The sequence below is a fragment of the Streptomyces sp. genome, assembly GCF_035644915.1.
GTDB lineage: Bacteria > Actinomycetota > Actinomycetes > Streptomycetales > Streptomycetaceae > Streptomyces.
This window is the reverse complement of the sequence record NZ_DASQNP010000246.1, coordinates 1-41942: the sequence shown is the minus strand read 5'-3', so window position 1 is coordinate 41942 and position 41942 is coordinate 1. Positions and strand designations below refer to the sequence as shown.

The 41942-nt window shown below is 74.9% G+C and carries 43 protein-coding genes; 15 read left to right on the top strand and 28 right to left on the bottom strand.

Features of this window, described 5'->3' with window-relative positions; genetic code table 11:
• Positions 1-40 precede the first annotated feature (40 nt).
• The 3 genes from VE546_RS26500 to gmd are packed head-to-tail and all read right to left on the bottom strand — an operon-like array spanning position 41 to position 2714.
• On the bottom strand, positions 41-1171 hold the full coding sequence (locus VE546_RS26500; protein ID WP_324926678.1) for a glycosyltransferase: 1131 nt from the start codon (positions 1169-1171) through the stop codon (positions 41-43).
• Positions 1168-1704, bottom strand: a complete 537-nt coding sequence (locus VE546_RS26495) for a putative colanic acid biosynthesis acetyltransferase (protein ID WP_324926676.1) — start codon at positions 1702-1704, stop codon at positions 1168-1170. The genes VE546_RS26500 and VE546_RS26495 overlap by 4 nt, the downstream gene beginning before the upstream one ends.
• Entirely contained in the window at positions 1701-2714 is a 1014-nt protein-coding gene (gmd, locus tag VE546_RS26490) for a GDP-mannose 4,6-dehydratase (protein WP_324926674.1), read from the bottom strand. Before gmd ends, VE546_RS26495 begins: the two co-directional genes overlap by 4 nt.
• Before the next feature lie 173 nt (positions 2715-2887).
• Between gmd and VE546_RS26485 the strand changes: the two genes are divergently transcribed.
• Entirely contained in the window at positions 2888-3835 is a 948-nt protein-coding gene (locus VE546_RS26485; protein ID WP_324926672.1) for a GDP-L-fucose synthase, read from the top strand.
• A gap of 7 nt (positions 3836-3842) precedes the next feature.
• On the opposite strand, the gene VE546_RS26480 is transcribed toward VE546_RS26485, so the two are convergent.
• Together VE546_RS26480 and VE546_RS26475 are read right to left on the bottom strand one after the other, a co-directional pair.
• Positions 3843-5333 carry a sugar transferase gene (locus VE546_RS26480; RefSeq protein ID WP_414720593.1) on the bottom strand — a complete coding sequence of 497 codons (1491 nt, stop codon included), beginning with the start codon at positions 5331-5333 and terminating at the stop codon, positions 3843-3845.
• A gap of 461 nt (positions 5334-5794) precedes the next feature.
• Complete coding sequence (locus VE546_RS26475) at positions 5795-6421, bottom strand: YigZ family protein (RefSeq protein WP_324926667.1); 627 nt, start codon at positions 6419-6421, stop codon at positions 5795-5797.
• Between the two features lie 60 nt (positions 6422-6481).
• Between VE546_RS26475 and VE546_RS26470 the strand changes: the two genes are divergently transcribed.
• On the top strand, positions 6482-6889 hold the full coding sequence (locus VE546_RS26470; protein WP_324926665.1) for a CoA-binding protein: 408 nt from the start codon (positions 6482-6484) through the stop codon (positions 6887-6889).
• Positions 6890-6952: 63 nt separating this feature from the next.
• On the opposite strand, the gene VE546_RS26465 is transcribed toward VE546_RS26470, so the two are convergent.
• The 6 genes from VE546_RS26465 to VE546_RS26440 all read right to left on the bottom strand — a co-directional run bounded on the left by VE546_RS26465 (position 6953) and on the right by VE546_RS26440 (position 11021).
• Positions 6953-7732, bottom strand: a complete 780-nt coding sequence (locus VE546_RS26465) for an SDR family NAD(P)-dependent oxidoreductase (RefSeq protein ID WP_324926663.1) — start codon at positions 7730-7732, stop codon at positions 6953-6955.
• Positions 7729-8736: an NADP-dependent oxidoreductase gene (locus tag VE546_RS26460; protein WP_324926661.1), complete on the bottom strand. Its 1008-nt coding sequence runs from the start codon at positions 8734-8736 to the stop codon at positions 7729-7731. Before VE546_RS26460 ends, VE546_RS26465 begins: the two co-directional genes overlap by 4 nt.
• A 144-nt stretch (positions 8737-8880) precedes the next feature.
• Positions 8881-9129: a WhiB family transcriptional regulator gene (locus tag VE546_RS26455; protein WP_324926659.1), complete on the bottom strand. Its 249-nt coding sequence runs from the start codon at positions 9127-9129 to the stop codon at positions 8881-8883.
• 301 nt (positions 9130-9430) lie between these two features.
• Positions 9431-9808, bottom strand: a complete 378-nt coding sequence (locus tag VE546_RS26450; protein ID WP_324926657.1) for a hypothetical protein — start codon at positions 9806-9808, stop codon at positions 9431-9433.
• A gap of 39 nt (positions 9809-9847) precedes the next feature.
• A complete protein-coding gene (locus VE546_RS26445) occupies positions 9848-10399 on the bottom strand; it encodes a YbaK/EbsC family protein (protein WP_324926655.1) in 552 nt (183 codons plus the stop codon).
• Between the two features lie 31 nt (positions 10400-10430).
• Positions 10431-11021 carry an XRE family transcriptional regulator gene (locus VE546_RS26440; RefSeq protein WP_324926654.1) on the bottom strand — a complete coding sequence of 197 codons (591 nt, stop codon included), beginning with the start codon at positions 11019-11021 and terminating at the stop codon, positions 10431-10433.
• A gap of 156 nt (positions 11022-11177) precedes the next feature.
• Between VE546_RS26440 and VE546_RS26435 the strand changes: the two genes are divergently transcribed.
• Positions 11178-12038: an EamA family transporter gene (locus VE546_RS26435; RefSeq protein WP_324926652.1), complete on the top strand. Its 861-nt coding sequence runs from the start codon at positions 11178-11180 to the stop codon at positions 12036-12038.
• Positions 12039-12243: 205 nt separating this feature from the next.
• Here VE546_RS26435 and VE546_RS26430 read toward each other — a convergent pair whose 3' ends face one another.
• On the bottom strand, positions 12244-13035 hold the full coding sequence (locus VE546_RS26430) for an acyltransferase (protein WP_324926650.1): 792 nt from the start codon (positions 13033-13035) through the stop codon (positions 12244-12246).
• A 174-nt stretch (positions 13036-13209) separates the two neighbouring features.
• Between VE546_RS26430 and VE546_RS26425 the strand changes: the two genes are divergently transcribed.
• Positions 13210-13749, top strand: a complete 540-nt coding sequence (locus VE546_RS26425; RefSeq protein ID WP_324926648.1) for a gamma carbonic anhydrase family protein — start codon at positions 13210-13212, stop codon at positions 13747-13749.
• Positions 13750-13789: 40 nt separating this feature from the next.
• Here the strand turns inward: VE546_RS26425 and VE546_RS26420 are convergent, their stop codons facing one another.
• Positions 13790-14242, bottom strand: coding sequence for a DUF4442 domain-containing protein (locus VE546_RS26420; protein ID WP_324926646.1), 453 nt, complete (start codon positions 14240-14242; stop codon positions 13790-13792).
• Positions 14243-14359: 117 nt separating this feature from the next.
• Here VE546_RS26420 and VE546_RS26415 point away from each other — a divergent pair, with 117 nt between their 5' ends.
• Positions 14360-15397: a hypothetical protein gene (locus VE546_RS26415; RefSeq protein WP_324926644.1), complete on the top strand. Its 1038-nt coding sequence runs from the start codon at positions 14360-14362 to the stop codon at positions 15395-15397.
• A 43-nt stretch (positions 15398-15440) separates the two neighbouring features.
• Positions 15441-16757: an MFS transporter gene (locus VE546_RS26410; protein WP_324926642.1), complete on the top strand. Its 1317-nt coding sequence runs from the start codon at positions 15441-15443 to the stop codon at positions 16755-16757.
• Here the strand turns inward: VE546_RS26410 and VE546_RS26405 are convergent.
• A complete protein-coding gene (locus tag VE546_RS26405) occupies positions 16697-17542 on the bottom strand; it encodes a fused MFS/spermidine synthase (RefSeq protein WP_324926682.1) in 846 nt (281 codons plus the stop codon). The genes VE546_RS26410 and VE546_RS26405 overlap by 61 nt on opposite strands.
• A gap of 107 nt (positions 17543-17649) precedes the next feature.
• Between VE546_RS26405 and VE546_RS26400 the strand changes: the two genes are divergently transcribed.
• Together VE546_RS26400 and VE546_RS26395 are read left to right on the top strand one after the other, a co-directional pair.
• The gene (locus tag VE546_RS26400) at positions 17650-18366 is read left to right on the top strand and encodes a TVP38/TMEM64 family protein (RefSeq protein WP_324926640.1); all 717 of its coding nucleotides are present in this window, start codon (positions 17650-17652) and stop codon (positions 18364-18366) included.
• A 165-nt stretch (positions 18367-18531) separates the two neighbouring features.
• Positions 18532-19404, top strand: a complete 873-nt coding sequence (locus VE546_RS26395; protein ID WP_324926639.1) for an undecaprenyl-diphosphate phosphatase — start codon at positions 18532-18534, stop codon at positions 19402-19404.
• Between the two features lie 52 nt (positions 19405-19456).
• Here VE546_RS26395 and VE546_RS26390 read toward each other — a convergent pair whose 3' ends face one another.
• Positions 19457-20554, bottom strand: coding sequence for a CapA family protein (locus tag VE546_RS26390; RefSeq protein WP_324926636.1), 1098 nt, complete (start codon positions 20552-20554; stop codon positions 19457-19459).
• A 345-nt stretch (positions 20555-20899) separates the two neighbouring features.
• Between VE546_RS26390 and VE546_RS26385 the strand changes: the two genes are divergently transcribed.
• The 3 genes from VE546_RS26385 to VE546_RS26375 all read left to right on the top strand — a co-directional run bounded on the left by VE546_RS26385 (position 20900) and on the right by VE546_RS26375 (position 23473).
• Complete coding sequence (locus tag VE546_RS26385) at positions 20900-21862, top strand: FAD-dependent oxidoreductase (RefSeq protein WP_324926634.1); 963 nt, start codon at positions 20900-20902, stop codon at positions 21860-21862.
• 88 nt (positions 21863-21950) lie between these two features.
• The gene (locus tag VE546_RS26380) at positions 21951-23039 is read left to right on the top strand and encodes a PP2C family protein-serine/threonine phosphatase (protein ID WP_324926632.1); all 1089 of its coding nucleotides are present in this window, start codon (positions 21951-21953) and stop codon (positions 23037-23039) included.
• A gap of 131 nt (positions 23040-23170) precedes the next feature.
• A complete protein-coding gene (locus VE546_RS26375; protein ID WP_324926630.1) occupies positions 23171-23473 on the top strand; it encodes a DUF3040 domain-containing protein in 303 nt (100 codons plus the stop codon).
• 36 nt (positions 23474-23509) lie between these two features.
• On the opposite strand, the gene VE546_RS26370 is transcribed toward VE546_RS26375, so the two are convergent.
• Genes VE546_RS26370 through VE546_RS26360 form a run of 3 tightly spaced genes read right to left on the bottom strand, consistent with a single transcriptional unit; the run spans position 23510 to position 27771 of the window.
• The gene (locus VE546_RS26370; protein ID WP_324926628.1) at positions 23510-25930 is read right to left on the bottom strand and encodes a glycoside hydrolase family 65 protein; all 2421 of its coding nucleotides are present in this window, start codon (positions 25928-25930) and stop codon (positions 23510-23512) included.
• Between the two features lie 4 nt (positions 25931-25934).
• Complete coding sequence (locus VE546_RS26365; protein ID WP_324926626.1) at positions 25935-26879, bottom strand: HAD-IA family hydrolase; 945 nt, start codon at positions 26877-26879, stop codon at positions 25935-25937.
• A 28-nt stretch (positions 26880-26907) separates the two neighbouring features.
• A complete protein-coding gene (locus VE546_RS26360; protein WP_324926624.1) occupies positions 26908-27771 on the bottom strand; it encodes a universal stress protein in 864 nt (287 codons plus the stop codon).
• A gap of 262 nt (positions 27772-28033) precedes the next feature.
• Here VE546_RS26360 and lnt point away from each other — a divergent pair, with 262 nt between their 5' ends.
• Positions 28034-29587, top strand: a complete 1554-nt coding sequence (gene lnt / locus VE546_RS26355) for an apolipoprotein N-acyltransferase (protein ID WP_324926622.1) — start codon at positions 28034-28036, stop codon at positions 29585-29587.
• Here lnt and VE546_RS26350 read toward each other — a convergent pair.
• Entirely contained in the window at positions 29559-30464 is a 906-nt protein-coding gene (locus tag VE546_RS26350) for a Gfo/Idh/MocA family oxidoreductase (protein WP_324926620.1), read from the bottom strand. The genes lnt and VE546_RS26350 overlap by 29 nt on opposite strands.
• Positions 30465-30487: 23 nt before the next feature.
• On the bottom strand, positions 30488-31747 hold the full coding sequence (locus tag VE546_RS26345; protein ID WP_324926618.1) for an FAD-dependent monooxygenase: 1260 nt from the start codon (positions 31745-31747) through the stop codon (positions 30488-30490).
• A 93-nt stretch (positions 31748-31840) separates the two neighbouring features.
• Between VE546_RS26345 and VE546_RS26340 the strand changes: the two genes are divergently transcribed.
• On the top strand, positions 31841-32449 hold the full coding sequence (locus VE546_RS26340) for a TetR/AcrR family transcriptional regulator (protein ID WP_324926616.1): 609 nt from the start codon (positions 31841-31843) through the stop codon (positions 32447-32449).
• 65 nt (positions 32450-32514) lie between these two features.
• Here the strand turns inward: VE546_RS26340 and VE546_RS26335 are convergent, their stop codons facing one another.
• Positions 32515-33612: a helix-turn-helix transcriptional regulator gene (locus VE546_RS26335; protein ID WP_324926614.1), complete on the bottom strand. Its 1098-nt coding sequence runs from the start codon at positions 33610-33612 to the stop codon at positions 32515-32517.
• A 114-nt stretch (positions 33613-33726) separates the two neighbouring features.
• Between VE546_RS26335 and VE546_RS26330 the strand changes: the two genes are divergently transcribed.
• Entirely contained in the window at positions 33727-34143 is a 417-nt protein-coding gene (locus tag VE546_RS26330) for a DUF3224 domain-containing protein (protein WP_324926612.1), read from the top strand.
• Positions 34144-34189: 46 nt separating this feature from the next.
• On the opposite strand, the gene VE546_RS26325 is transcribed toward VE546_RS26330, so the two are convergent.
• From VE546_RS26325 to VE546_RS26300, 6 genes are all read right to left on the bottom strand, one after another.
• On the bottom strand, positions 34190-34861 hold the full coding sequence (locus VE546_RS26325; RefSeq protein WP_324926680.1) for a uracil-DNA glycosylase: 672 nt from the start codon (positions 34859-34861) through the stop codon (positions 34190-34192).
• Between the two features lie 109 nt (positions 34862-34970).
• A complete protein-coding gene (locus VE546_RS26320; RefSeq protein ID WP_324926610.1) occupies positions 34971-36551 on the bottom strand; it encodes an ABC transporter substrate-binding protein in 1581 nt (526 codons plus the stop codon).
• Positions 36552-36903: 352 nt separating this feature from the next.
• Positions 36904-37695, bottom strand: coding sequence for an SDR family oxidoreductase (locus VE546_RS26315; protein WP_324926608.1), 792 nt, complete (start codon positions 37693-37695; stop codon positions 36904-36906).
• 32 nt (positions 37696-37727) lie between these two features.
• Positions 37728-38489 (bottom strand): 3-oxoacyl-ACP reductase FabG, encoded by a 762-nt coding sequence (gene fabG / locus VE546_RS26310; RefSeq protein ID WP_324926606.1) that lies wholly within the window; start codon positions 38487-38489, stop codon positions 37728-37730.
• A gap of 224 nt (positions 38490-38713) precedes the next feature.
• Complete coding sequence (locus VE546_RS26305; RefSeq protein ID WP_324926604.1) at positions 38714-39109, bottom strand: DUF3037 domain-containing protein; 396 nt, start codon at positions 39107-39109, stop codon at positions 38714-38716.
• Positions 39106-39954, bottom strand: a complete 849-nt coding sequence (locus VE546_RS26300; protein ID WP_324926602.1) for a HipA family kinase — start codon at positions 39952-39954, stop codon at positions 39106-39108. Before VE546_RS26300 ends, VE546_RS26305 begins: the two co-directional genes overlap by 4 nt.
• A gap of 730 nt (positions 39955-40684) precedes the next feature.
• Between VE546_RS26300 and VE546_RS26295 the strand changes: the two genes are divergently transcribed.
• A complete protein-coding gene (locus VE546_RS26295) occupies positions 40685-41158 on the top strand; it encodes a carboxymuconolactone decarboxylase family protein (protein ID WP_324926600.1) in 474 nt (157 codons plus the stop codon).
• Between the two features lie 337 nt (positions 41159-41495).
• On the opposite strand, the gene VE546_RS26290 is transcribed toward VE546_RS26295, so the two are convergent.
• Positions 41496-41942: NADP oxidoreductase (locus VE546_RS26290; RefSeq protein ID WP_324926598.1), on the bottom strand; the 447-nt coding region annotated here is incomplete at its 5' end.

The window sequence follows — 41942 nt, the reverse complement described above, 5'->3', positions numbered from 1 at the left end:
GACGGGGAGCGGCGCGGCGGCCCCGGCCGCCGGTGGCCCCTCACCGCGCTCCGGTCCGGGCGGTGGGCCGGTACAGCCCCTCCAGCCGGTCGGTCACGGACGCGATCGAGTACTCCTCCTCGACGGCGGCGCGGCCCGCGGCGGCGGCGCGCTCCCGCAGCGGGCGGTCCTCCAGCAGGCGCAGCACCGCCTCGGCGAGCTGCTCCGGGGAGCCGTCGGTGACCTGCGCGGCCCCGCGCCGCTCCAGCCCGGCGGCGATGCCGCAGGCGCGGGTGCAGACCACGGGCGTGCCCGCGGCCAGTGCCTCCAGCAGGCTCATCGGGAAGACCTCCGCCTCGCTGGGCAGCACGTACACGGTGGCGCGGGCCAGGCGCCGCAGGGCGGCGGCGTGGTCCAGCGGCCCGCCGTACGCCACCGCGCCTCCCAGGTCCTCCTCCGCGATCAGCCGGCGCACCTCCGCGAGCCGCCCCTCGTCCGCCCCGTGCAGGGTGAAGGACGCCCCGGGGTGCTTGCGGTGCACCAGCGCGGCCATGCGCACGAACGCCTCGGGGCGCTTGACCGCGTGCAGCCGGGCGAGGAAGAGCACGTCCGCCTCGCCCCGTCCGCCGGCGCCGCCGTCCGTGCCGGGGCGGACGCCGTTGGGCAGCCGGTGCAGCGGTGGGCCGTCCGGTCCCAGCACCTCCCGCAGCCCCGCGCCCTCCTCGCCGGTCAGCACCAGCGCGCCGCGCGCCCGGCGCAGCAGCGGCACGTAGCAGCGGTCGAAGAGGCGGGCCACGGCCGAGCGGCGGGGCTGGACCATGCCGTGCGTCTGGACCACGAAGGGGCGGCGGCGCAGCACGGCCACCGCGAGCGCCGCGAGCGAGACCAGGTCGCGTCCGGCGTGGACGTGCAGCACGTCGGCCCGGCCCGCCCGGCGCCACAGGGTGACCGCGAGGCGGGGGTGGAACAGGCCCAGGAACCCCTGGCCGGGTACGAGGACGCGGGCGCGGTGGGCGCGCAGGGGCACGCCGTCCACGGTGGGCGGCGGCGCGGTGGCGCCGCGCCACAGCGACACCAGTTCGGCCTCGTGCCCGCGTGCGGCGAGTTCGGCGAGCTGGCCGGCGGCCACGCTCACGGGGCCGCCGTACGCGCCGTCGTCACCGACCAGGGTGACGACGTGGACGATCCTCACCGGGCGCCTCCCGCGGTGTGCACGGCGCCGGGGGGCAGGTCGCGGTGGGCGACCGCCCCGGCGCCGACCACGGCGCCCGCGCCGACGGTGACGCCGCGCAGGACGAGGGCGCGGGCGGCCACCCACGCGCCGCGCTCCAGGCGGATCGGCGCGTTGTCGAACTCGAAGGTGGGAGAGTGCCGCTGGTGGCTGCCGGTGCACAGCACCGCCTCCTGGGAGACGCACACGTCGCTGTCGATCGTGATCGGCTCCAGGTTGATCAGCCAGGCGCCCTCGCCGATCCAGACGTCGTCGCCGACGGTCAGCTTCCACGGCCACTGCACGCGCACCCGGTGCCGGATGAGGACCCGCTCCCCCACCCGCGCGCCGAAGGCCCGCAGCAGCGCCGGGCGCCAGCGCGGGGGGAACCACCACTTGACGAACAGCAGGTTGAGCGCGGCGAACCAGGCGGCCTGCGCCAGCAGGCCGCGCTGTTTGTCGTAGCCGGCGCCGGTGAAGCCGCGCAGCCGCCTCCCGGCGGCGGGGGCGCTCACCGGTCCACCCGCACGTGGCGGCCGGAGAGTTCGGCCTCCAGTTGCCGCACGTCGGCCTCGACCATGATCCGGGCCAGCTCGTCGTAGTGCACCTTCGGGGTCCAGTCCAGCAGCTTCCTGGCCTTGGAGGCGTCGCCGATCAGGGCGTCCACCTCGGTGGGGCGCTCGTACTTGGGGTCGTGGCGGACGTGGTGCTCCCAGTCCAGGCCGACGGTGCCGAAGGCGGCGGCGAGGAAGTCCCGCACGGTCGCGGCCACTCCGGTGGCCACCACGTAGTCGTCCGGCTCGTCGCGCTGGAGCATCCGCCACATGGCCTCGACGTACTCGGGCGCGTAGCCCCAGTCGCGGACGGCGTCGAGGTTGCCCAGGAACAGGTGCTCCTGCAGGCCGGCCCGGATGCGGGCGACGGCGCGGGTGATCTTGCGGGTGACGAAGGTCTCGCCGCGGCGGGGGCTCTCGTGGTTGAAGAGGATGCCGTTGACGGCGTGCAGGCCGTACGCCTCACGGTAGTTGACGGTGGCCCAGTAGGCCATGACCTTGGCGCAGCCGTACGGGCTGCGCGGGTGGAAGGCCGTGGTCTCGTTCTGCGGCGGCGGGGTGGCGCCGAACATCTCGGAGGACGACGCCTGGTACAGCCGGGTCCGCACGCCGCTGGCGCGGATGGCCTCCAGCAGCCGCAGGGCACCCAGACCGGTCACGTCGCCGGTGTACAGCGGGGCGTCGAAGGAGACGCGGACGTGGGACTGGGCCCCGAGGTTGTAGACCTCGTCCGGTCGCACGTCGCGCAGCAGGTTCACCAGCGCCACCCCGTCGGACAGGTCGGCGTGGTGCAGGACCAGCCGCCGGTCCGGGGTGTGCGGGTCCTCGTAGATGTGGTCGATGCGCTCGGTGTTGAAGCTGGAGGAGCGTCTCATCAGACCGTGCACGGTGTAGCCCTTGCCCAACAGCAGTTCCGCCAGGTACGAGCCGTCCTGTCCGGTGATGCCCGTGATCACAGCGGTGCGCGACATGGTGGTCCCCCTCGGGAGGTCGGTGTGGAAGGCCGCCGGCCGACCGGGCGGCGAAGGCAGCGGCGTCGGCTTCGGTGACGGCGACGGCTTCGGTGACGCCGGTGACGCCGACAACCACGCGTATTTCATGAGATGTACGACAATCGCGGTCCGTCCCTGGCAGAATCCGCGCCATGGATGACCTGCTGCCTCCGCCCGCCCGCGTCTTCGTCGCGGGACACCGTGGCCTGGTCGGCTCCGCCGTGGCCCGGCGCCTGTCCGACCGGGGCTACACGGTGCTGACCCGTACGCGCGCCGAGCTGGACCTGCGCGACGGCGCCGCCACCACCGCGTACCTGCGCGACGCCCGGCCCGACGCAGTGGTCCTGGCCGCCGCGAGGGTGGGCGGGATCATGGCCAACAGCACCTATCCCGTCCAGTTCCTGGAGGACAACCTCCGCATCCAGCTCAGCGTGGTCTCCGGCGCCCACGCCGCCGGGGTGCGGCGGCTGCTCCTCCTCGGGTCGAGCTGCATCTACCCCAAGCACGCCGACCAGCCGATCACCGAGGAGGCCCTGCTGAGCGGCCCGCTGGAGGCGACGAACGAGGCGTACGCCGTCGCCAAGATCGCCGGCATCGTCCAGATCCAGTCCTACCGGCGGCAGTTCGGCTCCTCCTTCGTCTCGGCGATGCCGACCAACCTCTACGGTCCGGGCGACAACTTCGACCCGGAGACCTCGCACGTGCTGCCCGCGCTCATCCGGCGCTTCCACGAGGCGCGGGAGAAGGGCCTGCGGGAGGTCGTGCTGTGGGGCACCGGCACGCCGCGCCGCGAGTTCCTGCACGTGGACGACCTGGCCGCCGCGTGCGAGGTGCTGCTGCGGCGCTACGACGGCGACGGGCCGGTCAACGTCGGCTGCGGCGAGGACCTGACGATCCGCGAACTGGCCTCCCTGATCGCCTCGGTGGTGGGCTTCGAGGGCCGGATCGCCTTCGACCCGGCCAAGCCCGACGGCACCCCGCGCAAACTGCTCGACACCAGCCGGATGCGCGCGCTGGGCTGGTCCCCCTCGATCGGCCTCGCCGAGGGCGTCGCCGGGACCTACCGCGCCTGGCGGGGCGCAGCGCCGGAGCCGGTCTGATCCGGGGTCAGTAGGCGCCACGGCCGCTCACCACGGCTCGGAACGTACGGGCCAGGACGTCGATGTCCCGCAGGTAGGACCAGTTGTCCACGTAGCTCAGGTCGAGCGCGACGGTCTCGTCCCACGACAGGTCGGACCGTCCGCTCACCTGCCACAGCCCGGTGATCCCCGGCTTGACCGAGAGCCTGCGCAGCTCGGTGTCGTCGTAGCGCTCCACCTCCTCGGGGAGCGGCGGGCGCGGTCCCACCAGGGACATGTGTCCGGCCAGCACGTTGTAGAGCTGCGGCAGTTCGTCCAGGGAGTAGCGGCGCAGGAACCGTCCCAGCCGGGTGACCCGGGGGTCCCGGCGCATCTTGAACATCGCCCCGTCGTGCTCGTTCGCCGACTCCAGCTCCTCGCGCATCCGGTCGGCGGAGTCCACCATCGTGCGGAACTTCCACATGCGGAACGGCACCAGGTCCCGGCCGACCCGGACCTGCCGGTAGATCACCGGGCCCGGGGACGACAGGCGCACCGCGGCCGCCACCGCCAGCAGGAGGGGGGCGAGCAGCACGGTCAGCACCAGCGCCCCCACCGCGTCGGTGGTCCGTTTCAGCAGCACCGGCAACCCGTGCCGTGCGGCCGGGGCGATGTGCAGCACGGTCAGTCCCGCGGTTCCGGACAGCCGCACCCGCTGCCGCGAGACGCCGATCAGGCCCGGTACGACGGCCAGGTCCAGGCCGTTGTCGTGCAGGGCCCAGGTGAGGCGGCGCAGCCGCTCCCCGGACATCCACTGTCCGGGGGCGACGAAGACCAGGTCGGCGCCGAGGTCCGCGGCGCACCGCAGGACCACGTCCGCGTCCCCCTCCCGGCCGTCGAGGGGGAGCCGGACGGTGGCGGGCAGCGCCGGATCCGTCGTGCCGTCCCCGATCACGCAACTGCCGACCACCACGTACTCGTCGTCGGTCCGCACGCCCAGCCGCGCCAGGAGGCCGTCGACGGCCGCCGCCTCCCCGACCACCAGCACCCGCCGCAGTCCCTGGGCGCGGCGCCGCAGGGCCAGCGTGCGCCGGAACATCAGCCTGCGGTGCGCGGCGGTCAGCACCAGGCACGGCAGCAGCGCGGACACCCACGCGGCGGCCGAGACCTCGATCCGCGCCGCGACGCACACCGCGGCGAGCGCGCCCAGCATCACCAGCCAGTCGCGGACGACCGGCAGGACGGCTCCGCTCTCCCCCAGCGCCCCGGCCGCGTAACGCCTCCTCAACGCGCCGGTCAGCGGCCACACCGCGCCGACCGCCAGGCCGGTCCACAGCGGGTGCGGGCGGTCCGCCAGGGCGCACAGCGCCCCGGCCGGCGCGGAGGCGCCCAGTACGTCGACCGTCAGGGCCACCGGCAGGCGCCGGTCCGCCCCTGGCCCCCCTCTCCCCCTTCGCTCATGTGCCCGGACACGAAACGGCTCGGCTAACCCCGCGGGCGACTCGATGACCCGCGATCCGGCAGCTTCGGACAAACCCATGCCCCCTAGTCGGTCGTGCGCCCTTCCCCCCTGCGCGGCCGACGGCGTCGGCTTTGCAGTCGCCTCCCGTACTGAGAGTGCAGACTAGAACACAGTTGCCTACGCGGGCCGGGGTTTGCCCAAGCTGTGGACAGCCGCGACGTGCGGTTCACATGGTCCGCGGAGATCGCCAGTGGGCATCAGGTCAGGTTTCCGCTTTCCATCCGCGACGGCATGACGGGGCGGACGCGACCCGCCCGCGGCGCGCGCCCCGCTCCCCTTCCGCGCGACCACCCCTGGTGACCTGCGGGTTCGGACGAGTGTGGACGAGGTGGCGACACGGTGTCAAAGGTGTGGCGGTGCGGTGACGGCCCGGTGAGGGCACGGCGCCTCCGGCTCGCCGCTGCCCACGGGTTGTCTCAAACCGGCCGCGCCCGCCGCCGGGCGCGGCGAGGCCGCGCGGCCCGCGCCGGCGCGTCGCCCTATCCGGTGCCGTACGCCTCGCCGCCCAGCTCCAGCCGGGCGGTGCCCGCGGTGGCGTCGGCGAGCCAGGCGCGGAAGGCATCCACCTCGGCCTCGGGCAGTCCCACCTCGATGGCGACCTCGGCGCCGTAGTGCACGCCGCGCACGTCCCGCCCGCCGGTGCGCAGCTCGTTCTCGACCCGGCCCGCCCGCTGGTGGTCCACGGTGACCGTGGCCAGCCTCATCCGCCGCCGGGTGACGGTGCCCACCGCGTCCAGGGCCTCGCCGACCGCGCCGCCGTAGGCGCGGATCAGTCCGCCCGCGCCCAGTTTCACCCCGCCGAAGTAGCGGGTGACGACCGCGACGGCGTACCGGACCTCGCGGCGCAGCAGCATCTGGAGCATGGGCGCCCCGGCCGTACCGCCGGGCTCGCCGTCGTCACTCGCCTTCTGCACCCCGGCGTCGGCGCCGATGACGTAGGCGTAGCAGTTGTGGGCGGCGTCCGCGTACCGGGCGCGGATCCGGGCGATGAACGCCTGCGCCTCCTCCTCGGTGGCGGCCGGGGCGAGCGAACAGATGAACCGCGACCTGTTCACCTCGGTCTCGTGCACGCCCTCGCCGGCGACCGTCACGTACTGCTCCCGCATTCGGTCCAGCGTAGAGGAGGCCCGGGGAATGGCCCGGCCGGGGCGCCGGTTGTCCGGTGCATGTACGCAGACGCAGAGACGGTCCGCAGAATCCTCACCTCGGCCGGCGACACCTGGGCGGTGGTCGGCCTGTCCTCCAACCGGAACCGCGCGGCCTACGGCGTGGCGCAGGTGCTCCAGCGGTTCGGCAAGCGGATCGTGCCCGTCCATCCCAAGGCGGAGACGGTGCACGGCGAGCAGGGGTACGCCTCCCTCGCCGAGATCCCCTTCCCGGTCGACGTCGTGGACGTGTTCGTCAACTCCGAGGCGGCGGGCGGCATCGCGGACGAGGCCGTGGCGATCGGCGCCAAGGCGGTCTGGTTCCAGCTCGGCGTGGTCGACGAGGCGGCGTACGAGCGCACCCGGGCGGCCGGTCTGGACATGGTGATGGACCGCTGCCCGGCGATCGAGATCCCCTCCCTGCGCTAGCGGGTCGTGCGGCCCGGGCCCGCCGGCGGCGCGATCGCCGCCGGCGCGCCGTGCGGCGGGCGTTCAGGAGTCCGCGGCCGCGCCCGGTCCGGGGACGTTGCGGAAGCGGAACGGCTCCGGCTCGCGGCCGGGCTGGACGAACCAGCACTCCCCGGTGCCGTCACCGGTGACGATCCGCAGCACCGTGTCGGCCACGGTCTCCGCGGGGATGATCGGCACGCCCTGGGCGGAGAGCATCTCCCGCAGCGGGTCGATGATCCGCGACTCGGCGAACCCCGGGCAGATCGCGTTGAAGCGGACGTTCTCCGGCGCCAGGGCCGGCCCCAGCGAGCGGGCCAGTCCCACCACGGCGTGCTTGTTGGCCGCGTAGAGGGGATCGAACGGCACCGCCGTCAGGCCCGCCAGGGACGCGGTCGCCACGATCGACCCGCCGCCGCGGGCCCGCAGCGCCGGCAGCACCGCATGCGTGCCGAAGACGACGCCGTCGAGGTTGGCGCCCATCGCACGGCGGTACAGGGCCAGGTCGAAGTCGTCGCCGACGCCGCACTCGGTCGCCACGCCCGCGTTGAGGAACGCGATGTCGACCCCGCCGCAGTGCTCCACGGCGAACTCCACCAGCGCGCGGTTGGCGTCGAGGTCGGAGACGTCGCAGGTCCGGAAGTGACCGCCGACCAGCTCGGCCACCTCCCTGCCGCCCCGTGCGTCGAGGTCGGCGACGACCACCCGGGCGCCCGCCCGCGCCAGCGCCAGCGCCGTGGCCCGGCCCAGTCCACTGGCACCGCCGGTGACGATCGCGACCTTGCCGCGCAGCGGGGCCGCCGCCCCGGCCCCGGCGGCGCTCATGCCAGCTCCAGCACGAGCTTGCCGACGTTCTCGCCGCGGAAGAGCATCTGCAGCACCTCGGGGAAGTCGTCGACGGTGCCCTTGACCACGTGCTCCCTGACCTTGATGCGGCCCTCGCCGATCCAGCCGGCGATCTCCCGGGCGGCCTGCCGGTAGCGCTTGGCGTAGTCGAAGACCACGAAGCCCTCCATGCGGGCGCGGCGGACGAGCAGGGCCAGGTAGTTCGACGGTCCCTTGACCGGGGCGGCGTTGTTGTACTGGCTGATCGCGCCGCAGACCACCACGCGGGCGTGCATCGCCAGCCGGGTGAGCGCCGCGTCGAGGATGTCCCCTCCGACGTTGTCGAAGTAGACGTCGATGCCGTCCGGGGCGTGTTCGCGCAGGGCCCGCCTGACGTCGTCCGCGCGGTAGTCGATCGCCGCGTCGAAGCCCAGCTCGTCGGTGAGCAGGGCGCACTTCTCCGGACCTCCGGCGATGCCCACCACCCGGCAGCCCTTGATCTTGGCGATCTGGCCGACGACGGTGCCGACCGCGCCGGCGGCGCCGGAGACCACCACGGTCTCGCCGTCCTTCAGCGCGCCGACCTCCAGCAGGCCGAAGTACGCCGTCATGCCCGGCATGCCGAGCGCTCCGAGGTACGTCGAGGGCGGGGCGAGCGCGGTGTCGATCTTCATGGCGCCCTTGCCGTCGGAGACGACGTACTCCTGCACCCCGAACGTGCCCACCACGTGGTCACCGGGCTGGAAGCCGGGGTGGTTGGAGGCGGTGACCTCGACGACCGATCCCGCCCGCATCACCTCTCCGAGACCCACGGGCGGCAGGTAGGAGGGGCGGTCGTCGAGCCAGCCGCGCATGGCCGGGTCCAGCGAGATGACGCGCGTGCGGCCCGCGAACCGGCCCGGACCCGGCTCCTCGACGGGCACCGAGCGGTGCTCCCAGTCGCCGGGTTTCACCTCGCCGACGGGGCGTGCCGCCAGTCGGATCTGTCGGTTGGTCACGGGCATGGGGCCTCCTGTGGATCGCGGCTCCCAGCACCGTACCGACCAGTAGGTATGACGTCGACGTGATACGCGTCACATGCTCTCGTCCCACCGCCTCCCCGGCTCGCCCTCCCGGTGCCTCCGGGGCGGACGGACGCCCGGGGCCCGTCACCCCTCGGGCAGCCGCCCGATGCGGCGGCGCCTGAGCGCCCGGCGTTCGGCCGCCGTGGTCGCGCCCCACACTCCCTCGGGTTCACCGTTCCTGACGGCCCAGGTCCGGCACGCCCGCATCACGGGGCAGGCGCGGCAGACGGCCCGGGCCCGGGCCGTCTGCCGCGCCGCCGCGCCGCCGTCCCCGACCGGGAAGAACAGTTCGGGGTCCGCACCGCGGCAGGCCGCGGACTCGCGCCAGTCCATGTCAGCCGGCGTGATCACGAGGGGGCGCCGGAGGTGCACCGGCCGGGCCGGTGCACGGCGGATTCCCGGCGAAGACGCTCATCGGAACCTCCCCACGGCTCGGGGCGGCCCGCCGTCCGGGCAGCCCGGAGATCCTCGCGGCGCGCCGGCGCACCGCGGAGCCCGGCAGAGGCGTGACATTTCCCAATGTAGACAAATAGCTTCCTGCGGGCGGTTCCCCGCGAAAGCACGACGGCGCCGGGCGGGACGGCGGCCGGACGGCGGTGTCCGTCCGGCCGCGCGCCGGGCCCGGTCGCCCTCCTCACTCGTCCGAGTAGCTGAGTTCTCCGAGGGTCCAGCTGCTCACCTCAGCAATGGCCACGCGGTACATCCCTCCGGTGTCGGGGAGGCCGTAGCTCCCCTGGAGGATGCGCGCGAGGTGCAGGTGCAGGTGGGTGGGCCGGGAGCGTTCCGCACCGCGGCGGGCGTCCGCCCCGGAGGGTTCGAACAGCTCGGCGAACGGCTTGAGGCGCTCGGAGTCCCGGAGGACCTCGGCCACCCGCGCTTTCCAGACGGCCTCGGGGGCCAGCCTGCCGGTGATGACCGCACCGGGCACCACGACGGTGATAGGCATCTGGTTGCTCTGCTCGGACTCCACCTTCTCGGCGATGTCGACGAGCAGGTCATCGTGGATCGACATGCGGGCAGACTAACGCCCCCGGGGCGATCCGGCGCCTGTTCAGGCGGCCGGGACGCCCAGGCCCTCCAGTACCCGCGCGCCGGGCAGGCGGGCCAGGAGCCCGCCGGGCACCAGGAGCTTGCCGCGGCGGCGTCCGCTGCCGACGACCGCGTACGGGGTGTCGGCGACGGCCGCGTCGATCAGCAGCGGCCAGCTCTCGGGCAGGCCGATCGGGGTGATGCCGCCGTACTCCATGCCGGACTCCCCCACGGCCACCTCCACGGGGGCGAAGGACGCCTTGCGGGCGCCCAGTTCGCGGCGGACCAGGCGGTTGACGTCGGCGCGGGTGTGGGCGAGGACCACGCAGGCGGCGAGGGTGGTCTCCCCGCCCCGGCGGGCCGAGACGACCACGCAGTTGGCGGACCGCTCGGGCGGGATGCCGTGGACCTCGCCGAAGCGCGCGGTGTCGGCGTCGTCCGGGTCGCTGTCGACGTAGACGACGCCGTCGGCCGGAACGGGGCCGCGCAGCGCCGCGGCGACGGGCGGGGCGAGCAGGTCCAGCTTGTCGGTGACCGGCCAGGCCTCGGTGAAGTCTCCGATGGGCGCGCGCATGGCGTGCACGCTAGCAGCCCGGCCGGCGCGATCAGCGCGGTGTGCGCGGCGGCGTCGGGGGCGGCACCGAGACGGCCATGGTCATCTCCACGGGCTCGTCGCCGTCGTTGCGGTAGCCGTGCGGGACGTTCGACTCGAAGGTCGCGGAGGTCCCGGCGGGCACCTCGTGGTCGGTGTCGTCGACGGTGAGGGTGAGCACCCCCGCGGTGACGTGGACCAGCTCGGTGGTCCCGGCGGGGTGGGGGTCGGAGGCACTGCCCTCCCCCGGCATCAGCCGCCAGGTCCACAGCTCCAGCGGACCGGGCGCCTCCGCCCCGGCCACCAGGGTGCTGTGGCTGCCCGCCTCGGTGGACCACAGGCGCACCGCCTGTTCGGCCGGGACCAGCTTCACCGCCGGCTCCCGGTCGAAGTCCAGCAGGCTGGTGATGCTCACGCCGAGCGCGTCCGCGACCTTGACGACCGTACCGATGCTGGGGTTGGTGCGGGCCTGCTCGATCTGGATGAGCATGCCGCGGCTGACCCCGGCGCGGGCGGCCAGGGCGTCCAGGGTGAAACCCCGTTCGGTGCGCAGGCGCCTGAGATTGCGGGCCAGTGACTGGGTGAGCTGGTCGAGGTCCGTCACACACGTCTCCCGTCTCGGCGCTCCCGGCGTCCCGTCTCCCGGCGGGCGGCGCCACTCCGATCACGTAAGTACATTATTCTAGATAGCGAAGTTCACTTCATTGAACTACCGTGAGGTGTACTCCAGAGTCAACGACACTGTACTGCGAGGTATTCCATGATCGCCTACGCCCTGGCCACCAGTCTGCTGTGGGGGCTGGCCGACTTCGGCGGCGGACTGCTGACCCGGCGCATCCCCGCCCTGACCGTGGTGGTCGTCTCGCAGACGATCGCGGCGGCCGTGCTCGGGGTGGTCGTCGCGGCGACCGGCGCCTGGAGCCAGGCCGGGGACCGGCTGTGGTTCGCCGTCGCGGCCGGAGTGATCGGCCCGGCCGCGATGCTGTGCTTCTACCGCGCCCTGGCGATGGGCCCGATGGGCGTGGTCTCCCCGCTCGCCTCGCTGGCCGTCGTCGTCCCCGTCGGGGCCGGACTGGCCCTGGGCGAGCGGCCGGGCCCCTGGCAGTACGCGGGCATGGCCGTCGCCGTCGCCGGGGTGGTGCTGGCGGGCGGACCGCAGGTGAAGGGGGCTCCGGTGCAGCGGCAGGCACTGCTGCTGACCCTGGCGGCGGCGGTCGGCTTCGGCGCGGTGCTGGCGCTCATCGGGGAGGCGTCCACCAGCGTCACCGGCCTGTTCCTCGCCCTGTTCGTCCAGCGCGTGTGCAACGTCGTGGTCGGCGGCGCGGCGCTGTACGCCTCGGTCCGGCGCGGCGGTGCGGCGACGGGCCCGGAGGGGACGCGGACGGTGCTCGCCTCCCTCCCCGCGCTCGCCTTCGTCGGACTGGCCGACGTCGCCGCCAACGGCACCTACGCCATGGCCGCGCGGATCGGTCCGGTCACCGTCGCCGCGGTGCTCGCCTCCCTCTACCCGGTGATCACCGCGCTGGCCGCGCGCGGCGTGCTGCGGGAACGGCTGCGCGCGGTGCAGGCGGCGGGCGCCGGGCTGGCGATGGCCGGCACCCTGCTGCTGGCCTCGGGCTGATCCGGCGGCGCCGGAACGCCGTCGCCGGCCGCGCCGCGGGAGCCGGTCACGGGAACCAGTGGTAGCGGACGGCGTACAGCAGCACCGCCAGGCCGTGCAGGAGCACGGCGAAGAGCAGCAGTAGACGCAGGTTCCGGTTGCTCACGGCGCACGCATCCCGTCGGTCCTCCCTCTCCGGCCTCTCCGGCTCCGGCGGCCGGGCCGGTCAGCGGCCGGCCGCGGTGTCCAGTCTGCCCGCTTCGCCCCCGGACGCGGCGGGCCCCGCCGCGTCGAGTTCCGCCAGGGCGAGCAGTTGCCCGGGCGTGATCCCCTCGGGGAGCGGCACGGGCGGCGGGGTGCGCAGCGGCGGCCGCCAGCCGCCTTCGGGGTCCCAGCGCCGTACGACCTTCGCGGGGGCGCCCGCGACCACGGCGTGGTCGGGCACTTCGCCGCGGACGACCGATCCGGCCGCCACCACCACGTTCCGGCCCAGCCGCGCCCCCGGCAGCACCACGGCGCCCGTGCCCAGCCAGCTCCCCGCGCCGATCTCCACGGGCGCCGAGCGCGGCCACTGCCTGCCGATCGGCCGGTGGGGGTCGTCGTAGGAGTGGTTGGTGGAGGTGATGTAGACGTACGGGCCGCAGAAGACGTCGTCCCCGATGGTCACGCGCGCCTGGGCGGTGTCGGCGACCACGTGGCTGCCGCGCCCGAGGACCACCCCGTTGCCGAGCCGCAGCACCGTGTCCGGGCCGAGGTCGAGGTCCGGCATCATCCCGGCGGTCAGCGTGACCTCGGCGCCGATGACGCAGTGGTCGCCCAGCTCGATCCACTCCGTGCCGAACAGCGTGCCCTGCGGGAAGGCCAGCCGGGTGCCGGTGCCGATGCGGCGGAACGTATACGGGCCCGGGCACTCGGCCGTGACGGCGCCCGCCCGCTGCGCGCGGCGCCACAGGGCGTGCACGGCGCGGGAGAGGGCACGGGACAGCAGGGAGGAGAACACGTTCCGGTGGTTCGGCACCCGCTCACGGTAGACGCCCCGGTGTGCGGAGCGCCGCCGGGTGTGCTGTGATCCTCGCCCCACCCGCCGCGGCGGTGCCGCCGGGGCGGCGACCGGGCCGCGGGTCCGGGCGGCCGGAGCACGGTGCCGCGCGGGAGGACGGGACGACCGGGAGAGGCGGGAGATGACACGCGGATGGAGCGGCGGGCGATGATCGCGGGCGTGGGCGGCAGGGAACCGGTGGTCGATCCGGAGGCGTACGTCGCCCCGACGGCCGTGCTCGTCGGGGAGGTGGCGCTGGGCGCGGGCGCGAGCGTCTGGTACAACGCGGTGCTGCGCGGCGACTGTGACGCGATCACGGTCGGCGCCGGGAGCAACGTGCAGGACAACTGCACCGTGCACGCCGACCCGGGCTTCCCCGTCGTGGTGGGCAGGCGCGTCTCGGTGGGGCACAACGCGGTGCTGCACGGCTGCACGATCGGGGACGAGGTGCTGGTCGGGATGGGCGCGACCGTGCTCAACGGCGTCCGGCTGGGCGCCGGTTCGCTGGTGGCGGCGCACGCGCTGGTGCCGCAGGGCATGGAGGTCCCGCCCGGTTCCCTGGTCGCGGGGGTGCCCGCCCGGGTCAGGCGGGAGCTGACCGCCGAGGAGCGGGAGGGCATCCGCGTGAACGCGACGACGTATCAGGACCTGGCCCGTACCCACCGGGAGACGCTGACCGGCGGGGAGGGCTGAGCGGGACGGGCGGGACCCGCCGGGCGGGTCCCGCCGCGCGTCAGCCGCCCGGACGCAGGGTCCACACGATGGTCATCTCGCCGGTGACCGTGCCGTCCTCGCGGCGGATGGCCACCTCCACCGGGAACTCCGGGCGCTTCCCCGCGTCCAGTTCCGCCACCACCTCGGCGGCCGGGCGGCCGAGTTCGGCGGTGGCGGTGACCCGGCCCATGGCGAGCTTCCGGTAGCCGATCTCGGCCCGTACGGCCAGGGGGACGGCCCGGGAGAGCTGGTCGCCGAAGGCGGCCAGCACGATCGCCCCGCTCGCGGACTCCGCGAGCGTGAACATCGCGCCGGCGTGGGGACCGCCGAGGTGGTTGTGGTAGGCGCTCTGGTCGGGCATCGCGACCACGGCGCGCTCGGCCGTGGTCTCCAGGAACTCCAGACCGAGGGTGCGGACCATCGGCACGGTGGCCGCCATCATCTCGCCCAGGGAGGGCCGGTTTTCTGCCATGGCCGAACGTTACCAGCGAGTAGCGCAAGCGGTGGAGCCGCCCGTCGTGTACCGGGTCCGTACCGAAGTGGGGGCGGCCGTGGTCCCGTTCCGGCCGCGCCTCTAATGTTGCTGGCCATGTGGCCAGGACAGCAGCAGCCCGGGGGCGAGCAGAACCCGCAGAACCCGCAGCAGCCCAACCCGTACCAGACACCCGGGTACCAGGCGCCCAACCCGTACCAGACGCCGGGATACCAGGCGCCCAACCCGTACCAGCAGCCGCAGCCGGGCCAGTGGGGCCAGCCCGGCGTGCCCGGCGTGCCGCAGCCGCCGCAGGGCGGTGACGGCGGCGGCAAGGGCGGCCGGAACGCGGCGATCGCCATCGTCGCGGCCGTCGCGGTGATCGCCGCGGCCGTGGTCACCGGGGTCTTCGTCCTCAAGGACGACGACAAGGGCGACACCGCCAAGGGCGGTGACAGGACCGCGTCGCCGACCGCCGGCCCCTCCACCGAGGAGAGCGCGCCGACCCAGGAGCCGGGCGAGCGGGAGGACGACCCCAACAACCCGCGCGACGGCCTCGCTCCCGAGAAGCCCGACCCGGTGGTCCCCGGCTGGCAGGTCGTCACCAACGCCAAGCACCACAACGCCTTCGACGTGCCGTCCGACTGGCGGCTCGGGACGGAGACGACGATCGTCGGCTACGGGCAGAAGGACAAGGACGACCCCTTCTCCGGCCCGCAGGTCGCCTTCAGCGGCCCGGCGTACTACAAGGAGGGCTGGTGCACCTCCGGCGACAGCAAGTACACCCGGGCCATCGTCGGCAGCAAGGGCGCCCAGGGCTCCCGCAACACCGCCGAGGCGGCGGAGATCGCCGCGGACAACTTCGTCTACTTCGCCTACGGCGAGCAGAAGGAGACCGTCGAGCGGGGCAAGGCCAAGCCGTTCTCCAACAAGCACGGCATCAAGGGGCACATCGCGACCGCCACGGCCACCGGTGTCAAGAAGAAGAGCAAGTGCGACTCCGACGGCAAGGTCGTGGCCGTCTCCTGGCTCGACGGCACCAACGACCTGCGCATCTGGCTGATCGTCACCGACGCCGGGGTCAAGGACGAGGTGCCCCGGGCCACCATCGACAAGATGACCGGCAGCCTGCGCCCGTACGCCGAGGAGGACTGACGGCCCGCCGGACGCGGGAGCGCGGAAGAGGAGAACACGGACGATGCGCTACGCCTGGGCGGGCCGCAACTACACCCTGCTGACGGCCGCCGCCGTGATCACCGGCCTGGGCAACTCCGGGGCGCTGATCGCGGCGGCGTTCGCCGTGCTCGCCGCGGGCGGCGACGGCACCGACGTCGGGCTGGTCGCCGCCGCCCGCACCGTACCGCTGGTGGTCTTCCTGCTGGTGGGCGGTGCGGTCGCCGACCGGCTGCCGCGCCACCGGGTGATGGTGGCGGCCAACGCGCTCAACTGCCTGTCCCAGGGCGTCTTCGCGGCACTGGTGATCTCCGGGGAGGCGCGGCTGTGGCAGATGGTGGCGCTCTCCGCGCTGGGCGGCACCGGGCACGCGTTCTTCGCCCCGGCCGCCGAGGGGATGGTGCTCTCCAGCGTCCGCGGCGAGCAGGCCGGACGCGCCTTCGCCGTCTTCCGGATGGGCGTCAACGGCGCCTCCATCGGCGGCGCGGCCCTCGGCGGCGCGCTGATCGCCGCGGTCGGCCCCGGCTGGGTGCTGGCGGTCGACGCCGCCGCCTTCGCGGTGGCGGGCGCGCTGCGCGCCTTCCTCGACCTCGGCGGGATGCCCGGACGCGAGCCGGGCGGCGGCCTGCTCGCCGACCTGCGGGACGGATGGCGCGAGGTGGTCGGGCGCCCCTGGCTGTGGGCGGTCGTCGCGCAGTTCTCCGTCGTCAACGCGGTGGTCGCGGCGGCCGAGGCGGTGTACGGACCGCAGGTCGCCCAGGAGCACCTGGGCGGCGCCGGGCCGTGGGGCGTCGCACTGGCCGCCTACGGCGCGGGCACGGTGCTCGGCGGGCTGCTGATGACCCGCTGGCGGCCGCGCCGCATCCTGCTCACCGGCACGCTGTGCGTCTTCCCGCTGGCGCTGCCCTCGGCGGCGCTGGCCGTGCCGGTGCCGGCCGGGTGGCTGGTCGCGGTGATGTTCGCCACCGGTGTCGCGCTCGAGGTGTTCGGGGTGACCTGGATGATGGCGCTGCACCAGGAGGTGCCGGAGGAGAAGTTCTCCCGGGTCTCGTCCTACGACTGGCTGGGCTCCATCGCCCTGGTGCCGGTCGCCACCGCCGTGGCCGGGCCGGTCGAGACGGTGGTGGGGCGGCCCGCGGCGCTGTGGGGCTGCTCGGCCCTGGTCGCCCTGCTGACGGCCGCGGTGCTGTGCGTGCCGGACGTGCGGAACCTGACCCGGCGCGACGCGGCCGTGGTGGCCGGCGGGCCCGCCACGGCCGGGGCGTCCGGTGGGGCCGCGGATCAGCCGACGGTGAAGGCGCCGTCCGGCGGCTCCGGCGAGGGCACCGCGTCGGCCTCCTGAACGGGGCGGGCGTCCCCGACGAGGCGCTCCAGCTCGCCGCCGTGCGCCACCCGGGCCGGGAACGGGTCGCCCGCCGCCAGCCGCGCCAGCCGTGCCAGGGGAAGCTCGGCGCGGGAGGCGACCAGCACGGTGTTGCCGAAGCGGCGGCCGCGCAGCACGGCGGGCTCGGCGATCAGGCACAGGTGGTCGAAGACCGCGGCGAAGGTGGCCAGTTGGGAGCGGAGGAAGCCGAAGGGCGCGGCGTCGGCGAGGTTGGCCGCGTAGATCCCGCCCGGGCGCAGCGCCTCGGCCGCGGCGCGCGCGTAGGACAGGGTCGTCAGGTGCGCCGGGACGCGGGAGCCGCCGAACACGTCCGCGATCAGCACGTCCACCGACCCGGGCCGCTGGTCCCGCAGGGCGGCGCGGGCGTCCCCGGCGCACACCGTGACCCCGCTGTCCTCCGGCAGCGGCAGGTGCTCGGCGACCAGCTCCAGCAGCGCCCGGTCGGCGTCCACCACCCGCTGGCGCGAGCCGGGGCGGGTGGCGGCGAGGTACCGGGGCAGGGTCAGCGCACCGCCACCCAGGTGGAGGGCGTCCAGCGGGGCTCCGGGGTCGGCGGCGCAGTCCAGGACGTGGGCGATCCTGCGCGCGTACTCGAACTCCAGGTGCGCCGGGTCGTCGAGGTCCACGTACGACTGGGGGGCGCCGTCGACGGTGAGCAGCCAGGCCCGCCTGCGGTCCACGTCGGGCAGCAGCCGGGCGGTGCCCTGGTCCACGGCCCTGGTCACGGGCACCGGCTCGTCCACCGTCTCGTCCACCGGTCCATTCTGCCGCCTCCCCCGGCGCCGCCGGGTAGCGCACCTCACGCCGGGAAGCACCGGCACGCGTCCCCTTCGTCGGTTACGCTCCACCGGTGTCCGTCCCCGCTCCCCGACGATCCGCCGGACTCCCGGCCCGCTGCTCCGCGGTGCTGCTCTCCCCGTGGTCCCGGCTGTCCCTGCTCGCCGTCCTGCTGGCCGCCGCCGCCACGGCGGTGGTCGTCCACGAACCGCAGCGGCTGTTCACCGAGGGCTGGCGGCCCGGCCTCTCCGGCGGCGCCGCGGTGGTGCTGTTCGTCGTGGCGTACGGCCTGTGCACGGCGGCGCTCGTCCCCCGTCCGGTGCTGAACCTGGCGGCGGGCGCCCTCTTCGGCGCCCCGCTGGGCACGGCCGCGGCGGTGGCCGGGACGGTGCTGGGCGCCGGGCTCTCCTTCGGGCTCGGCCGGCTGCTGGGGCAGGACGCGCTGCGCCCGCTGCTGCGCGGCCGCTGGCTGGCGGCCGGCGACCGGCAGCTCAGCCGCCACGGCTTCCGCTCGATGCTGGTGGTGCGGCTGCTGCCCGGGGTGCCGTTCGCCGTCTCGAACTACGGGGCCGCCGTGTCCCGGATGAGCTGGGTCGCCTTCCTGGCGGCCACCGCGCTGGGCACCGTGCCCAACACCGCCGCGTACGTCCTCGCGGGCAGCCGCGCCTCGGCGCCGACCTCGCCCGTCTTCCTGGCCGCGTTCGGTTTCATCGCGGTCTCCGGGCTGGGCGCCGCGGTCGTCGCCTGGCGCAGGCGCGCGCGGCTGCGCCAGGCGCTGGCGGCCGGGTAGCCGCGGGTGGCCGCCGGGCCGGGGCCCGGGCCCGTCCGGGCGGTCACCGGACCGGTACGCGCGAGGGGCGTACGTTCGCCCGCCGTTTCCCTCCCGGTTCCCGACCGGCCATAGCATCTGCCCGACCTGACCGATGATCACAACGCAAGGGCGAGCGCACCCCGTATGTCTTGGTTCGAAGCACTCATCCTCGGGCTCGTCCAGGGGCTGACCGAGTTCCTCCCCATCTCCTCCAGCGCCCACCTGCGGCTGACCGCCGTCTTCGCCGGCTGGGAGGATCCCGGCGCGGCCTTCACCGCGGTCACCCAGATCGGCACCGAGACCGCCGTGCTGATCTACTTCCGCAAGGACATCGGGCGGATCGTCTCCGCCTGGTTCCGCTCGCTGCGCGACCGGCAGGCCCGGCGCGACCACGACGCGCAGATGGGATGGCTGGTGATCGTCGGCTCGATCCCGATCGGGGTGCTCGGCCTGACGCTCAAGGACCAGATCGAGGGCCCCTTCCGCGACCTGCGGCTGATCGCCACGACGCTGATCGTGCTGGGCGTCGTCCTGGGCGTGGCCGACCGGCTCGCGGCGCGCGACGCCCGCGGCGGCCGGCACCGCGCCGTACGGGAGCGCAAGTCGCTCGAACACCTGACGGTCCGCGACGGCCTGCTGTACGGCCTGGCCCAGGCGATGGCGCTCGTCCCGGGCGTGTCGCGGTCGGGGGCGACGATCAGCGGCGGCCTGTTCATGGGCTACACCCGGGAGGCCGCGGCCCGCTACTCCTTCCTGCTGGCCATCCCCGCGGTGCTCGCCTCCGGCCTGTTCGAGCTGACGGAGATCGGCGAGGGCCACGTCTCCTGGGGGCCGACGCTGCTGGCGACCGGCCTGGCCTTCCTGGTGGCCTACGCGGTCATCGCCTGGTTCATGAAGTTCATCTCCACGCGCAGCTTCATGCCGTTCGTGGTCTACCGCGTCCTGCTGGGCCTGCTGCTCCTCGGGCTCATCGCGGCCGGTGTGGTCTCCCCGCACGCGGGCGAGCCGGTGGGCTGAGGCGCCCTGAACCGCCCCCGGGTCGGGGCCCGCAGGCGCCCGTTCCGCCCGTTCACCGGCCCTCGGTGAGGCCGTCCCCGGCCGCGCCCCGGCTCAGCACCGCCTCGCGCACCCGCGCGTGCACCTCGGGGAAGTTCTCCTCGGTGGCGCGCACGACGCGGAAGGGCGGTCCGGTGTCGGAGTGGCCCACCAGGTACTCCGCCCCGGTGACGGTCCAGCCGTCGTCCCCGGGGCCGGGGGTGAAGGTGAAGCGGGCCATGGAGCCCTCGTTGCCGCTGCGCTTGGCCGCCGGGACGAAGCTGGCCATCTGGTCCCCCAGGCCGTAGACCACCCAGGTGCCGTTCACCTTCTCGTACGGCTGCGGGACGTGGTTGTGGGTGCCGATCAGCAGGTCGATGTCCTTGCGGTCGCCGGTGCGCGCGGCGGTCAGCCGGCGGGCCAGCTCCCGCTGCCGCGCGTCGGGGGCCTGCTGCCACTCGGTGCCCCAGTGCAGGCTGACGACGACCACGTCGGCCCCGGCGCGGCGGGCGGCGCGGGCGTCGGCGATCACGCGCTCGGGGGCCAGCAGGCGGACCGCCCACGGCCGGCCGGCGGGCAGGGGGATGCCGTTGGTGCCGTAGGTGTAGGACAGGTGGGCGATCTCGGCGCCGCCCGCCCGCAGCCTGGCCGGGCGGGCGGCCTCCCGCTCGCTGCGGGCCGTGCCCGCGTGCCGTACGCCCGCCGCGTCCAGCGCGTCGAGGGTGCGGCGCACCCCGGCGAACCCGTCGTCGAGGCTGTGGTTGGAGGCCGTCGAGCAGCCGTCGTAGCCGGTCGCGCGCAGCGCCTTCGCGAGCTGGGGCGGCGAGCGGAACAGCGGGTAGCCGGTGAAGGGGCCGTCCTCGTCGCCGTAGGGGGTCTCCATGTGGCACAGCGCCACGTCGGCGGCGGAGACGACGGGCTTCACCCCGGCGAGGATGCGGGTGAAGTCGTATCCGTCGCCGTCGGCGTCCTCCCGCGCCTGCCGGATGATCGACGGGTAGGGGATGACGTCGCCGGTCGCGACCAGGGTGAACGGCCGGCGCCGGTCGTCCGCCGTGCCCGTCCCGCCGTCCGCGGCCGGGCCGCCCCGCGCGGTGCACGAGGCCGAGGCCGCCAGGGCCGCCGTCAGCACCAGGGCCGCGGCGACCGGGCCCGTCCGGCGTATTCGGCCGGACCGGGGTATCCGGCCGGACCGGGGTGTCCGCCGCGTCCGCACCGCCCGGGACGTCCCCACCGCCCGGTGGTCCCGTCCCGTCCGTCCCGCTCGCTCCGCTCGTTCCGCTCGGCGCATCCTCCGCCTCCTGTGCTCGCTGCGGCGCGCCGCTCCCCCGGACGGACGCCGCCTGCCTTTCCCGGCAGCGTGGGAGGCGGGTGACGGGACGGCATCCCGGAAGCGGCGCCGCTGGGCCGACCGGGCCAACGCGTCACGCGCGTGGAGTCACCCGGGTGCGGGCCGCCCGGGTGCTGGAATGGGGACATGACCGGAGAGGCGCACACCTGGGAGACGGACCTGCTCGTCGTGGGCGGCGGACCGGCCGGCTGCGCCGCCGCCGTCATGGCCGCCGGTGTGGGGCTGCGCACCCTGCTGCTGGAGGAGCGGCGGGAGCTGTGCGGCCGGCTGCGGTACGTCCGGGCCCTGGACAACGTGCTGGGCGGCTTCGCCTCCGGCCCGGACCTCGCCGCGGCGGTCACCGCCGACGTGGCGCGGGCGGCCGGCTGCCGGGTCGAGTACGGCGCGCGCGTGGTGCACCTCGCCGCCCGCGACGACCGCGTGGTCGCCACGCTGGACTCGGGCGAGCGCCGCACCGCCGCCCACGCCGTCGTCGCCACCGGCGCGGGCCCGCTGGAGCCCGCGGACACCGACTGGGCCGCCGACCCCGAACGCCTCGCCGGCGCCCCGCTGTGGGAGGCCGATCCGCGGGCCCTGGCGGGCCGGACCGTGCTGGTGCTGGGCGCCGACCGCCCGCTGGGCACCCTGCTGCGCGCGGCGCCGGCCGCGGAGGTCCGCCTCCTGGTCGCGCACCCGCCCGCGGACGACTACAAGACCGCCGAGGTCCGCGCGGACCGCCGGGTGGAGCTGCTGCCCGTACGGCGGATCGCCCTGCGGAGCGGACGGCGGCGGCGGATCACCGCCGAGCTCACCACCGGGACGGGCGACGTCCTGGAGCGGACGGCGGACGCGGCGTACCTCAACATCGGCAACGCCCCCGTACGCCTTCCGGGTGACCTCCGGCCCGACGCCACCGGCTACTGCCCGCCCGGCCGGCAGCATCCGCGCGTCCACGTGGCCGGTGACCTGCGGTCGGCCCGCGCCCAGCGGATCATGACGGCGATGGGTTCGGGCGGCGAGGCCGCGCTGCGGGCGTACTACGCGCTGCAGGGCCTGCCGGATGCTCCCGGAGCCTCCGGAGGACCGGGGCGTCCCGGCCGGCCGGAGTGAGGGGACCCGCGCGGCGCGGGAGGGCCGATGCGGCCGGACCGCTCGCTTTCCCGCACCGCCCGGGGCTGGGAAGCTGGTGGCGGCAACCATGGGGCATCCGCACCGACCCCCGGAGTTCACCTTGGCCGAGCGCGACGAGGACGGTTACCGACTGCTGGCCGGTCTGCCCTTCGCGTCCATGGCCGTCGTCACCCTGGTGGACGTGACGGCGGGGCCGGACGCGGGCTTCCTGCCGCTGTTGTCGCTCGGCCCCGCCTTCGCCGGCCTCGTCGGCGGCATGCGCCGCACCGCGCTGATCGGACTGCTGGCCCTGGTGCTGTGCCTGGCCCTCGCCGTGTACGACGGCCTGCTGGGCTCGCCGCGCGGCTACACGGCCGTCGCGTCGGTGGCCGGGGTGGCGGCGGCGGGGCTGGCCGCCGCGGCCGTCCGGCAGCGGCACGAGGCGGAACTGGCCAGCGTGCGGTCCATCGCCGAGGTCGCCCAGCGGGTGCTCCTGCGCCCGGTCCCCCGGGCCGCGGGCCACCTGCGGGTGGCGGTGTCCTACACCTCCGCGGTGGCGGAGGCCCGGATCGGCGGCGACCTGTACGAGGTCGTCACCTCGCCCACCGGGGTCCGGGTGATCGTGGGCGACGTCCAGGGCAAGGGCCTGGAGGCGGTGGAGACGGCCGCGGTCGTCCTGGCCGCGTTCCGGGAGGCCGCCTACGACGAGCCGGACCTGATGGCGGTGAGCGCCCGGCTGGAGAGGTCGGTCAACCGGCACATGCCGGCGGAGCGGTTCGTCACGGCCGTCCTGGTCGAGACGCACGAGGACCGCTCGGTCACCGTGCTCAACCACGGCCATCCCTCCCCGCTGGTCGTCCGCGCGGACGGCACGGCCCACCTGGCGGAGCCGCCCGAGACCGCGCCGCCCCTGGGCATGGGGTTCGACCTCAAGCCCCCCGAGCCGTACGGCCTGTCGCTCGGCCGCGGTGACCAGATGCTGCTGTACACCGACGGCGTCACCGAGGCGCGCGACCCGGACGGCACCTTCTACCCGCTGGCCCGGCGCTCCTTCCTCCTGCGGGAGGCGAACCCGGACTGCGCGCTGGAGGCGCTGCGCCGGGACCTGGTGACGCATGTCGGGGGGCCGCTGCACGACGACGCGGCCATGCTGCTCCTGCGGTACCGCGGCGGCTGAGCCTCCCGCGGGCCGCGGGGCGCCGCAGGACCCGGAACCGCCCGGAACCATGGAGAACGGGGGGATGACCCGGGCGGAGGGGGTACTCGGCGCACAACGACGTCCACTGCCGTCCACGCTGATCCGAGACCATGAACGAACCCCGACTCACCCTCCGAGAACTGCGCATCCTGCGCGAGACCGAACGCGCCCTGTGCGAGGACGCCGAGCTCGCCGCCCGCTTCCGGGAGTTCGGCGAACCCGTGGACGAACCGCCCGGGCCGGCGCCGGGGACGCGGCACCGCCTGTGGCTGCTCGCCGGCGTGTGCGTCCTCCTGGTGCCGGTGCTGGTGGTCCTGCATCCCGGGGCCGGTGCGCTGCTGCTCCTCTCCGCCGTGGCCGTGGGCGCGGTGGGCTGGGCCGGCCACCGCGGGGGCCGTCCGGGCCACCGCTGACCCCCGGCCCGCACCGGGCCGCCCGTCACCCACCTGTCACCTGTCCGTCAGCCGCAGCCAGCACGACTCGCCGGGGTCGACGGTGACGGTCCGGTCGGGCAGCACCACCCGTACGGGTCCCTCGGCGGAGGCGGGCAGGCCGATGCGCAGCCCGTGGGCCCGCATGCGCACGTCCACCCCCCAGTGGTGCCGGTAGCGCAGCGTGAAGCCGAACTCCGACAGCTCCGGGATCGGCGCCGGGTCCAGCCACAGGGCGTCCTCGCGGGTCTCCAGGCCGGTCAGCCCGCGCTGGACGAGGTCCAGCGTCCCGGCCATGGCGCCCAGGTGGATGCCCTCGGCGGTGGTGCCGCCCTGGATGTCGGCGACGTCGCTGACGAGGGCCTCCTGCACGTACGTCCACGCCTCGGGGCGCCGCACCCGGGCCAGCACCCAGCCGTGCACCAGGGAGCTCAGGGTGGAGCCGTGACTGGTGCGGTGCAGGTAGTAGTCGACCGTGCGGTGCCACAGCTCGTCGTCGAGGGTGTGGCCGAGCCGCCGGAACAGCGCCGCCAGCTCGGCCGGTGAGAACAGGTAGCCGAGCATCAGCGCGTCGGCCTGCTTGGACGCCTGGTAGCGGTTGACCGTGTCGCCCTCGGCCTCCAGGATGCGGTCCAGCCGGCGGATGTTGCCGTACTTCTCCCGGTAGCCGTCCCAGTCCAGTTCGGCCAGCTCGCCGTAGCCGTGGAACTGGCTGATGACGCCGTTGTGGAAGGGCACCCGCAGCCGCCGCGAGACGTCCTGCCAGCGCTCCACCGTGGCCCCGTCCACCTCCAGGTCCTCGCACAGCTCCCGGCGGCGCGGCTCGGGGAGCAGGTCGAGCAGGTCCAGGGCGCGCCCCAGCACCCAGGCGGCGGTGACGTTGGTGTAGGCGTTGTCGTCCAGGCCGGGCCGGTCGGTGTCCGGGTACGCCTCGTGGTACTCGTCGGGCCCGACCACGCCGAGGATGCGGTAGCGCTCGTGGGCGGGGTCGTACGTCGCCGCGCTCCCCCAGAACTGGGCGATCCGCAGCAGCATCTCGGCGCCCCTGGTCTGCAGGAAGTCGGTGTCGCCGCTGGCCTCGCAGTAGCGCCAGACGTTGTAGGCGATGGCCGAGCCCACGTGGTGCTGGAGCTGGGAGTGGTCGGGCAGCCAGCGGCCCGAGCGCGGGTTCAGGTGCAGCGTCTGGGTCTCCTCCCGGCCGTCGCTGCCGCTCTGCCACGGGTACATCGCCCCGGCGTACCCGTTGTCCTCGGCGGCCCGGACGGCCTCGGGCAGCCGCCGGTGCCGGTAGGTCAGCAGGGCGCGGGAGACCTCCGGGAAGTGGACGTTGAGGTAGGGCAGGACGAACAGCTCGTCCCAGAAGACGTGCCCCCGGTACGCCTCGCCGTGCAGCCCGCGGGCCGGCACCCCCACGTCCAGGTCGGTGGTGTGCGGGGAGAGCGTCTGCAGGACGTGGAAGAGGTGCACCCGCAGGATGTGGCCCGCCTTGCCCGGCACGTCCAGTTCGGCGTGCCGCCACAGCTCCTCCCAGGCGGCGCGGTGGCCGGCGAGGAGGCCGGGGAAGCCGGGCGCGTAGTCGATGTCCTCCAGGGCGGCCTGGAGGGGGTCGCTGATCGCCACGTCGTGCGAGGTGTGCAGGGAGACGACCTTGTCGACGGTGACGGGCCGCCCGGGCCGGACGGCGACGGTCAGCCGCCGCGCGGGCCGCGGGCCGGTGGTGTCGTCGCGGACCGAGACGGGCTCCCCGCCCGCCAGGCGGGTGCGGGCGGCCAGGGCCACGCCGATGCCGGAGGTCACGGTGTGGCAGCGCAGCCAGAGGGTGTCGGGGGCCGCGGCGCCGGCGTCGTGGCCGGCCAGGTGGCGGCCGCCGAGGGCGCGGTAGCGGGCCACGCCCGCGTTGGTGACGTCGCCGTCGACGGCCGACTCGACCTCGATCGTCCCGGACCAGTCCTCCGCGGTGAACGTGGTGCGCAGGGCCGCCAGGTGCGGCTCGCCCATGTGGACCAGGCGGCTCTGCCGCACGCGCAGCCGCCGCCCCCGGGAGTCCTCCAGGCGCAGGGAGCGGTTCAGGACGCCCTGCCGGAGGTCCAGTTCCTGCCGGTACTCCAGCAGCCCGCCCTGGTCCGGGGTCCACCAGGGCGGACCGGGACCGTCGGCGGCGCCGGGGGTTCCGGGGGCGTCGAGGACCCTGAAGCGCAGGGGCAGCCAGTTGGGGAGGTTGACCAGGTCCTCGTTCTCGACCCGGCGGCCCGCCACGGTGGACACCGTCCGGTCGTAGCAGCCCGCCACGTACGTGCCGGGGTAGTGCACCTCCCCGGCGTCGGTCTCGGGCGCCGCGCCCCGGGTCGCGAAGTAGCCGTTGCCCAGCGTGCACAGGGCCTCGCGCAGCCGCTCCTCGGCGGGCTCGTAGCCCTCGTACCCCCACACCCACTGCTCCACGGTCTCAGCCCTCCTCGTGCCGGCCGACGTCCTCCCGCGGGGTGCCGCGCTCCGCGGTGCCCTCCCCGCCGGTGCCGGCGCCGGACTCGGTCAGCAGTTCCGCCAGGTCGCGCACGACCACGTCGGCACCGTGGTCGCGCAGGTCCCGCGCGCTGGTGGGTCCGGCCGTCCGGTCCACCCCGACGACCAGGCCGAATCCGCCGCGGCGGCCCGCCTCGACGCCCGCCAGCGCGTCCTCGACGACGGCCGTCTCCGGCGCGGGCACGCCCAGGCGCCGGGCGGCCTCCAGGAACACCGCGGGGTCCGGTTTGCCCGGCAGGCGCAGCCGGGCCGCCTCCCGGCCGTCCACCACCGCGTCGAACATCTCCAGCACCCCGGCCCCGGAGAGCAGTTCCCGGGCGTGCCGGGAGGCCGAGATCACCGCCATGGGCGTCCCCGCGCGGCGCAGCACGCGCAGCAGCCGCACCGTGCCGGGCCAGGCGTCGACGCCGTGCTCGCGCAGCGCGTCGGTGAACAGCTCCTCCTTGCGGGCGGCCACGGCCCGGACGGTGCCGTCGCCCGGGGGGTCCTGCGGCGTGCCGAGCGGCAGGTCCAGTCCCCGTGAGGCCAGGAAGGCGGCGGCGCCGTCGATGCGCGACCTGCCGTCCACGTGGCGCCGGTAGTCCTCCTGGACGTCGAAGGGGCGGAACCGGTCCGGCCCGCCGCCGCTGCCGGTGCCGCCGGAGCGCTCGCGCCAGGCGCGCAGGCAGGCGTCGAAGGCCTCCTTCCAGGCGGCGGCGTGGACCCGGGCGGAGTCGGTGATCACCCCGTCGGTGTCGAAGACCACGGCCCGGACGCCGCGCAGGGCCCGGACCGGCACGGCGTCCCCCGCCCGGGCGGCCTGCCCGGGCCCGGTGGCTCCCGCGGCCCCCGCGGGGCCGGTCTGCTGCGGTTCGGCGGCGAACGACATGGGCGGTCCGTCCGGTGGTCGGGTCGGGTCAGATGTGCTCGGGCACGAGGGCGACCGGGCAGTCGGCGTGGTGGAGCACGGTGTGGCCGACCATCCCCAGTTGGAGGCCGAAGTGCTCCCGCCTGCGGTGCGCTCCGACCACCAGCAGGTCCGCGCTCCGCGACTTCTCCAGCAGCACCACGCGGGCGGGCCCCTCCACGGCCTGGAGGCGCAGGTCGATCCCGGTGTGCTCGCGGGCCGTGGCGCGCAGCACGTCGTCCAGGTGGTCCAGTGCCTGCCGGTGGCGGGCGTGCTCGGGGCTGCCCCGGACCAGCGGGTGCGACCGCGCCTCGTGGACGGGGCGGCGCCAGGTCCGTACGGCGTGCAGGGCACAGCGCCGGGCCGCGGCCTCGCGGAAGGCGAAGCGCACGGTGGGCGCGCCCCCGGCCGCGTCCCCGGCCGTGTCCCCGGTCGCGTCCCCGACGCCGAGGACGATCCGCCCGTGCTCACCGCGGCGGGCGGCGTCCCCGCCGCGCACGACGACCACCGGGCAGTCGGCGCGGCCCGCCACCGCCAGCCCCACCGAGCCCAGCAGCAGTCCGGCGATCCGGCCCCGGCCCCGGGCGCCGACGACCAGGGCGAGCGCGTTGCGGCCCGCGTGGACCAGGGCGGTCGCGGGGTCCTCGGCGAGGATGCCGGTGGTCAGCCGTACCTCGGGGTTCCGCTGGTGGGCGCGCTCGGTCGCCGCGGCCATCAGGTCCTCCGGCCCGGGACCGTCCGCCGTCCACTCCGTGGCGGCGTGGAGCAGGCGCAGCGGTACGCCGTGCCGGGCCGCCGCGTCCACGGCCCAGTCCACCGCGCGCAGACCGGCCGCGGAGCCGTCGACGCCCACCAGCAGGGGGAGTTCCGTCACCGCCGCCTCCTTTCCCGGTCCCTTCGTGCCCGCCGTGCCTCCGCGCTTCCCGCGCCCTCCCGTTCCGTCCCCGCCGTCCCGTCCGTCCGGGTCATGACCGGCCGGTTCCTGGGAAGGTCACCCGCATACGGACACCGAAACCCCCGGAAGGACGGTTCCCGGCCACCCGTCGGCCCGGGTGGCCGCGCCGGCGGCACGGCGTCCTGTCCGGCGGGGCGGCGGTCCCGCACACTGGTCCCGGCCGAGGCGAGGGAGGCGCGGCATGCGGGTGGCTCTGGAGACACGGTGGCGGCGCTGGGCGCTCGCGCCGGCCGCGGGGGCGCTGCCCGCGCTCGCCTTCCCCGCGCCGTCGCTGTGGTGGTGGGCCTACGCCGCCCTGGTGCCGTGGCTGCTGCTGCTCCGCTCGGCGGAGGGCGGGCGCCGCGCCGCCGTGGAGGGCTGGCTGGGCGGTACCGGCTTCCTGCTGGCCACCCACCACTGGCTGGCGCCGAACCTGCACGTCTTCCTCGTCGTGGTGGCGGCCCTGCTGGGGCTGCTGTGGGCGCCCTGGGGCTGGCTGGTGCGGCGCCTGCTGGCGGGGTCGCCGGGGCCGGGACGGGCGGTCGCGGCCGTGGTGCTGGTGCCCTCGGCGTGGCTGGTGATCGAGCTGGTGCGCTCCTGGGAGTACCTGGGCGGGCCGTGGGCGCTGCTCGGAGCCAGCCAGTGGCAGGTGCCGCCCGCGCTGCGGCTGGCGTCGCTGGGCGGGGTGTGGCTGGTCACCGTGTGGGTGGTGGCGGTGAACACCGTGCTGGCGGTGCTCGTGGCGCTCCCCCGCGTCCGTACCGCCGCGGTGGCCGCCGCCGTGGCGTGCGCGCTGGTCCCGGCCGCGGCCTGGGCGTGGGCGCCCCGGCCGGAGCCGTCGGGCACCGTCCGGGTCGCGGTGGTGCAGCCCGGTGTCGTGGCGGGTCCGGACGCGCGGTTCGACGCCGGGGAGCGGCTGACCGGCGAGCTGGCGGGCCGGGACGTGGACCTGGTGGTGTGGGGCGAGAGCAGCGTCGGCTACGACCTGGGCGACCGCGGCGACCTGCGGGAGCGGCTGGCGGCGCTGTCCGCCCGCGTCGGGGCGCCGGTGCTGGTCAACGTGGACGCGCGGCGCTCGGACCGGCCGGGGATCTTCAAGAGTTCGGTGCTGGTCGGCCCCCAGGGGCCCATCGGGGACCGCTACGACAAGATGCGGCTGGTGCCCTTCGGGGAGTACGTCCCGGCCCGTTCGCTGCTGGGCTGGGCGACGTCGGTGGGCCGGGCGGCCGACGAGGACCGCAGGCGCGGGGACGCGCCGGTGGTGATGGACACCGGCGGGATGCGCCTGGGTCCGCTGGTGTGCTTCGAGTCGGCGTTCCCCGACATGAGCCGGGGGCTGGTGCGCGACGGCGCCGGGCTGCTGGTCGCCCAGTCGGCGACGTCCTCCTTCCAGGAGAGCTGGGCGCCGCAGCAGCACGCCTCCCTGGCGGCGCTGCGGGCGGCGGAGACCTGGCGGCCGGTGGTGCACGCCACGCTGACGGGGGTGAGCGCGGTGCACGGGCCGCGCGGCGAGCCGGTGGGCGAGCGGCTGGGCACCGACCGCAGCGCCTCCGCGGTGTACGAGGTGCCGCTCGCCTCGGGCACCAGCCCGTACGTGCGGTTCGGCGACTGGACCGTCGCCGCCGCGCTGGGCGCGCTGCTGACGGCGGCGGCCGTCGCGGCGGCCGGACGGGCGCGGCGGGGACCGGGCGGGGGGCCGCGGCCAAACTCGCGGGAGTGGCTGCCGCCTACGCGGACTGCTGCAGCGCGGCGGTGACGACCCGTTCGCACAGCTCGTGGGTGCGCAGGGCGTCCTCGGCGCCGAGGTGCCTCCCGGCGCGCACGGCGTCGAGGAAGGCCAGGGTGATCTGCTCGATGCCGCGCTGGCGGGCCACGGGCACCCAGTCCCCGCGGCGGCGGACGGTGGGCTGGCCCCGGTGGTCGACGATCTCCGCCAGGTTGAACACCTGGCGCTTGGTGTCCTCCCCGGCGACCTCCAGGACCTCCTCGGCGCTGCCGCTCATCCGGTTCATCACGCCGAGCGCGGTGAAGCCGTCGCCCGACATCTGGAGCACCACGTGGTGCAGCAGTCCGTCGCGGACCCGGGCGCGGACGTCGATGTGCTCGGCCGGGCCGGGCAGCAGGAAGCGGAGGGTGTCGGCGACGTGGATGAAGTCGTCGTAGACCACCGTGCGCGGGTCGCCGGCCAGGCCGATGCGGTTCTTCTGCATCAGGATCAACTGGCGGGGGTGCTCCAGGCACTGGACGTAGCCGGGCGCGTGGCGGCGGTTGAAGCCGACGGCGAGCGAGACGCGCCGCTCGGCGGCCAACCGCACCAGCCGCTCGGCCTCGGCGAGGTCGTGGGCGAGCGGCTTGTCGACGTACGTCGGCACCCCGGCCTCCAGCAGCCGGGCGACGATCCGCGGGTGGGTCTCGGTCGGGGAGTGGACGAACGCCGCGTCGGGCCCGGCCGCGAGCAGCGCGTCGAGGTCGGCGTGCCGCTGCCCGGCGGGGATCCGGTGGGCGTCGGCGATCTCGTCCAGGGTGGCGCGGGTACGGGTGTGGAGGTGGAGCTCCACACCCGGCTGGGCGGTGAGCACGGGGAGGTACGCCTTCCGCGCGATGTCGCCGAGCCCGATCACACCGACCTTCACAAGCCCTCCCTGGATCGTCGCCGTCAGTGGCCCGTGGTGTCGCTCTCCAGTGTCCCGGCAGCATACGGCGTCCGGGGCGGCCGCCAGTCGGCGATGCCGTCGAGACCGCGCAGGACCAGGCGCGGGCCGATCCGGTCGGCGACGGCGACGGCGGCGGCGCGCAGCGCGCAGGCGGGCGGGGAGGAGAGGGTGCTCAGCCGTGCCACGCGGGCGGAGCGGCGTACGACGTCCATGGTGCGGGGCAGCCGGTCGCGGGTGTAGGCGGCCAGGGCGCGGACCGTCTCCCCCGGGTCGGGGGCGGCGTGGTGGGCGAGGACGACCGCGTCCTCGACGGCCTGGCAGCCGCCCTGGCCGAGGTTGGGGGTCATGGCGTGGGCGGCGTCGCCGAGCAGGGCGACCCGGCCGCGGTGGTAGGCGGGCAGCGCGACGGCGGTGCCGTACACGTCGTTGCGCAGGATCGCCGCCGGTTCCACGGCCGCGAGCAGGTCGGGCACGGGGTGGTGCCAGTAGCCGAAGCGGCGCAGCAGTTCGGCCCGCTCGTCGTCGGGCGCCCTCCCGCCGGCGGGGAGGACGGCGGTGGCGTAGGCGTACACCCGGCCGTCCGGCAGCGGGACGGTGCCCCACACCGAGCCGCGGCCCCAGGTCTCGTGGGGGGTGAAGGGCCGCCCGGGCGGGGGGACGACGAAGCGCCAGGCGGTGAACCCGGCGTAGCGGGGGGCGGGGTGGCCGGGGAAGAGGGCCCGCCGGGTGGCGGAGTGGATGCCGTCGGCGGCGACGACGAGGTCGGCGGTGTGCTCCTCCCCTTCTCGGCCCTCTTCTCCGCTCTCTTCTCCGCCCCTTTCTCCGCCGTGGCCGGTGCGGACGGTCGCGGGCCGTTCGGCCGTGCCGGGGTCGGTGACCGCGGCCGGGGTGCCGGTGCGGACGGTGCCCCCGGGCAGCCGGGCGGCGAGCAGGCCGATGAGGTCGGCGCGGTGGAGGACGACGACGGGGCCGCCGAAGCGTTCGGCCGCGGCGGTCTGGCTGGTGCGGGAGAGCCAGCGGCCCGACGGGGTGCGCAGGCCCCCTTCGTCCTGCCGGCCGGCCATGGACCGGACCGCGTCGCCGAGCCCGATGACGTCCAGGGCCCGCTGGGCGTTGGGGGCCAGGGCGATGCCCGCCCCGACGGGTTCCAGGGTGGCGGCGCGCTCGGCGACGGTGACCGCCCATCCGCGCCGGTGCAGCGCCGCCGCGGCGGTCAGGCCGCCGACTCCGGCACCGATGACGAAGGCTCGGGGCTGGTGCATGGCTGAGCTCCCTGCTGACGGCCCGGTGTCACTACACCTGTAGTGACAGCTACAGGCTACTACGCCTGTAGTGGCAGCGGTAGATTGACCGGCATGGCTCCCCGCACGGCCCGGACCGCCACCCGCACCGCCGCCCGTACCGACCTGATCGCCGACACCGCGATCGACCTGCTCGCCGAACGGGGCCTGCGCGGGCTGACCCACCGCGCGGTGGACGAGGCGGCCGGGCTGCCGCAGGGATCGACGTCCAACCACGCGCGCACCCGCGAGGCCCTCCTGGAGGCGGCGGTGCGGCGGCTGGCCGTGCGCGAGGCACAGGTGCTGGCACCGCGGGAGATGCCCGGGCCCGGGGACGGCCCCGGGGCACTGGCCGAGGCGCTGGCCCTGGCCCTGCACCGCTACCTGACCCACCACCGCCGGCTGGCGATCGCCCGCTACGAACTCGCCCTGGAGGCCACCCGGCGCCCCGCCCTGCGGGCCATCTACGACCGGACGGGGACCAGTGCCTTCCGCGAACCGCTGGTGACGATGATGGCCGCCGCCGGCTCGGCCGAGCCCGAGCGGCACGCGCTGTCGCTGATCGCCTGGTGCGACGGCGTGATGTTCTCCTGCACCGCGGGCTCCTACCACTCGACGGTGCCGACCCTGGAGGAGCTGCGGGCCGGACTCGGGGAGCTGCTGCGGGGAGCGCTGGGCCGCTGAGCCCCGGCCGGTGCCCGCCGCCCGGCCGCCGCCCGGCCCGGTACGGCCGGGGCGCCGCCGCGGGTTCAGGCTCCCGCCGCGGTGTCCCCGGCCGTGCCCTGGGCGGTGTCCCCGGCGGTGTCCCCGGTGGTGTCCCGGCCGTACCGCCGCGCCAGCACCCCCACCGCCTCCGCCACCGCCGCCCGCAGCCCGGCGGGGCCGAGCACCTCGGCCTCCGCGCCCAGCCGGAGCAGGTCGCCCACCGCCACGGGCGTGCTCTCCACCGGCAGGACCACCCGCGCCCAGCCGTCCCCGTCCGGCTCGCCCGCCTCCGCCGCGGCCCGCGCGCCCACCGCGCCGAACTGCATGGGCAGCAGCCGCAGGGCGCGCGGCGAGACGCGCAGGTGCGCCTCGCCCTGGTGGCGGGCGTCCTCCAGACGGCGGGAGAACCGTCCCCAGTACGCCGCGAGGTCGAAGTCCGCGGGCCGCTCGAAGCGCTCGCCCGGGCCGTCGAGGGCCAGGATCCGCGAGACCCGGTAGGTGCGCACGGCCCGCCCGTCCTGCCCGGCCTCCCCCGCTCCTCCCGCATCCCCCGTCTCCCCGGCCCTCCCGGGGTGCTCCCCGGAGCGGGCGACCAGGTACCAGATGCCGCCCTTGAGGACGAGCCCGAGCGGGTGCAGCTCGCGGCGCACCTCGCCGCGCCAACGGCGGTAGTGGACGCGCAGGACCCGCTGCTCCCAGACGGCCTCGGCGACGCGCGCCAGGTGCGGCACGGGGTCGGCGTCCCGGAACCACGCGGGGGCGTCGAGGTGGAAGCGCTCCTGCACCCGCCGGGTGCGCTCGGCGAGCTGGGCGGGGAGCGCGGCGCGCAGCTTCAGCTGGGCGGTGGTCAGCTCGGCGCCCAGTCCCAGCTCGGCCGCCGCGGCGGGCATGCCGGCGAGCCAGAGGGAGTCGGCCTCCTCCCCGGTGAGCCCGGTCAGCCGGGTGCGGTAGCCCTCCAGGAGGCGGTAGCCGCCCTCCGGGCCCCGCTCGGCGTAGACGGGGACGCCGGAGGCGGCGAGCGCCTCCGCGTCGCGGTAGACGGTGCGGACCGAGACCTCCAGCTCGGAGGCGAGTTCGGACGCGGTCATCCGGCCCCGGTTCTGGAGCAGGAGCAGCATCTGCAGGAGGCGGTCGGCGCGCATGGCGCCAGTCTGCCCGCCGTACCTGACAGAAGGTGTCAGGTACGGGCGCGACAGTGGTGGCGTCCGGCGCGGGAGGGGCCCGCGCCACCGCCTGGAACCGCCCGGAGGGGATCCATGACCACGCACACCACCGGCAGCTTCACCTACGCCGACTGGAAGGAGAACGTGCTCTCCCAGGCCGGGGACGGCCCGAAGCTGGCCACCGCCACCGTCACCAACCACTTCACCGGGGGCATCGAGGCGACCGGGACGTCGTGCGCGTACACCATCGTCTACGCCACCGGAGCCCCGGACTCGGCCGGCAGCTTCACCGGCCACCAACTGGTCACCGGCACCGTCGACGGCCGCCGGGGCAGCCTCGTCCTCGCCGAGCGCGGCACCTTCGACGCGGACGGGACCACGCACTGCGTCTTCGAGGTGGTGCCCGGCTCCGCCACCGGGGAGCTGACCGGACTGAGGGGGACGGGCGGCTTCACCGCGGTGCACGGCGAGCCGTCCGTCGCCTACGCCTTCGACTACGAACTGCCCTGACACCGGGCCGGGCCGGGACGACCCGCCCCGGCCCGGTGCCCCGCGCTCAGGATCCGAGGTTGGGGATGCACCAGTCGACCGGGGTGTGGCCCTGCGCCGCGATCGCCTCGTTGATCTGGGTGAAGGGGCGGGAACCGAAGAACTTCTTCGCCGACAGCGGCGAGGGGTGGGCGCCCTGCACCACCGCGTGCCGCTCGGTGTCGATCAGCGGCAGCTTCTTCTTCGCGTGGGCGCCCCACAGCACGAAGACGGCCGGGTCGGGCCGGGCGCCCACGGCGTGGATCACCGCGTCCGTGAACTTCTCCCACCCCTTGCCCTTGTGGGAGTTGGGCTCGCCCTCCCGGACCGTCAGGACCGTGTTGAGCAGCAGCACGCCCTGCTCCGCCCACGGCATCAGGTAGCCGTTGTCCGGGACGGGGCAGCCCAGCTCCGCGTTCAGCTCCTTGTAGATGTTCCGCAGGGACGGCGGGATCCGCACCCCCGGCCGCACCGAGAACGCCAGCCCGTGCCCCTGCCCCTTGCCGTGGTACGGGTCCTGGCCGATGATCACCACCTTGACCTGGTCGTAGGGGGTGGCGTCCAGTGCCGCGAAGACCTCCTCCCGGGGCGGATAGACCGGCCCTCGCGCCCGCTCCTCCTCGACGAACTCGGTGAGCTGCTTGAAGTAAGGCTTCTCCAGCTCATCGCCGAGGACGCCCTGCCAGGACTCGGGCAGCATGCCGTTCACGTAGCCAACCTCCGGTTTCGGTTCCGCGCGTTGCACCTCAGAACGTACCGGTGACCGCTGACAGCGGCGCGCGGGGACGGCCGGACGACCGCGGCGGCGGTTACCAGCTCTCCTTGCGGGACAGCTCCCACAGCCGCATGATCGTCGAGGAGTCGATGCTCCACTCCACGCCGGCGACGTCGTCGTGCGCGGCGATGTAGAGCTTGCCCTGCCACAGGGGGACCAGCCGGGCGTCCTCGGCCAGGATCTCCTGGGCCCTGGTGAAGGCGGTGCTGGCCGCGCCCCGGTCGCTCTCCTTGCGGGCCCTGGGCAGCAGCGTGCCGGTCAGGACGCTGTCCTCGTACGGCGTGCCCAGGGCGTTCTCCTTGCCCACGAACGGCGAGATGTAGTTGTCCGCGTCCGGGAAGTCCGGGAACCAGCCGCGGCCGAACACCGGGTAATCGCCGTTCGCGATCCCCTTCTGGAACTCGCGCCACTCGCGGCCCTCCAGGGTGATCTCGAACAGCCCCGACGCCTCGAGCTGCCGCTTGATCTCGGCGAACTCCCTCGCGGTGCTCGCCCCGTAGCGGTCGGTGGTGTACCAGAGGGTCAGCCGGACCTTGCCGGTGATCCCGGCCCGGGCCAGCGTGGTCTTGGCCTTCTCCACGCTGGGCTCGCCGTACTTCTCGTAGAAGGCGCTGGTGTGCCCGGTGATCCCGCCGGGGACCATGGAGTACAGCGGGGCGGAGGTGCGCCGGTAGACGTTGCGGACCAGGGCCTTGCGGTCGATGACCTGGGCGACGGCCCTGCGGACGGCCGGATCGGCGACGGCCTCGTGCTCCGGGTTGAACACCAGGTAGCGGATCTCGGTGCCGTAGACCTCGTTGAGCTTGATGTCCGGGTAGTCGGTGCGGTTCCTCTCGAAGTCGGTGATCTGCTCGGGGGTCAGGCCGCGGTAGGTCAGGTCGACGTTCCCCTTCTTGAGCTCGTCGACCATCCGCTCCGAGTCCTTGAAGTACCGGACGGTGACGGCCTGGTTCTTCACCTCGGCGGCACCGTTGTAGTTCTCGTTCCTGACCAGCTCGGCGCTCTCGCCGTCCTGGTAGTCCTCCAGCCGGTACGGCCCCGAGCCGCTGATCTTCTTCGACTTCAGCAACTGGTCGGCCGGGTAGACGGCGGGGTCGACGAGGGAGGCGGCGGGGGTGGCGAGCACCAGCGGGAACGTCGCGTCCGGCCGCTTGAGGTGGAATATGACCGTCCGCTTGCCCGAGGTCTCGATGCGGTCGATGCTCTGCAGCAACTGGGCGGGGCCGCTGTCCGCCTTGATGGCGAGGGTGCGCTCGAAGGAGTGCTTCACCGCCTCGGCGTCCAGCGGGCTGCCTCCCGAGAACTTCAGGTCCTTCTTCAGCACGCAGCGGTAGACGCTGCTGACGGTGTCGGTGAAGCCGCAGTTCTGGGCGGCGTCGGGCTCGGGGGTGCCGCTGGAGTTCGGGAAGTGCAGCAGCGTCTGGTAGACGTTCCTGAACAGCTCCCAGGAACCGTCCCAGGCGCCGGCCGGGTCCAGGACGCTGGGCGTGCTGGTCGTGCCGACCACGATCGCGTCTTCGTCCTCGCCTCCTCCGACCAGCGAGCCGCATCCGGCGAGCAGGCTCGCCGTCACCACCACGGCTGCGCCCTTCAGAGGCTTGTCCTGGCTGAACACTTGTACGCTCCTCGGTCGGCGGTGCCACTACTGCCTGGGGGGGTGCGGGGGGATTTCCGTCGGCTGGCGGGACGGAGCGCGCGCCGCGGTGCGCGTGCCACCGCACGTACGGCAGGGCTTCGAGATGCCTGTCGTGCCGACGACGTGGCAGACCTTACCGCAGCATGTGACGGAGCTGACAGGCATCTGGACCGGGGAAGAGCAGGGGATTCTTCCGGTGACCCGGCCCGGGGCGCCGTCCGGGCCGGGGCGGCTCCGGGGCCTTCGGGGAGCGGGAAGGAGAACGCTCCGGTGCCGGGCCGCCCGGAGGGGGCGGCCCGGCACCGGAGGCGGGCGGCGGGGGGGCGTACGGTCAGCCCACTCCGGCGTTGAGCAGGATGCCGCCGTCCACCACCAGGGTCTGGCCGGTGATCCAGGCGGAGGCGTCGGAGGTGAGGAAGGCCGCCGCTCCCCCGATGTCCTCGGGCGTGCCGAGCCGTCCCATCGGGTAGTGGCCGGCGACCTCCGCCTCGCGCCCCTCGTAGAGGGCGGCGGCGAACTTGGTCTTCACCACCGCCGGGGCGATGGCGTTGACCCGCACGCCCGGCGACATCTCGTGCGCCAGTTGGAGGGTGAGGTTGACCATCGCGGCCTTGCTCATGCCGTAGGCGCCGATGAAGGGCGAGGCGCCCAGCCCGGCGAGGGAGGCGATGTTGACGATGGTGCCGCCGTGCTCCTTCTGCCAGGCCGCCCAGGTGCGCTGGGCGAAGCCGAGGGCGGAGAGCACGTTGGTCTCGAAGACCTTGCGGGCGACGTTCAGGTCCAGCTCGGCGATGGGCCCGAAGACCGGGTTGGTGCCCGCGTTGTTGACCAGGTGGTCGACGCGGCCGAACGCCTCCATGGTGCGCTCGACCGCCTCCGCCTGGTGGGCCTCGTCGTGCGCCTTGCCGGCGACGCCGATGGCCCGGTCGGTGCCGAGCCGTTCGACGGCCTCCTTGAGCGCGTCCTCGTTGCGGCCGGTGATGCACACCCGGTCGCCGCGGGCGACGAGCGCCTCGGCGATGCCGTAGCCGATGCCGCGGCTCGCCCCGGTGACGAGGGCGACCTTGCCGCTGTCGGGTGCCGCGCCGCCGTCCTGCGCCGCGCCGCTGTTCCGTGCTGCCATGGTTCTTCCGTTCCTCGTGGGTCGTCCGGCCGTCAGTCGAGCGGTCCGCCGGCCACGTACAGCACCTGACCGGAGACGAAGCCCGCCTCCTCACCGGTGAAGAACGCGATGGCGTTGGCGATGTCCTCGGGCCTGCCGACGCGCTGGACGGGGATCTGCGAGGCGGCGGCCTGCTGGAAGTCCTCGAAGCTCATGCCGACCCGGGCGGCGGTGGCGGCGGTCATGTCGGTGACGACGAAGCCGGGGGCCACCGCGTTGGCGGTGATGCCGAACTTGCCCAGTTCCTTGGCGAGGGTCTTGGTGAAGCCCTGCAGACCGGCCTTGGCGGCGGAGTAGTTGGCCTGGCCGCGGTTGCCGAGGGCCGAGCTGGAGGAGAGGTTGACGATCCGGCCGAACCCGGCGTCCACCATGTGCTTCTGGCACGCCCGGGACATCAGGAAGGCACCGCGCAGGTGCACGTTCATGACCGTGTCCCAGTCGGAGTCGCTCATCTTGAACAGCAGGTTGTCGCGGAGCACTCCGGCGTTGTTGACCAGGACGGTCGGCGCGCCCAGCTCCTCGGTGACCCGGGCGACGGCGGCCTCCACCTGCTCGGTGACCGACACGTCGCAGCCGACCGCCAGCGCCCTGCCGCCCGCCGCGGTGATCTTCTCCACGGTGTCCTTGCAGGCGGCCTCGTCCAGGTCGAGTACGGCGACGGCCCGGCCCTCGGCGGCCAGCCGGACGGCCGTGGCCGCGCCGATGCCGCGGGCTCCGCCCGTCACGATCGCGACGCGCTGCTCGGTGGTGGACATGCTGGTTCTCCTCGCGCTCGAATGGGTGAGCAACCGCTTAGTACCTCTGGCAGACGTGACGCTAGAAGCACGGACACGCTCTGTCAACGGTCGTCGACACGGGTGAGTCCCAGCCCACGCGCGGGCCCCTTCCCGGACCCTTCCCGGCTCACCCCGCCCCCGGCGGTCCGCCCGCGGCGCGCGGCCGGCCTTCCGTCCACCCGGCATGCGCCGGACCGGCGCGGTCAGCGCACCAGGACGTCCAGCAGCCGCTCGGCCTCCGCCTCGGGATCGGCGGTCAGCCCGGTGTGCACCGGCCCCGGCTGGACGACGGTGGAGCGGGGCGCGACCAGCCAGCGGAAGCGCCGTCCGGCATCCTCCCCGGCGGCCTGCCCGGCGACGTCCCCGCCCCGGCACACGCACTCCACGGCGTGCAGGGCGGCGCGCACTCCCTCGACGTCCACGCCCGGATCCAGCGCCCGCAGCCGGTCCTCGTCCAGGTGGATACGGGCCGCGACGAAGGACCGGGCACGGCAGTAGAGGACGACCCCGGCGTTGATCGACTCACCGCGCTCGACCCGGGGGACCACGCGCAGCACGGCGTACTCGAAGACGTCCCGTCCGCCTGTCAGCCCGCTCACCGCGTCCGCCCGTCCTTCTTCTTCAATCCGCTCACCGCGTCCGCCCAGTCCCTCAGCCAGCCCGGCGCCCTGGACGGCCCGTCCTGGCTCGGGGCGCCGATGGTGATCCGCTCGTGGACCGTACCCGCCCGGGCCGCCAGCACCTCCACGTAGGCGCGGCGCAGCGCGTCCGGCGTGCCGAAGCCCGGCTCGCCGTCCAGCCACTCGTCGGGGACGTCGGCCGCGCACTCGGCCAGCAGCTCCTCCGTCACGCGCGGCGCCAGTTCGGCGGCGGCCGCGGCGATGTCGGGCCCCGCGGGGGCGAGGGCGTGGTCGGAGGCGTCGTACGGCTTGTCGGCGGCCCGGTCGGCGGTGGACCAGTTGTGGTGCCAGATCAGGGTGGCGCCGTGGTCGATGAGCCACAGGTCGCCGTGCCAGACGAGCATGTTGGGGTTGCGCCAGGAGCGGTCGACGTTGCCCACCAGCGCGTCGAACCACACCACGCGCCCGGCCTCCGCGGCGTCCACCCGGTAGGCGAGCGGGTCGAAGCCGATCGAGCCGGGCAGGAAGTCCATCCCCAGGTTCAGCCCGCCGCTGGCCTTCAGCAGCTCCTGCACCTCCTGGTCGGGCTCGCCCAGGCCGATCACCGGGTCGAGCTGGATGCCCACCAGGTCGGGCACGCGCAGGCCGAGCCGCTGGGCCAGCCGCCCGCACAGCACCTCGGCCACCAGGGTCTTGCGGCCCTGACCGGCGCCGGTGAACTTCATGACGTAGGTGCCCAGGTCGTCGGCCTCGACGATGCCGGGCAGCGAACCGCCCTCGCGCAGGGGCGTCACATAGCGCGTGGCGGTGACTTCGGGGAGCATTTCCCCAGGCTATCCGACGTGCCGACCTTGCAATCCACGGTTCTCCGCCGGGCACGCACAGCCCGGGAACACTCGGTGCCCTTGGGGAGTCCGAAGGTCCGGCATGACGCCCGGCCACGATCCCGGTGTGGTGAGCGGCGCTCAGCGCCGCTCACCACACCGGGAGCTCGTACGCGACGTCAGGGAACGGGCCGGCTCATAGGTGGGCAGAGGTGCACCTGGCGAAGAACGATCCGCGTCGTCTCCCCTTCGCGCTCTGCCGGATCCGCCCCCGACCGGGCCCGATGGACCACGTTCTTGTGAACGCTTGGCACACTTTTTTGGATGCGCAGCAGTGCTCGGAGGGGTGCCCGGGCGTCTCCGGGGCCGAGGGGCTTGCGCCCGTCGGGCCGCCTGGGGCGAGGCGGCGGGGCGGGACGCCGCGGGCGCGCCGTGCCCGGTCGGTGCCGTGGCCGCGCGCTCCGGGCGGCTCGGGTCTCTCGCCCGGTTTCGCCTCGATGAGGTGGTGGACGGACCTCCGGTCCTGTCCGGATCGCGGGGTGCCCGATCCGGGGAAGGTGTCGGCGATCGTGGCGTGCGGGGGTCTCCCGGCAGCGGTCCCGGGTTTCGCCGTGGGCGGCCCCTGCCGCGGCACGGCAGAGGAGACGCACGTCACATTCGCCTCTGTCACATCTCGCCGGGCGCTTCCGTCAGGGAGGTGTAACCGTCAACCACGGCAGAGGAGTTCACCATGGACGCTCGCTTGAACCTCCTGGGCAACCCGAACGCGGCCAAGATCTTCAAGCACTTCGTGTCGGCGGGCAAGGTGATCTCGGACTCGACGCTGCCCGCCGCGACACAGGAACTGGTGAAGATCCGCGCCAGTCAGATCAACGGTTGCGCCTTCTGCACCGACATGCACACCAAAGAGGCCGCACACGCCGGGGAGACCCCGGTGCGCCTCAACCTGATCGCGACCTGGCGAGAGGCCACCGTCTTCACCGACGCCGAGCGCGCCGCTCTGGAGCTGGCGGAGCAGGGCACCCGCATCGCCGACGCGGCCGGCGGTGTCACGGACGAGGCGTGGGCGAACGCCGCCAAGCACTACGACGAGGACCAGCTCGCCGCCCTGGTGTCCCTCATCGCCCTCATCAACGCCTTCAACCGCGTGAACGTCATCGTCCGGCAGCCCGCCGGCGACTACCGGCCCGGCCAGTTCGGATGACGGTTCGGATAACGGGGAGCACCGGCCGGGACCGCCGGTGCGGTCTCGCGCGGGCGGCACACGCCCCGGGCGCCTCCCACCGGAGCCCGGGGCGTCGTCCCGTACCGCCGCTCCCCGGCTCCAGCCCCGGAATCCGGACCCGCCCGGCTGAGGCACGCCCCCGTGCGCCGGTCGCCGGGGTCTTCGGACGGGACTCCGGCCCGGCCCGCAAACCTCAAGGCCGGGAGGGACAACGGAGGGTGGACGTGTCGGCGTGCGGGCGTTGGGACCTGGGAACGGTCCCGCGGAGCTTCGTCCCAGGTGGCAGGAGGACGTCCGTTTCGGCGCACCGCCCGCGTCAGCCCTGTGCCTCCGCCAGGAGTGCTCGTATCTCGGCCCCCGAAGCCGGACGGGCCGCCAGGGGGCCGGACGGTCCGCCGGACGGCTCCATGTAGGGATTGCCGTACGCGGGCGTGCCCACTCCGAACAGCCTGCCCTGCGCGAGTGGTCCCGCGTCGACGGTGTCGTACCCGAGGACGTCGAGCAGTGCGGTCGCGTGCCGCTTCGCCTCGGCGTTGTCTCCGGCGAGGGGGAGCGCGGTGCGGTCCTCGGCGCCCGCCGGCCTGCCCAGTACGGCGAGGTGCTGGTGGCCGATGTTGTTGAACGCCTTTACGACGTGCGCCGATTCCCCGAGGTACTGCTGGAGCAGTTCGCTGCTCGTGGTCGAGCCGTTCTCCAGGGCCTCGATCCTGCCGTCGCGCTGCGGGTAGTAGTTGCCGGTGTCGATGACCGTCTTGCCCGCGAG

What these genes read in the sequence shown, in the direction of transcription:
- VE546_RS26410 (WP_324926642.1), top strand. Translation starts at nt 15,441, where the DNA reads ATGCGCTACGCCTGGGCGGGCCGCAACTACACCCTGCTGACGGCCGCC.
- VE546_RS26325 (WP_324926680.1), bottom strand. Translation starts at nt 34,861, where the DNA reads ATGCTGCCCGAGTCCTGGCAGGGCGTCCTCGGCGATGAGCTGGAGAAG.
- VE546_RS26450 (WP_324926657.1), bottom strand. Translation starts at nt 9,808, where the DNA reads ATGTCGATCCACGATGACCTGCTCGTCGACATCGCCGAGAAGGTGGAG.
- VE546_RS26455 (WP_324926659.1), bottom strand. Translation starts at nt 9,129, where the DNA reads ATGGACTGGCGCGAGTCCGCGGCCTGCCGCGGTGCGGACCCCGAACTG.
- VE546_RS26420 (WP_324926646.1), bottom strand. Translation starts at nt 14,242, where the DNA reads ATGGCAGAAAACCGGCCCTCCCTGGGCGAGATGATGGCGGCCACCGTG.
- VE546_RS26345 (WP_324926618.1), bottom strand. Translation starts at nt 31,747, where the DNA reads ATGCACCAGCCCCGAGCCTTCGTCATCGGTGCCGGAGTCGGCGGCCTG.
- VE546_RS26475 (WP_324926667.1), bottom strand. Translation starts at nt 6,421, where the DNA reads ATGCGGGAGCAGTACGTGACGGTCGCCGGCGAGGGCGTGCACGAGACC.
- VE546_RS26340 (WP_324926616.1), top strand. Translation starts at nt 31,841, where the DNA reads ATGGCTCCCCGCACGGCCCGGACCGCCACCCGCACCGCCGCCCGTACC.
- VE546_RS26365 (WP_324926626.1), bottom strand. Translation starts at nt 26,879, where the DNA reads ATGTCGTTCGCCGCCGAACCGCAGCAGACCGGCCCCGCGGGGGCCGCG.
- VE546_RS26335 (WP_324926614.1), bottom strand. Translation starts at nt 33,612, where the DNA reads ATGCGCGCCGACCGCCTCCTGCAGATGCTGCTCCTGCTCCAGAACCGG.
- VE546_RS26480 (WP_414720593.1), bottom strand. Translation starts at nt 5,333, where the DNA reads ATGGGTTTGTCCGAAGCTGCCGGATCGCGGGTCATCGAGTCGCCCGCG.
- VE546_RS26375 (WP_324926630.1), top strand. Translation starts at nt 23,171, where the DNA reads ATGAACGAACCCCGACTCACCCTCCGAGAACTGCGCATCCTGCGCGAG.
- VE546_RS26415 (WP_324926644.1), top strand. Translation starts at nt 14,360, where the DNA reads ATGTGGCCAGGACAGCAGCAGCCCGGGGGCGAGCAGAACCCGCAGAAC.
- VE546_RS26460 (WP_324926661.1), bottom strand. Translation starts at nt 8,736, where the DNA reads ATGCCCGTGACCAACCGACAGATCCGACTGGCGGCACGCCCCGTCGGC.
- VE546_RS26470 (WP_324926665.1), top strand. Translation starts at nt 6,482, where the DNA reads ATGTACGCAGACGCAGAGACGGTCCGCAGAATCCTCACCTCGGCCGGC.
- VE546_RS26395 (WP_324926639.1), top strand. Translation starts at nt 18,532, where the DNA reads ATGTCTTGGTTCGAAGCACTCATCCTCGGGCTCGTCCAGGGGCTGACC.
- VE546_RS26465 (WP_324926663.1), bottom strand. Translation starts at nt 7,732, where the DNA reads ATGAGCGCCGCCGGGGCCGGGGCGGCGGCCCCGCTGCGCGGCAAGGTC.
- VE546_RS26385 (WP_324926634.1), top strand. Translation starts at nt 20,900, where the DNA reads ATGACCGGAGAGGCGCACACCTGGGAGACGGACCTGCTCGTCGTGGGC.
- VE546_RS26435 (WP_324926652.1), top strand. Translation starts at nt 11,178, where the DNA reads ATGATCGCCTACGCCCTGGCCACCAGTCTGCTGTGGGGGCTGGCCGAC.
- VE546_RS26295 (WP_324926600.1), top strand. Translation starts at nt 40,685, where the DNA reads ATGGACGCTCGCTTGAACCTCCTGGGCAACCCGAACGCGGCCAAGATC.
- gmd (WP_324926674.1), bottom strand. Translation starts at nt 2,714, where the DNA reads ATGTCGCGCACCGCTGTGATCACGGGCATCACCGGACAGGACGGCTCG.
- VE546_RS26330 (WP_324926612.1), top strand. Translation starts at nt 33,727, where the DNA reads ATGACCACGCACACCACCGGCAGCTTCACCTACGCCGACTGGAAGGAG.
- lnt (WP_324926622.1), top strand. Translation starts at nt 28,034, where the DNA reads ATGCGGGTGGCTCTGGAGACACGGTGGCGGCGCTGGGCGCTCGCGCCG.
- VE546_RS26380 (WP_324926632.1), top strand. Translation starts at nt 21,951, where the DNA reads ATGGGGCATCCGCACCGACCCCCGGAGTTCACCTTGGCCGAGCGCGAC.
- VE546_RS26300 (WP_324926602.1), bottom strand. Translation starts at nt 39,954, where the DNA reads ATGCTCCCCGAAGTCACCGCCACGCGCTATGTGACGCCCCTGCGCGAG.
- VE546_RS26425 (WP_324926648.1), top strand. Translation starts at nt 13,210, where the DNA reads ATGGAGCGGCGGGCGATGATCGCGGGCGTGGGCGGCAGGGAACCGGTG.
- fabG (WP_324926606.1), bottom strand. Translation starts at nt 38,489, where the DNA reads ATGTCCACCACCGAGCAGCGCGTCGCGATCGTGACGGGCGGAGCCCGC.
- VE546_RS26445 (WP_324926655.1), bottom strand. Translation starts at nt 10,399, where the DNA reads ATGCGCGCGCCCATCGGAGACTTCACCGAGGCCTGGCCGGTCACCGAC.
- VE546_RS26485 (WP_324926672.1), top strand. Translation starts at nt 2,888, where the DNA reads ATGGATGACCTGCTGCCTCCGCCCGCCCGCGTCTTCGTCGCGGGACAC.
- VE546_RS26315 (WP_324926608.1), bottom strand. Translation starts at nt 37,695, where the DNA reads ATGGCAGCACGGAACAGCGGCGCGGCGCAGGACGGCGGCGCGGCACCC.